Origin of the sequence: Ochrovirga pacifica (assembly GCF_000220525.1) — a bacterium.
GTDB lineage: Bacteria > Bacteroidota > Bacteroidia > Flavobacteriales > Flavobacteriaceae > Ochrovirga > Ochrovirga pacifica.
Genome location: NZ_AFPK01000065.1, coordinates 1 through 52376 on the forward strand (window position 1 = coordinate 1; position 52376 = coordinate 52376).

42 protein-coding genes, 1 rRNA gene and 1 other RNA gene are annotated in these 52376 nt (G+C 34.7%); 15 read left to right on the forward strand and 29 right to left on the reverse strand.

All coding sequences use genetic code 11. The features are described from left to right. Together FS85_RS0111985 and FS85_RS0111995 are read right to left on the reverse strand one after the other, a co-directional pair. A 16S ribosomal RNA gene (locus FS85_RS0111985) occupies positions 1–78 on the reverse strand; the annotation flags it as partial. A gap of 501 nt (positions 79–579) precedes the next feature. After that, the gene (locus FS85_RS0111995) at positions 580–1764 is read right to left on the reverse strand and encodes an ATP-binding protein (RefSeq protein ID WP_029489452.1); all 1185 of its coding nucleotides are present in this window, start codon (positions 1762–1764) and stop codon (positions 580–582) included. 390 nt (positions 1765–2154) lie between these two features. On the opposite strand from FS85_RS0111995, the gene FS85_RS0112005 reads away from it, so the two are divergent. Further along, positions 2155–3564 (forward strand): GH1 family beta-glucosidase, encoded by a 1410-nt coding sequence (locus tag FS85_RS0112005; RefSeq protein ID WP_010136564.1) that lies wholly within the window; start codon positions 2155–2157, stop codon positions 3562–3564. Here FS85_RS0112005 and FS85_RS0112010 read toward each other — a convergent pair whose 3' ends face one another. Both FS85_RS0112010 and nadC read right to left on the reverse strand, forming a co-directional pair. Next, complete coding sequence (locus tag FS85_RS0112010; RefSeq protein ID WP_010136565.1) at positions 3565–4527, reverse strand: YihY/virulence factor BrkB family protein; 963 nt, start codon at positions 4525–4527, stop codon at positions 3565–3567. It abuts the gene before it with no gap. Positions 4528–4531: 4 nt separating this feature from the next. Continuing rightward, positions 4532–5392: a carboxylating nicotinate-nucleotide diphosphorylase gene (gene nadC / locus FS85_RS0112015; protein WP_010136567.1), complete on the reverse strand. Its 861-nt coding sequence runs from the start codon at positions 5390–5392 to the stop codon at positions 4532–4534. A gap of 165 nt (positions 5393–5557) precedes the next feature. On the opposite strand from nadC, the gene FS85_RS0112020 reads away from it, so the two are divergent. From FS85_RS0112020 to FS85_RS0112040, 5 genes are read left to right on the forward strand one after another with little or no spacing between them, the layout of a single operon-like run. Beyond that, on the forward strand, positions 5558–5935 hold the full coding sequence (locus FS85_RS0112020) for a nuclear transport factor 2 family protein (RefSeq protein WP_010136569.1): 378 nt from the start codon (positions 5558–5560) through the stop codon (positions 5933–5935). A gap of 39 nt (positions 5936–5974) precedes the next feature. After that, positions 5975–6448, forward strand: coding sequence for a 23S rRNA (pseudouridine(1915)-N(3))-methyltransferase RlmH (rlmH, locus tag FS85_RS0112025; protein ID WP_010136570.1), 474 nt, complete (start codon positions 5975–5977; stop codon positions 6446–6448). Between the two features lie 33 nt (positions 6449–6481). Continuing rightward, entirely contained in the window at positions 6482–7054 is a 573-nt protein-coding gene (locus FS85_RS0112030) for a non-canonical purine NTP diphosphatase (RefSeq protein ID WP_010136571.1), read from the forward strand. A 1-nt stretch (position 7055) separates the two neighbouring features. Beyond that, the gene (locus FS85_RS0112035) at positions 7056–8078 is read left to right on the forward strand and encodes an iron ABC transporter permease (protein WP_029489454.1); all 1023 of its coding nucleotides are present in this window, start codon (positions 7056–7058) and stop codon (positions 8076–8078) included. After that, on the forward strand, positions 8075–8851 hold the full coding sequence (locus FS85_RS0112040; protein ID WP_010136574.1) for an ABC transporter ATP-binding protein: 777 nt from the start codon (positions 8075–8077) through the stop codon (positions 8849–8851). Before FS85_RS0112035 ends, FS85_RS0112040 begins: the two co-directional genes overlap by 4 nt. A gap of 61 nt (positions 8852–8912) precedes the next feature. Here FS85_RS0112040 and FS85_RS0112045 read toward each other — a convergent pair whose 3' ends face one another. The 6 genes from FS85_RS0112045 to holA all read right to left on the reverse strand — a co-directional run bounded on the left by FS85_RS0112045 (position 8913) and on the right by holA (position 17901). Next, on the reverse strand, positions 8913–11183 hold the full coding sequence (locus FS85_RS0112045; RefSeq protein ID WP_010136575.1) for an aconitate hydratase: 2271 nt from the start codon (positions 11181–11183) through the stop codon (positions 8913–8915). 180 nt (positions 11184–11363) lie between these two features. Next, positions 11364–14141 (reverse strand): bifunctional aconitate hydratase 2/2-methylisocitrate dehydratase, encoded by a 2778-nt coding sequence (locus FS85_RS0112050; protein WP_010136576.1) that lies wholly within the window; start codon positions 14139–14141, stop codon positions 11364–11366. 210 nt (positions 14142–14351) lie between these two features. Then, positions 14352–14684: RNase P RNA component class A (gene rnpB, locus FS85_RS16200), an RNA gene on the reverse strand. 248 nt (positions 14685–14932) lie between these two features. Further along, the gene (gene dnaJ, locus FS85_RS0112055) at positions 14933–16060 is read right to left on the reverse strand and encodes a molecular chaperone DnaJ (RefSeq protein ID WP_010136577.1); all 1128 of its coding nucleotides are present in this window, start codon (positions 16058–16060) and stop codon (positions 14933–14935) included. Positions 16061–16146: 86 nt separating this feature from the next. Then, positions 16147–16731, reverse strand: coding sequence for a nucleotide exchange factor GrpE (locus tag FS85_RS0112060; protein WP_010136578.1), 585 nt, complete (start codon positions 16729–16731; stop codon positions 16147–16149). Between the two features lie 165 nt (positions 16732–16896). Then, the gene (gene holA / locus FS85_RS0112065; RefSeq protein WP_010136580.1) at positions 16897–17901 is read right to left on the reverse strand and encodes a DNA polymerase III subunit delta; all 1005 of its coding nucleotides are present in this window, start codon (positions 17899–17901) and stop codon (positions 16897–16899) included. Between the two features lie 50 nt (positions 17902–17951). On the opposite strand from holA, the gene FS85_RS0112070 reads away from it, so the two are divergent. The 5 genes from FS85_RS0112070 to FS85_RS15635 all read left to right on the forward strand — a co-directional run bounded on the left by FS85_RS0112070 (position 17952) and on the right by FS85_RS15635 (position 21699). Continuing rightward, positions 17952–18398, forward strand: a complete 447-nt coding sequence (locus FS85_RS0112070; protein ID WP_010136581.1) for a type I restriction enzyme HsdR N-terminal domain-containing protein — start codon at positions 17952–17954, stop codon at positions 18396–18398. Continuing rightward, on the forward strand, positions 18398–19384 hold the full coding sequence (locus FS85_RS0112075; RefSeq protein ID WP_010136582.1) for a glycosyltransferase family 2 protein: 987 nt from the start codon (positions 18398–18400) through the stop codon (positions 19382–19384). The genes FS85_RS0112070 and FS85_RS0112075 overlap by 1 nt, the downstream gene beginning before the upstream one ends. 4 nt (positions 19385–19388) lie before the next feature. Continuing rightward, on the forward strand, positions 19389–20117 hold the full coding sequence (gene rluF / locus FS85_RS0112080) for a 23S rRNA pseudouridine(2604) synthase RluF (RefSeq protein WP_010136583.1): 729 nt from the start codon (positions 19389–19391) through the stop codon (positions 20115–20117). 83 nt (positions 20118–20200) lie between these two features. Then, a complete protein-coding gene (gene modB, locus FS85_RS0112085; RefSeq protein WP_010136585.1) occupies positions 20201–20872 on the forward strand; it encodes a molybdate ABC transporter permease subunit in 672 nt (223 codons plus the stop codon). Further along, complete coding sequence (locus FS85_RS15635) at positions 20869–21699, forward strand: ATP-binding cassette domain-containing protein (protein ID WP_010136586.1); 831 nt, start codon at positions 20869–20871, stop codon at positions 21697–21699. The genes modB and FS85_RS15635 overlap by 4 nt, the downstream gene beginning before the upstream one ends. Here the strand turns inward: FS85_RS15635 and FS85_RS0112095 are convergent. The 4 genes from FS85_RS0112095 to FS85_RS16760 all read right to left on the reverse strand — a co-directional run bounded on the left by FS85_RS0112095 (position 21696) and on the right by FS85_RS16760 (position 27389). Beyond that, a complete protein-coding gene (locus tag FS85_RS0112095; RefSeq protein ID WP_010136587.1) occupies positions 21696–22295 on the reverse strand; it encodes a nitroreductase family protein in 600 nt (199 codons plus the stop codon). The two genes, FS85_RS15635 and FS85_RS0112095, sit on opposite strands and share 4 nt — an antisense overlap. Before the next feature lie 20 nt (positions 22296–22315). Continuing rightward, positions 22316–22990, reverse strand: coding sequence for a DsbA family oxidoreductase (locus FS85_RS0112100; RefSeq protein WP_010136588.1), 675 nt, complete (start codon positions 22988–22990; stop codon positions 22316–22318). Positions 22991–23125: 135 nt separating this feature from the next. Beyond that, positions 23126–26248, reverse strand: coding sequence for a DUF6923 family protein (locus FS85_RS15640; protein WP_010136589.1), 3123 nt, complete (start codon positions 26246–26248; stop codon positions 23126–23128). A 970-nt stretch (positions 26249–27218) separates the two neighbouring features. Next, on the reverse strand, positions 27219–27389 hold the full coding sequence (locus FS85_RS16760) for a hypothetical protein (protein ID WP_010136590.1): 171 nt from the start codon (positions 27387–27389) through the stop codon (positions 27219–27221). Positions 27390–27505: 116 nt separating this feature from the next. On the opposite strand from FS85_RS16760, the gene FS85_RS0112115 reads away from it, so the two are divergent. After that, complete coding sequence (locus tag FS85_RS0112115; protein WP_262496231.1) at positions 27506–28063, forward strand: RNA polymerase sigma factor; 558 nt, start codon at positions 27506–27508, stop codon at positions 28061–28063. Positions 28064–28129: 66 nt separating this feature from the next. Here the strand turns inward: FS85_RS0112115 and FS85_RS0112120 are convergent, their stop codons facing one another. Both FS85_RS0112120 and FS85_RS0112125 read right to left on the reverse strand, forming a co-directional pair. Then, positions 28130–28849: a LytR/AlgR family response regulator transcription factor gene (locus tag FS85_RS0112120; protein ID WP_237706965.1), complete on the reverse strand. Its 720-nt coding sequence runs from the start codon at positions 28847–28849 to the stop codon at positions 28130–28132. Further along, a complete protein-coding gene (locus FS85_RS0112125; RefSeq protein ID WP_010136594.1) occupies positions 28827–29867 on the reverse strand; it encodes a sensor histidine kinase in 1041 nt (346 codons plus the stop codon). The genes FS85_RS0112120 and FS85_RS0112125 overlap by 23 nt, the downstream gene beginning before the upstream one ends. A 152-nt stretch (positions 29868–30019) precedes the next feature. Between FS85_RS0112125 and FS85_RS0112130 the strand changes: the two genes are divergently transcribed. Genes FS85_RS0112130 through FS85_RS0112140 form a run of 3 tightly spaced genes read left to right on the forward strand, consistent with a single transcriptional unit; the run spans position 30020 to position 35704 of the window. Then, positions 30020–31429, forward strand: a complete 1410-nt coding sequence (locus FS85_RS0112130; RefSeq protein ID WP_010136596.1) for a TolC family protein — start codon at positions 30020–30022, stop codon at positions 31427–31429. Positions 31430–31432: 3 nt separating this feature from the next. After that, complete coding sequence (locus FS85_RS0112135) at positions 31433–34603, forward strand: efflux RND transporter permease subunit (protein ID WP_010136598.1); 3171 nt, start codon at positions 31433–31435, stop codon at positions 34601–34603. Positions 34604–34606: 3 nt separating this feature from the next. Then, the gene (locus FS85_RS0112140; protein ID WP_010136599.1) at positions 34607–35704 is read left to right on the forward strand and encodes an efflux RND transporter periplasmic adaptor subunit; all 1098 of its coding nucleotides are present in this window, start codon (positions 34607–34609) and stop codon (positions 35702–35704) included. Positions 35705–35823: 119 nt separating this feature from the next. Here the strand turns inward: FS85_RS0112140 and FS85_RS0112145 are convergent, their stop codons facing one another. The 13 genes from FS85_RS0112145 to typA all read right to left on the reverse strand — a co-directional run bounded on the left by FS85_RS0112145 (position 35824) and on the right by typA (position 52290). Then, positions 35824–37281 (reverse strand): calcineurin-like phosphoesterase C-terminal domain-containing protein, encoded by a 1458-nt coding sequence (locus tag FS85_RS0112145; RefSeq protein ID WP_010136600.1) that lies wholly within the window; start codon positions 37279–37281, stop codon positions 35824–35826. A 73-nt stretch (positions 37282–37354) separates the two neighbouring features. Further along, the gene (locus FS85_RS0112150) at positions 37355–38818 is read right to left on the reverse strand and encodes a hypothetical protein (RefSeq protein WP_010136602.1); all 1464 of its coding nucleotides are present in this window, start codon (positions 38816–38818) and stop codon (positions 37355–37357) included. An 18-nt stretch (positions 38819–38836) separates the two neighbouring features. Beyond that, positions 38837–41632 carry a M16 family metallopeptidase gene (locus tag FS85_RS0112155; protein WP_010136603.1) on the reverse strand — a complete coding sequence of 932 codons (2796 nt, stop codon included), beginning with the start codon at positions 41630–41632 and terminating at the stop codon, positions 38837–38839. Continuing rightward, complete coding sequence (locus tag FS85_RS0112160) at positions 41632–42093, reverse strand: hypothetical protein (RefSeq protein ID WP_010136604.1); 462 nt, start codon at positions 42091–42093, stop codon at positions 41632–41634. The genes FS85_RS0112155 and FS85_RS0112160 overlap by 1 nt, the downstream gene beginning before the upstream one ends. A gap of 16 nt (positions 42094–42109) precedes the next feature. Further along, the gene (locus FS85_RS0112165) at positions 42110–43525 is read right to left on the reverse strand and encodes a RagB/SusD family nutrient uptake outer membrane protein (protein ID WP_010136605.1); all 1416 of its coding nucleotides are present in this window, start codon (positions 43523–43525) and stop codon (positions 42110–42112) included. A 3-nt stretch (positions 43526–43528) separates the two neighbouring features. Continuing rightward, positions 43529–45775, reverse strand: a complete 2247-nt coding sequence (locus FS85_RS15970) for a SusC/RagA family TonB-linked outer membrane protein (RefSeq protein WP_071585725.1) — start codon at positions 45773–45775, stop codon at positions 43529–43531. A 22-nt stretch (positions 45776–45797) separates the two neighbouring features. After that, positions 45798–46829, reverse strand: coding sequence for a TonB-dependent receptor plug domain-containing protein (locus tag FS85_RS16185; RefSeq protein WP_050809652.1), 1032 nt, complete (start codon positions 46827–46829; stop codon positions 45798–45800). A 109-nt stretch (positions 46830–46938) separates the two neighbouring features. Further along, positions 46939–48048 (reverse strand): FecR family protein, encoded by a 1110-nt coding sequence (locus tag FS85_RS16190; protein WP_010136606.1) that lies wholly within the window; start codon positions 48046–48048, stop codon positions 46939–46941. 103 nt (positions 48049–48151) lie between these two features. Beyond that, positions 48152–48670, reverse strand: a complete 519-nt coding sequence (locus FS85_RS15655; RefSeq protein ID WP_010136607.1) for an RNA polymerase sigma factor — start codon at positions 48668–48670, stop codon at positions 48152–48154. A gap of 213 nt (positions 48671–48883) precedes the next feature. After that, a complete protein-coding gene (locus FS85_RS16795; protein ID WP_010136608.1) occupies positions 48884–49048 on the reverse strand; it encodes a hypothetical protein in 165 nt (54 codons plus the stop codon). Between the two features lie 12 nt (positions 49049–49060). Further along, entirely contained in the window at positions 49061–49540 is a 480-nt protein-coding gene (locus tag FS85_RS0112190) for a YchJ family protein (RefSeq protein WP_010136609.1), read from the reverse strand. A 33-nt stretch (positions 49541–49573) separates the two neighbouring features. Further along, positions 49574–50446 carry a hypothetical protein gene (locus FS85_RS16195; RefSeq protein WP_010136610.1) on the reverse strand — a complete coding sequence of 291 codons (873 nt, stop codon included), beginning with the start codon at positions 50444–50446 and terminating at the stop codon, positions 49574–49576. Positions 50447–50517: 71 nt separating this feature from the next. After that, complete coding sequence (typA, locus tag FS85_RS0112200) at positions 50518–52290, reverse strand: translational GTPase TypA (protein WP_010136612.1); 1773 nt, start codon at positions 52288–52290, stop codon at positions 50518–50520. Between the last annotated feature and the right edge of the window lie 86 nt (positions 52291–52376).

Below are 52376 nucleotides of genomic sequence, written 5' to 3' on the forward strand. Positions count from 1 at the left end.
CCCCCGCTACCCCTCGACTTGCATGTGTTAGGCCTGCCGCTAGCGTTCATCCTGAGCCAGGATCAAACTCTTCATCGTTATGTTTTTATATTATATCGATGTCAAAAAATCTATGGCGATACCGAAAAAAATTCAGTACCCTCCATGCGATCTACTCTTTAATTCGCGCTGTCAATTTCAAATTTCTCAATGAACTTCGCTACCTTAGTAGCATTTGTTTTTCCCGCCTCAGCAGGGCTGCAAATGTAAGAATCTTTTTTCATTCCAAACAAACTTTTTTGAAAGTTTTTTTTTAGAAATTTTAAGCTCGAAATACTCGTTTTTAAAAAGCAGCTTCGCTACTCTTCTCCCTGACTATCCGTCACTTAAACTCTTACTCTTACAATGAACTTTTGCTCTCTCAGTAAGTATGCCTTACTGCGTTTGCGGGTGCAAAGATACACAAGAATCTTAATTAAACAAGCTATTTTTGTGAGTTTTTTTGATATATTTCTTAAAAACCTAAATAACAACAATATACAGAATAAAAAAAACTCCTCAGCAAAAGCTGTGGAGTTTTGGAAGTAGTTTGGAATACTTTTAAGATATCTTCTTAATATTCATGTAAAAGAGTATATCACTTAAAAACTCTGTAAAATCACTATTTTGCTCTGCTTTTCTTTTAGCTTTAGAAAACCATTGATCAATTTTTGTTCTATAGCTATTAATTATTAACTGTAAATCTTTTGTTTTTAAAGGCTTTGAGATTCCATCCACTATGCATTCCTCTAGTTTTGCCTCGATTGTATTGTCTATCATCAATTCTATATCTTGAAAAGTATAGCTTTCCGTAGCCTTTGCTATATTGGTATAGTCGATGCTTATTGTTGGTATTTCAGCTAATTTTTCTTTTAAATAAACTTCCCTATACTCTTGATCTGGTGGTGGAATTAATATTTTCTCTTGAATTCTTCCATTTTCAAACATTTTTTTATCTATTTTCCAAGGTGTGTCAGAACTTAAAATAAAAAAAACACCATCCTCTAAACTATTTAATTTATCTATATAGTTAATTAATGCTATGGTGAAAGCTTTTTTTAAAGCTTTGGTTGGACATGAATCAATTAAATTTTCTATAAAAACGACACAAGGTGTTTGATTTTTAATGTGATTGAAAAATTCTTCAAGCTTTAATCGCCCCTCTTTTAACCAATCTTTTAAAACCTTTTCGGTATTTAATTCTATAAACCTTGCATTGACTTCATCTGCAATGGCTTTTGCAAATGTTTTTTTTCCGCAAAAAGAAGGACCATATAATAAAATCCCTTTCCCTAAAGAAGAGCTGTTTGTGTAAGAATCCGTTAGTGGAATAATAACCCTAGCCTCTATTTCTTTTTTCACAAATTTCATTCCCTTAATGCGATCTAAACCTATCAGTTTGTCTACGTAAGTTTTTTTAGATTCTCCATCTAGATTGATGTTTTCTAATTTTAGTAAAATCTCTAAATCTCTTTCAAAACGAACTCTTTTTACTTTTAGTATTTCTTTGTACACTAAATAAAATTCTTCTACTTCTTTAGATTTTAGCAAACTGCTAGCGTATAGCGACAATACAGATGCATTTTCTTGCTTATCTTTTATTAATTGCTCTAAAATAACATTACAAACATTATATTTTTTTAGTTGATAATAAATAGTTGCCAATCCTAATTTAGCTTTGAATTTTACTTGGTTTACTGACAATAAAGACTTGTACTCTTTCTCAGCTTCTTCTAATAAATTCAAGCTACTTAATTTTTTTGCAAACGATAACCTTAATAAATGATTGTTAGGAGAAAGGTTTACAAACCTTCTCAGACTATGAAGTGTGTAGTTCATGGGGTACATGGGGTATTATGGGTGAAACAGTTTTTTAGAGACGGGGAATCTCCAAAAAACTAGACGACAATAATTATCATCTGTTAGTAAATATAGAATTTTTTTTTATTCTTTCATAACATTTCCAATGTTTTTAATCATTTCTATTTAAACTAACATTTTTGTTATACTTTTTTCTTAATTGTTATTTATTCTATACCTTTCTTTTTATTGATTGTTTTCACAAGCTATTCGGTATTTATTATACCAAACAATTTATATATTTACTTCTTACATAAACCACACAAAAACAAGTAAATGTTGACAAAAAAAGTAAAAGCACGATTGTTTCCCAAAGATTTTTTGTGGGGTACTACCATATCATCTTATCAAAATGAAGGAGCACATGCTACTGATGGTAAAAAAGCCTCTATTTGGGATACCTTTACCAACCATCCAAATTTTGATAAGGGAAATGGAAACGAAGGAAACGATTTTTACAACAATTACAAAGAAGACATTGAAAAAGTAAAAGAACTAAACCTTGATGTTTTTCGTTTTTCTTTGTCTTGGTCAAGAATTTTACCTGATGGAACAGGAGAAATAAATCCTAAAGGATTGGAATTCTATCACAATGTTATTGATTATTGCTTAGCACTAGATATACAACCTTGGATTACACTATATCACTGGGATTTACCACAGTCATTAGAAGATCAAGGTGGATGGACCAATAGAAAAATATTAGATTGGTTTGCTACTTATGTAGAAATTTGCACAAAAGCTTTTGGAAATAAAGTAAAAAACTGGATTGTTCTTAACGAACCGATGACCTTTGTAGGTTTAGGCTATTTTATGGGAATGCATGCTCCTGGCAAAAAAGGGGCAAACAATTTTTTAGCCGCAGCACATCACGCAACAGTATGCCAAGGAATTGGTGGTAGAATTGTACGAAAAAATGTTCCAAAGGCTTATATAGGTACTACTTTTTCTTGTTCCTACGTAACACCATCCAGTAGGTTAAGCAAACACAAAAAGGCTGCCAATAGAATTGATGCACTTTTAAATCGTTTTTTTATTGAGCCTATTTTAGGAATGGGATATCCAAAAGACACCCTTGTTGGACTAAATGCCATCGAAGTTTTTGTAAAAGAAAACGACAAAGAACTCATGCAATTTGATTTTGATTTTATTGGAATTCAATATTATTTTAGAATTGTTGCCAAATTCAGTTTGTTACCTCCCATCCTATTTGCCACAGAAGTACCTGCTATTGAAAGGGAAGTAAACATCAACAATATGGGGATGGAAATTTACCCAAGAGGTTTGTACAAAATGATTGAAAAATTTTCGGCTTACCCTAAGGTTAAAGATCTTATTATTTCTGAATCTGGAGTTTGTTTTGACGATCCAATTATAAATGGAAAAATTAAGGACAAACAAAGAATAAAATACTTTAAAAATACTTTTGCTTATACACTAAAAGCTATTGAAGAAGGTAAAAAAGTAAAAGGATATTTTATATGGACCTTGGTAGATAATTTTGAATGGGCAGAAGGAATTAAAACTAGGTTTGGTTTGTATCATAATAACTTTTCTAACCACAAAAGAACAGCAAAAAAATCGGCTATTTGGTTAAAAAAATTCTTAAAAACAAAAAATAAAACTTCTCAAGAAACATTAAAAGTAATTTCTAAAAAAGAAGCTGTATTAGAAAATTACAATTGATTAATTGGATTGAGCATCGTGTTCGTTTCTTAATCTGGTAATACTTGCATTCAGTTCAAACCCTAATAAAAGAATAATAGCATTTAACCAGATAAATAGCATCAATACCAATAAGGTTCCAATGGACCCGTACAATTCGTTGTATTTGGAAAATTTAACAACATAAATTCCAAATCCATAGAAAGTAAGCAAAGACAGCACGGTTGTTAGTATAGAACCTGCTGAAAAAAAGCGAGTTTTTCTTCCTTCTTTTGTTCCAAAATAATACAACATAGAAACGGTGCAAAAAATTAGGAACATAAAAAGTAGATATCTTAAATTTCCTAACCAAAGCATATCATCAGAAATCCAATCTTTTTGAATTAAAAATTCCAATCCAAATTCAAAAAAAATGGTAGCTGCTACCGTTACAATCAACATAAAAGACATGGTAAGAGAAGTTCCCAAAGAGATTAAATATTGTTTAATTACACTTCTTATTTCTCTTACATGCACGGAATGCTCAAAGGCAGCAAACACTGCATTTACTCCGTTGGTCATTAAAAAAATAGATACTAAAAAACCAAAAGAAAGCAATCCCCCGTATTTATTGTTGGCAATATCGGCCAATACGGTACCTACTGCAGTAAATGTTTTAGGTGGTAATAGTTCTGAAATTAATGCTAAAAAATTTTCTTGAAAACCATCAATAGGTATGTACGGAATTAAGGTTAGCATAAATAGCATAAAGGGGAACAAAGCCATAAAAAAACTATAAGAGATTCCTCCTGCCCTAGAAGTCAAAGCTCCTTTTACAATTCCTATGGAATACATTTCTAGCAAATCGTACAGGCTCATTCCTAGCAAACCTGGTACAGGAATTTTTTTCCCAAACAAAACTACTTTATTTAGTAGGGGAACTTTTTTTAATTCTTCTTCTACAGAATCGTCTTTTTCTATTTCCTTGGTTTCTACCTCTAGCACTTCTTTATTCTATTGCTTTTAAACTTAAATCTAAATTGGCTACTGAATGTGTTAACGCACCTGACGATATATATTGTACACCACATTCTGCGTATTTTCTTAAGGTGTCTTCATTAATTCCTCCTGAAGATTCTGTACCTGCTTTATCTCCTATTAATGCAACGGCTTTTTTGGTGTCTTCGTAATTAAAATTATCTATTAAAATTCTATGAATTCCATCAAACTGAATAATCTCTTTTATTTCTTGTAGGTTTCTAGCTTCTACAATAATTTTTAAATCTTTTTGATTTGCTTTAAGATAGTCTTTTGTTTGTTGAATAGCTTTTGCCACTCCGCCCGCAAAATCTATATGATTATCTTTTAGCATAATCATATCGTACAAAGCAAATCGATGATTTTCTCCTCCTCCTATTTTTACTGCCCATTTTTCTAAAGCTCTAATTCCTGGAGTTGTTTTTCGGGTGTCAAGTATTTTAGTTGAAGTCCCTTTTAATAAACTAACGTAAAAAGCAGTTTTGGTAGCTATAGCACTCATACGTTGCATGGCATTTAAGACCAATCTTTCTGCCTTTAGAATAGACAAAGAACTTCCAGAAACATATAGAACCACATCTCCGTAACTTACTTTTTCTCCATCTTTTTTTACAATTTCTACTTGCAGATTGGCATCGACATAAGCAAATACCTGTACAGCAAAATCTACTCCAGCAATAATTCCTTGATCTTTTACCAACAATTTTGCTTTACCATTAGCGGTATTTGGTATACAAGCCAAAGAAGAGTGATCTCCATCCCCTACATCCTCTCTAATGGCATTGGCTATAATCAATTGGATTTCTTTATCGAACTGCTTTTGATCAATCATCTCTTAGATTTTTAGAACAAATATAAACTTAAACAAGTAAAATCTATAAGATATATGCGGTTAAATCCTACTTTAGAATTGCGAAAAAACAGGTTGACTAAAAACTTCTATCAGTCTTTATCCACCTTTTTGCACCTAATTTTAATAAAAATTAGCTCCTCGCATATGAACACACAAGAAATAGCAAACCGATTGGTAGATTTATGTCGTAAAGGCCAGAACGCTTTGGCACAAGTAGAATTGTACGATGATGATATTGTGAGTATAGAATCTCACTTATCTCGTTATCGTAAAACAAAAGGAATCAGCAAAGTACAAAGAAAAACAGCCATGTTTTTTGAGCGAGCAGAAACCATACATAAATACGAAATAACCGATCCTTTGGTTGTAGACAATCATATTTGTTTTAAAATGATTGTAGATGTAGATATTCGTGGTTTGGGTAGGGTTTATTTAGAAGAATTATGTGTGTATCATCTAAAAGATGGCAAAATTGTAAAAGAAGAATTTTTCTACAACACTTCTGGAATGAACCAAGAGTAAAACAATTGTATCTTTGTGGTAAACACAAGATAAAACTTTATGAAAATCTTACTGTTAGCCGTTGGTAAAACAGACGACTCTAATTTAAATCAATTGATTCAAACCTATCAAAACAGGCTTCAACATTACATTAAATTTGATTTCGAAATTATTCCAGATTTAAAAAATGTGAAAAACCTTTCGGAAAATCAACAAAAAGAAAAAGAAGGCTTGATGATTTTAAAGAAATTGACAGCTACAGATCAATTGATTTTGTTAGACGAAAAAGGGAAAGATTTTACTTCCATGCGTTTTGCAGACTATTTGCAAAAAAAAATGAACGCAGGTATAAAACAACTGGTTTTTGTGATTGGAGGTCCTTATGGTTTTTCTGAAGCCGTGTATCAAAAAGCACAGGGAAAAATATCACTATCAAAAATGACCTTCTCCCATCAAATGATTCGTCTTTTTATGGTAGAGCAATTGTACAGAGGCTTTACTATTCTAAAAAACGAACCTTATCATCACGAATAATTACTTAGTTTTATCATCCAAATACCACTATTTATGAAAATTGTTTTTGCTACCCATAACCCCAACAAGTTAAAGGAAGTTGCTGCAATGTTACCTCATTTTGATTTGGTTTCGTTAACGGATATAAATTGTCATGAAGAAATTCCTGAAACAGCAACCACTCTAGAAGGAAACGCTATTATAAAAGCCGATTATGTTACAAAAACTTATGGCTTGCCTTGTTTTGCAGACGATACAGGTTTACTGGTTGATGCACTAAATGGCGAACCTGGTGTATATTCTGCCAGATACGCTGGGGAACACGGAAATGCTGAAAAAAACATGAACTTACTTTTAGCCAACTTGGCAGAACAAAAAAACAGACAAGCACACTTTAAAACGGTTATTTGTTTAAATATAAACGGAGAACAACATTTGTTTGATGGAATTTGTAAAGGAAAAATTACAGCCCAAAAGAATGGGAATAAAGGATTTGGTTACGACCCCATCTTTCAACCCGAAGGATATAAAAAAACATTTGCAGAAATGAGTTTGGAAGAAAAAGGAGCAATTAGTCACAGAGCTTTGGCTATTCAAAAACTAATTTCATTTTTACAAAAAATCTAAAGTGAACTTAACCAATAAATCATACAGATCCCAACTTATTGCGTTTACTGTACTTTTTTGCATTTGTGTTTTGCTAAATTTATCTGTGGGTAGTTTGTCCATTTCTTTGGCTGATTTTTGGAATATTATAAGTTCTAACGAACAAAACACCAACTTAAACTATATCCTTTTTAACTATAGAATGCCTAAAGCTATTGCCAGTATTCTAGCAGGTGTTGGACTTGGAATTAGCGGATTGCTAATGCAAACATACTTTAGAAACCCATTAGCAGGTCCTTTTGTTCTAGGAATTAGTTCAGGAGCAAGTTTGGGAGTAGCAGTTTTAATTATGGGAAGTAGCCTATTAGGTTTTTCTACTTTTATTTTTAATTACTCACTTCCGCTAGCAGCCAGTATTGGAGCTTTGTTTGTGCTAACTACCGTTATGATTGCCTCTAGAAACTTAAAGAACACCTTATCTATACTTATTATTGGCTTGATGTTTGGCAGCTTTACCTCTGCTATTATAAGCGTATTGTCTTATTTTTCTTCTGCCAACGAACTACAACAATACATTTTTTGGAGTTTAGGTAGTTTAGGTAACTTGCAGTGGAAAGAAATTTACTTATTACTTGCTTTAGAAACCATTTGTCTATTGTTTTTAATCAAAATTGCCAAGCCTTTAGATGCACTTCTCTTGGGTGAAAATTATGCTAAAAGTATGGGAGTAAATTTAAAGAAAACACAAACTTCAATTTTTATTATAACTAGTGTACTAACAGGTTGTATTACAGCATTTATGGGCCCTATTGCATTTGTAGGTCTTGCCATTCCGCACTTAACAAAGTTAATTTTTAAGAACGCCAATCACCTTGTTTTAATGCCTGCAGTAGGGCTTATAGGTGCCATCGTGTTACTACTTTGCGATACGGTGTCTCACATACCTATCAATCACAAACACTTACCTATAAATGCTACCACTTCTCTTTTGGGAGCTCCTGTTGTTATTTGGCTTTTGGTTTCTAAATCCAGACAATTTTTATGAAAAAACAGATTTTAACCACTCAAAATTTAGCCATAGGCTACCAAACCTCTAAACAGAAAACAACACTATGTAAAGCCATAGATTTACAGATTTTTAGTGGTGAAGTTTTGTGTTTACTGGGTAGAAACGGGGCAGGAAAATCTACACTTCTAAAAACATTAGCCAAACTACTTCTACCTTTATCAGGCTCTTTATTTGTAGAACAAACTTCTTTTTCAGAATTATCTAACATCCATTTTGCCAAAAAAATTTCGGTTGTATTAACTGATCGTTTGCCTGAAAATAGCCTAACAGTGTATCAAACCATAGCACTGGGCAGACAGCCCTACACCAATTGGGCTGGAAAATTAACTCCATTTGATGAAAAACAAATCAACAAAGCCATTCACCTTACCGATATAAAAAACATTCTTGATAAAAACACAAGTGAGTTAAGCGATGGACAATTGCAAAGAGTAATGATTGCCCGAGCCTTAGCACAAGACACTCCTATTATTTTGTTAGACGAACCCACCTCTCACCTAGACATACATCACAAACTAAATATTTTTAGAATTTTAAAAAACATTAGCCAAGAAACTCAGAAAACTATTTTGATTTCTACACACGAAATCAATTTAGCATTAAAATACGCAGATCGTTTGTTGTTAATGCATCAACAAACACTGCATCTTGGCACTATTAAAGATCAGCAAACACAACAAGTTTTGATGAACATCTTTAACTCAGACCTGATTCGTTTTGACGTAGCAACACATCAATTTATTTTTTAATAAAAAAGCTGTCCGTGTAACCGGACAGCTTTTTTAGTTTTTACTTTTTTTCTTTTATGCTTTATGCTTTGTTCTGAGTTTTGATCAAATTCAGAGCAGAACCCGCTTTGTACCATTCTATCTGTTGTGCATTGTAACTATGGTTCAACTGAATTGTATCTTTAGATCCATCCGCGTGCTTTATTTCTAAAGTCAGCGTTTTGTTTGGAGCAAATTTTTCTAAATCTGTAAAAGTAAATACATCATCTTCTTGGATTAAATCGTAATCTGCTTCGTTTGCAAATGTCAATCCTAACATTCCTTGTTTCTTTAGGTTAGTTTCGTGAATACGTGCAAAGGATTTTACAATAACAGCAGCTACTCCTAAATGACGTGGTTCCATTGCCGCATGTTCTCTAGAAGATCCTTCTCCATAATTGTGATCTCCTACAACGATAGAAGGAATGCCAGCTGCTTTGTATGCTCTTGCTGTATCGGGCACAGCACCATAAGCACCTGTTAGTTGATTTTTTACTTTGTCGGTTTCTTTATTATATGCATTTACGGCACCAATTAGACAGTTGTTAGAAATATTATCTAAGTGACCTCGATAACGCAACCAAGGACCTGCCATAGAAATATGATCTGTGGTACACTTTCCAAAAGCTTTGATTAATAACTTAGCCTCTTTGATTTCTGTTCCCAAAGGAGTAAAAGGCTCTAGAAGTTGCAATCGCTCTGAATCTGGACTCACAACCACCTCTACACTAGATCCATCTTCTTTTGGTGATTGATAACCTGCATCTTCTACATCAAAACCTTTAGGTGGCAATTCAAAACCAGTAGGCTCTTCAAACTTTACCTCTTCTCCATTTTTATTGATTAGTGTATCTTTTGTAGGATCAAAATCTAACCTACCAGAAATAGCAATAGCAGCCACCAGTTCTGGAGAAGTTACAAACGCATGAGTGTTTGGGTTACCATCGGCACGTTTCGCAAAGTTTCTGTTAAAAGAATGTACAATAGAATTTTTTGGTGCATTTTTAGGATCTGAATATCTAGCCCATTGTCCAATACAAGGTCCACAAGCGTTGGTAAAAATTCTAGCTCCTAATTCCTCAAAAATTCCAAGCAATCCATCTCTATCTGCTGTATATCGTACTTGTTCTGAACCAGGATTGATTCCAAAATCTGCTTTTACAGCTATTTTTTTATCTACCGCTTGTTGTGCTATGGATGCTGCTCTAGACAAATCTTCGTATGATGAATTGGTACAAGATCCTATCAACCCCCATTCTACATCTAAAGGCCATCCATTTTCGGTTGCTTTGGCTGTCATATCTTTTCCTGCTTCGGTAGCTAAGTCCGGAGTAAAAGGTCCGTTTAGGTGAGGTTTTAATTCGCTTAAGTTAATTTCAATAACTTGGTCAAAATATTCTTCAGGATTGGCATATACCTCATCATCTCCTGTTAAATAACTAGCAACTTTGTTAGCTTCATCAGCAACTTCATCACGATCTGTGGCACGTAAATAACGTTCCATAGATGCATCGTAGCCAAAAGTAGAAGTTGTAGCTCCTATTTCTGCCCCCATATTACAAATGGTTCCTTTACCTGTACATGACATTGATTTGGCTCCTTCTCCAAAATATTCTACAATAGCCCCTGTACCTCCTTTTACGGTTAAAATACCTGCTACTTTTAAAATAACATCTTTAGGTGCTGTCCATCCAGATAATTTACCTGTTAATTTGACCCCTATCAACTTTGGAAATTTTAATTCCCAAGGCATTCCAGCCATAACATCTACTGCATCGGCACCTCCTACACCAACAGCGACCATACCCAAACCTCCTGCATTTACAGTATGAGAATCTGTTCCAATCATCATCCCACCAGGAAACGCATAATTTTCTAAGACTACTTGGTGTATAATTCCTGCTCCTGGTTTCCAAAAGCCTATACCGTATTTATTAGAAACTGATGATAAGAAATCAAAAACTTCTGCACTGGTTTTATTGGCAAATTCCAAATCCTTTTTTGCTCCATCTTTTGCTTGTATTAAATGATCACAGTGTACTGTGGTAGGCACAGCTACTTTTTTCTTACCCGCCTGCATAAACTGTAATAAAGCCATTTGGGCTGTAGCATCTTGACACGCGATTCTGTCTGGAGCAAAATCTACGTAATCTACCCCTCTTTTAAATGCTTTGTTTGCATCCCCGTCCCACAGGTGATTGTATAATATTTTTTCGGATAAGGTTAAAGGTTTTCCCACTACTTCTCTTGCAGCATCTACTCGTTTTACCATACGAGCATAAACCTCTTTGATCATTTCAATATCGAAAGCCATAGAATTGTTTTATAGATTAAAAATTTGTTTGTTCTTGTTCCACCAAGATACGAAAATCATTATTTTTTATAAAACGCATTTGCTACGATTATGAGCTCATTTCCTAACCACACAAAATATTGCATAAAAAAGCCCGAATCTTTACGATTCGGGCTTTTGAATTTTATCTAAAAAATGTAATTACTTTACCAATTGCTTTTGTGAAGGAGCAAATCTTGTCAATACAATTCCTTCAACAGCAGCTTCATATTCTTCTAATGTAGGAGTTCTCCCTAACACTGTTGATAAAACTACAACTGGAGTAGATGATAGTAAAGACTCTCCTTTTTTCTCATTAGAATCTTTTACTACACGACCTTGAAACAAACGTGTTGATGTAGCCATTACCGTATCTCCTGGTTCTGCTTTTTCTTGGTTACCCATACATAAGTTACATCCTGGACGTTCTAAATATAACATGTTTTCGTATTTGGTACGTGCAGCTGCTTTTGGAGCGTTGTCATCAAACTCAAAACCAGAATATTTTTGCAATACTTCCCAATCTCCTTCTGCTTTAAGCTCATCTACAATATTATAAGTAGGTGGTGCTACTACTAAAGGAGCTTGAAATTCTACTTTTCCTTGTTGTGCTTCGATATTTTTTAGCATTTGAGCCAGTATTTTCATATCTCCTTTATGCACCATACAAGACCCTACAAATCCTAAGTCTACTTTTTTGGTTCCACCGTAGTAAGACAACGGTCTAATTGTATCGTGGGTGTAACGCTTAGAAACATCATCATTATTTACATCTGGATCCGCAATCATTGGTTCTGCAATCTCATCCAAATCAATAACCACCTCTGCATAATACTTAGCGTTTGCATCTGGCTTTAATGTTGGATTGTTTCCTGATTGAATTTCGACAATACGATTGTTTGCTTTGTCAATCAATCCTTGCAACACTTGTTTGTCGTTATCCATTCCTTTATCAATCATGATCTGGATACGATCTTTTGCTATTTCTAAAGATTCTATTAAGGTCTCGTCTTCAGAGATACAGATTGAAGCTTTTGCTTTCATTTCTGCTGTCCAATCGGTAAATGTAAATGCCTGATCCGAAGTTAGTGTACCAATATGTACCTCGATTACTCTTCCTTGGAATACATTTTCTCCTCCAAACTGCTTTAACATTTGTTGCTGTGTTGCGTGCACCACATCACGGAAGTCCATGTAACCTTTCATGTTCCCTTTAAAAGTTACTTTTACAGAATCTGGAATTGGCATGGTTGCTTCTCCTGTAGCCAAGGCCAAAGCAACAGTTCCTGAATCGGCTCCGAAAGCTACTCCTTTAGACATACGTGTATGAGAATCTCCTCCAATAATAATATCCCAGTCACTTACAGTAATATCATTTAGCACTTTGTGAATTACATCTGTCATAGAGTGATAAGAGCCTTTTGGATCTCTTGCTGTAATCAAACCAAAGTCATTCATAAATTTCATCAACTTAGGAATGTTTGCTTTTGATTTATTATCCCATACAGAAGCGGTATGACATCCTGATTGGTATGCTCCATCAACGATAGGAGAAATTACTGTTGCTGCCATCATTTCTAACTCCTGCGAAGTCATTAATCCTGTAGTATCTTGAGAACCTACAATATTTACTTCTACTCTTACATCTGAACCAGCGTGCAATGTTTTTCCTGGAGTGGTACCTACAGCATTTTTGTTAAAGATTTTTTCAACCGCTGTTAGTCCTTGTCCTTCTACCGAAATTTCCTTTGAAGCAGCATATACTTTAGGAATTTCGATTCCTAATACTTTGGCTGCAAAGGTTTGTAATTTTTTACCAAAAACTACAGCGTAAGAACCTCCTGCTTTAATAAACTCCATTTTTTGAGGAGTTAACGCAGCGGAAATATCTTTTAATTCTTTAGTTCCGTTATAGAGCTTTTTTTCTTTTGTGTTGATGGTTAGTACTGTTCCTGTTTCAACAGAATATTCTTGTTTTAACACAGGCTCTCCATCTTTGTTTACAACAGTATTCCCTTCTGCATCTTTTTGTTTTACCCAGTTTTGCAAATCAATTCCAATTCCTCCTGTAACCCCAACAGTGGTTAAGAAAATTGGAGAAATTCCGTTAGTTCCTGCAATTACTGGAGCTATGTTGATAAAAGGCACATAAGGACTTGAAGGAAGTCCTGTCCACAACGCAACGTTGTTCACTCCAGACATTCTAGAAGATCCTACCCCCATTGTTCCTTTTTCTGCTACCAACATAACTCTTTTGTCTGGATGTTGTTCTTTTAAAGCAGTAAGTTCTTGTTGCATTTCTTTGTTATGCTCAAAAATACACTGTCCATGCAATTCTCTATCAGATCTTGAGTGAGCATCAGCACCTGGCGAAAGCAAATCTGTAGAAATATCTCCTACGCCTGCTATAAAGGTTACTACCTTAATTTCTTCTTCAACTTCAGGCAATTTGGTAAAGAATTCTGCATGTGCGTAGCTCTCAATCAATTCTTTAGCTACTGGGTTTCCTGCTTTGTAAGCTTGTTCCAATCTATCGGTATCTGCTTCGTACAAGAACACTTGAGTTTTTAGAACCTCTGCAGCTTGTTTAGCAATTGCAGCATCTTGTCCTAATGCCAAATCTAACAATACTTCAATAGAAGGACCTCCTTTCATATGAGATAACAACTCAAATGCAAAAGTTGGAGCAATCTCTTCTACCACAGATTCACCAAGAATAATTTCTTTTAAAAACTTCGCCTTTACACCCGCTGCACTTGTTGTACCCGGTAAAGTATTGTAAATAAAGAACTTTAATGAGTCTTTTCTGTGTTCGTTATCTACATCTTTAATTTGAGCAATAATCTCACTTAGCAAATCAGCACCATCAATTGGCTTTGGATGAAGACCTAAAGCTTTTCTTTCTTCGATCTCCTTGATGTAATCGTTATAAATGTTCATAAATTAATCTTTTCAGAATTGTTCGTTTTTGGTTCGGCAAGATACAAAATAAGCAAGCTACAATAAAAGCTGTAAACCCTTGTATTTACCTAAAAGAGATGATTTTTAACAAATTCTCTATTTTCTATATATTTTAACACAGCTTTGCCTATTTTACTTAAGACATACTCTAAATAAAAAGCTGCTAGAAAGTTATTTTTAGAAAAAAATAAAAAAAGTAGATCTATAAGCCGAGTTCTGTAACCCAAAACAAGTTTAGGTCTCTTATCATTTATCTAGAATTGCTGTTACCAACAACCTCTATCTGCCTACCCCTTGGAATTGAGCGAACTACTCTTACCTTATAAAAAGGACTCCAATATACATGACATTGCACCACATAGAGTTTACCTGGTTTCACTACAGCCGAACTGTACTTGCTTTCTGTTGCACTTGTCCTCTATCAAAATATTTTGATAGGACGGGTGTTACCCGCTATGCTGTTCTATGGTGCTCGGACTTTCCTCTCTAAACATTATTTAGAGCGATAAGACGATCTACTTTAATAATTCTATACACTATCCATACTTTATCTATAGAGTAACTATAGCTTATTTATGAACAATACTTTACTTTATTATTCAACTTTATCATAAGGCAAAAAAAACCCACCTAGTAAACCAGGTGGGAAAAATTGCTATGAAAAAGAAAAAGTGTGTTATAAATAACACACTTCAAAGATAGTTACTTTTTATGTTCTGGCAAACAAAAAAAATATTTTTTTTGTGTTTTTTTTCAGTTCTTATACTTTGTTAAGAAAACATATCCTTTACCTTATCAAAGAAAGACTTGTCTGACTTGGTTGGATTGGGTTTAAAGTTCTCATTATCAAGATTGTTTTTAAAGAACTTTGCTTGTTCTTTGTTCAACTCTTGAGGAGTCCAAATATTTACGTGTACCATCATATCTCCAGTTCCATATCCTTCTATGTTTGGTAATCCTTTTCCTTTTAATCGTAATATTTTTCCTGATTGTGTACCTTCCTCAATCTTAATTTTCACCTTTCCGTTTACGGTTTCTACCTCTTTGCTTACTCCTAGTACAGCTTCTGGAAAACTAATGTACAAATCGCTGTGTAAGTTGATTCCTTCTCTTTTTAGTGTTTCGTGAGGAACTTCTTCTATTAACACCAATAAATCTCCAGCAATTGCATTGTTCCCTGGAGCTTCATTTCCTTTTCCTGCAACTTTTAACTGTACTCCATCTGTTACTCCTGCCGGAATGTTAATGGTTACTGTTTCTTCTTCAGTAACCAACCCTTGTGCATCTGCACCGCTAGGTTTGTTTTTTAGAATTTCTCCTGCTCCTCCACAAGCATTACACGTAGTAGCAGTTTGCATTCTACCCAATATCGTATTGGTTACCTGCATTACTTGTCCCGAACCATTACATGTTGTACAAGTGGTGTAGCTTACTCCTTTGGCTTGTTTTTTTCTACGAACTTTTATTTTTTTATCAACACCGTTGGCAATTTCTTCTAAAGTTAGCTTTACACGAATACGCATGTTAGATCCTTTGACCATTCCTCTTCGTCTTCCTCCGCGTTGACCTCCTCCGCCAAAGCCACCAAAACCACCTCCAAAGATGTCTCCAAACTGGCTAAAAATATCGTCCATATCCATTCCGCCAAAACCGCTACCGCCACCTTGGCCTCCTTCAAAGGCACGGTGTCCGTATTGATCGTAGCGAGCACGTTTGTTTTCATCACTTAGCACCTCGTAGGCTTCTGCAGCGAGTTTAAATTTTTCTTCTGCTTCTGTATCTCCAGGATTTTTATCTGGGTGATACTTTACAGCCATTTTACGGTACGCCTTTTTTATCTCTGCAGCTGATGCTCCTTTAGAGATTCCTAATACCTCGTAAAAATCTTGTTTTGCCATTTTTTATTCAATTAGCAATTAAAAATTTACAATTGGCAGTTTCGTTGCTCAATTACAAATAGATAATTGTACATTGTTAATTTTAACTATTGTCCTATTACTACTTTTGGAAAACGAATAATAGTATCTCCTAATTTGTATCCTTTCTCTACCACATCAATAACTTTTCCTTTTAAATCTTCTGTGGGTGCTGGGATTTGAGTAATTGCTTCTTGGGTATCCGCATCAAAAGTATCTCCTTGCTTTACCTCTACTTGCGTTAGTCCTTTTTGCTCTAAGGTTTTTACCAATTTGTCTTGAATTAGTGCTACTCCTTTTACCAATTCTTGGTCTTCGCTTTTATTGATTTCTACCATCCCTCTGTCAAAATCATCTACAATCGGTAATAATGACACGATGATGTCTTTTCCTGCCGTTTTAAACAATTCTACACGTTCTTTAGAAGTACGTCTTTTATAGTTTTCAAACTCTGCAAACAATCGTAAATACTTGTCTTTTTCTGCTTGTATCAAATCTTCTACTGATGTTTCTTGTTTAGGTTCTTCCTTTGTATCGGCTTCTTTTTCTACGGTTTCTTCTGTAGAAGCATTGGTAGTAGATTCTACTTGCTCTGCAGCTACTTGATCTTCAACTGCCTTTTCTTCTTGTTGGATATCTTCTTTTTTACTCATGTTCGATATTTATCAGTATGTTTTGTTGTGCTTATTTTCAAAAGATTTGCCAATTGTTTAAAAATGTCAAAATGGCACTTTCTAAAAACTTTGCAAAAGTACAACTTTAGCTTCAGCTAAGAAAACATCTAATTTGAAGTTTTTAAAGAAGTCTTTTTTGTTTGTTTAGTGTAGTATTTTAAACAGTAATTCCTTTAGTATATCATGATGACTGATGTTTGATGCTCCTACTCCTTTGCTTTTTAAATCCGCTTCTCTTAAATATCCTATAACCTGAGAAACTTTTCGCATGGGATAATTTTTTCCTGCCAAAACATAATCATCTACAAAGTAAGGACTAACCCTTAAGACCCTGGCTACATTTCCTTTTGATTTATCACTTAAACCATGATACAATAGCAACTGAGTAAAATAGCTGTTGATTAACGAAATAGTCATTACCAACGGATTGCTCTTAGGGTTTTCTGCAAAATAGTTGATGATTTGATTGCATTTTAAAATGTCTTTTTTACCGATGGCTTTTCGTAGTTCAAACACATTATAGTCTTTGCTAATTCCTATATTTTCCTCTATATGTTTGGGAGTGATGCATGTTTCTGGCGACAAGACAGACATCAGCTTATTCAGTTCATTGCTTATTTTACTTAAATCTGTTCCCAAAAACTCTACCAACATATGCACAGCCTTAGGTTCTATTTGATATTTTTTCCCTTTTAAAACACCAAAAATCCAATCTCCTACCTGATTTTCATAAAGTTTTTTAGACTCAAACACGACTCCTTTTTTAGCCAATGTTTTGATAAGTTTCTTACGTTTGTCTAAAGTTTTGTATTTGTAACAAATTACCAACACTGTAGAATCTAAAGGATTTTCTACATAAGATGTTAAGTTTTCTATAGTTCTAGACAAATCCTGAGCTTCTTTTACCAACACCACTGTACGTTCAGCCATCATAGGAAAACGTTTGGCTTGTGCAATAATTTCATCAACCGAAGTATCTCTTCCATATACCACCGTTTGGTTAAAGCCTTTTTCCTCTTCTGTAAGTATTTTTTCTTCTATATATTCCGAAATTTTATCAATGTAGTAAGGCTCTTCTCCCATTAAAAAGTAGACCGGTTTTATATGTCCTTGATTGATGTCCCCTACTATCTGTTTTACTTCCGTCATAATTGATGTACTTCTGCTTTATCTACCCAAAAGTTTGTTTATTTTTGAGCATGTTAAAACTGAATCTTCCAGCTGTTGATTTAAAAATCAAAAGTAAAGAAAATAAGCTATTTATTTTTGACCCTTATCGAAAAAAAGACATCGTATTAACTCCCGAAGAATGGGTTCGTCAACACGTTGCTTATTACTTAACACATCATAAAAACTACCCAAGTTCGCTTACCGCTTTAGAAAAAGAATTGCGATTGCATCAAACCAAAAAAAGAACAGACATTGTAATTTACAATCGTTTGGGAGCTCCCGAAATTATTGTAGAATGCAAAGCCCCAACGGTAGCGATCAATCAAAAAACATTTGACCAAATTGCTCGTTACAATTTGCAATTAAAAGCCACCTATTTAATTGTAACAAACGGTTTAGAGCATTACTTTTGCCAAATGGATTTTGAAAATCAACGTTATGTATTTTTAAAAGACATTCCTAATTACAAAGATTGATGAAAATTGCCTTAGTTATATTGAATTGGAACGGTAGAACACTGCTAGAAACTTTTTTACCCACCATGATTCAGCACAGTTCAAAAGCTAGTATTTATGTGGTAGACAACGATTCTAAAGACGATTCAGTGGCTTTTGTTTCTGAAAATTTTCCCGAGGTACACCTAATTCAACACAAAGAAAACTTAGGATTTGCTAAGGGATACAATCAGGCAATTCCTGAGATAGATGCTGATGTTTTTTGCATTGTAAATTCGGATATTGAAGTAACACCTAATTGGTTGGATCCTATTATTTCCTTTTACCGTAACAATAAAAATGCTGGAATTGTTCAGCCTAAAATTTTAGACTACAAAAACAAAGCGTTTTTTGAATATGCAGGAGCTGCTGGCGGATTGATTGACAAATATGGTTATGCTTATTGCAGGGGTCGTATTTTTGATTCTTTAGAAAAAGACCATCAACAATATGCAACTGCTCCTATTGCTTGGGCCTCGGGAGCTTGTTTGTTTATAAAGGATAGCTATTTTAAGCTACTTGGTGGCTTTGATGAAGATTTTTTTGCACATTATGAAGAAATTGACCTTTGCTGGAGGGCAAGAAACAATGGGGTTCATGTAGATTGTATTAGCGAAAGTGTGGTGTACCATGTAGGTGGTGCTACTTTGCACAAAAGCAACCCATTTAAAACTTATCTTAACTTTAGAAACTCACTCTATACCTTACTAAAAAACCTTCCAAGGCGAAAAGTTATTCCCATTATTTTTATACGTATGGTTTTGGATGGCTTGGCTGCTTTTAAATTTTTATTAGCAGGAAAACCTAATCATATTTTAAGTATTTTAAAAGCTCACTTGTCGTTTTATCAAAATTTTACCCTAATGCGACACAAAAGAGGTTCTTATCAAACCTACGACTATTATCACACCAAAAGTATTGTATGGGAATATTATGTAAAAAAACATAAAAAGGTTAAATCGTTATAAATTTATGGAAACACCTTTAAAGAGAATTAACAAATATTTAAGTGAAATTGGATATTGTTCTAGAAGAGCTGCAGACAAATTGATAGAAGAACAACGCGTTACCATTAACGGAAAAGTACCCGAAATGGGCACTAAAATTTCTGAAGACGATGAAGTTCGAGTAGACGGAATTATGGTTAGCACGCCCAAAGAAGCTCATACCTATATTGCGTTTCACAAACCTGTAGGAATTGTTTGTACCACAGATCAAAAAAGAGAAAAAAACAATATTATTGATTACATCAAACATCCAAAAAGAATTTTCCCTATCGGTAGATTGGATAAACCTAGTGAAGGTTTGATTTTTTTAACCAGTGATGGAGATATTGTCAATAAAATTCTACGTGCTAGCAATCATCACGAAAAAGAATACTTGGTAAAAGTAGACAAGCCTATCAATAAAGATTTTATAGAAAAAATGAGTAACGGAATTCCTATTTTAGGAACCGTCACCAACAAATGTTTGGTAGAAAAAATCAATATGTATGAGTTTAAGATTGTTTTAACTCAAGGATTGAATCGTCAAATTCGTAGAATGTGTGAGTATTTGGATTATCATGTAAAAAAGTTAAAACGAATCCGTATTATGAACGTGTATTTGGATATTCCTGTAGGTCAATGGAGAGATTTAACCAAAGAAGAATTAAAAACCTTACACAAACTAACCTCCGATTCTAAAAAACACATTTCTTAAAACACTGAATTTTAAGGATTTCAAAAAAACGAACTCTCATTTTTATTTTTTTGTTAACTTTAGTTCCCTAATCTTATCTGTTTATGGAAATTGCACCCATTTTACTTACACTTAAACTAGCATGCATTACCACTGTTATTTTATTTGTAATAGCTATTCCGATAAGCTATGGTTTGGTGCGTATGAACTCTAAGATCAAACCTTTTTTAGAAACTATAGTCAGTTTACCGTTGGTGCTTCCTCCTACCGTTTTGGGTTTTTATTTTTTAATAAGCATGCACCCCAATACAGTTTTTGGGCAACTTATTGAACGTGTTTTTGGACAATCTCTTGTGTTTTCTTTTTCAGGACTTGTCGTTGCTTCTATACTTTATAGCTTGCCTTTTATGGTGCACCCTATACAATCTGGACTGGCTTCTTTACCTAAGTCTTATTCAGAAACTGCAGAACTCATGGGAAAATCAAAGTGGACCACGCTCTGGAGAATTTTACTTCCCAACATTAAACCCGCTTTGTTAACAGGTATTGTGCTTAGTTTTGCACATACCATAGGAGAGTTTGGTGTGGTTTTAATGATTGGAGGAAACATCCCTAATCAAACACAAGTGGCTTCTATTGCTATTTATGACGAAGTAGAATCTTTAAATTATGCTGCTGCCAATGAATATTCTTTAGTTTTGTTGATTTTATCTTTTGCCATTTTATTAAGTGTGTATTTAGTTAATGGAGGAAACTTTAAACGTTTATTTAAATGATTCATTGCAACCTACACAAACGTTTTACAAACAAACACAACGCTTTTGATTTACGCATAAAAGCTTGTTTTGAAATGCATGCTATCAACGTAATTTTTGGTCCTTCGGGAGCAGGAAAAACAACATTGCTACGTATTATTAGTGGCTTGGAAAAAGCTTGCTATGGAAGCTTAAAGTTTAACAATACTCGTTGGCTAGATGCCGATAAGCAACTATTTGTTCCACCTAGCAAAAGAAACATTGCTTATGTATTTCAAGACTTTGGTTTGTTCCCTAACATGACTGTATTACAAAACCTGAAATTTGTTAAGAAAGAACTGAATCAAAATTTATTAGAAGACATTATCTCTACTTTAGAAATACAAAATTTACTACAACAAAAACCTTCGGAATTGTCGGGTGGACAAAAACAACGAGTTGCTTTGGCTAGAGCTTTGGCACAAGAACCTGAATTGCTATTGTTAGACGAACCTTTGACTTCTTTGGATGAAGCTTTGCGATGCAAACTTCAAAAATACTTGGTTAAATTACAACAACGCTACCGATTTACTGTAATTTTAGTAAGCCACAATTTAGAAGAAGTTTTAAAAGTTGCCGACCGTGTTTGTGTGTTAGAAAACGGAACCGTAAGCCTACAAGGTGCTCCTACTTTATTGTTAGCCCACAATCCTAAAAACACCTTGCAAGGGACGGTATTGGAAATTAATAATCATACGGTTTGTATTTTGATTGGCACCCAAAAAATCACGGTACAAAAAGAACAAATTGTAGATGCTCACTATCAAAAAGGAAGTAGCATTACACTACAACTACCACCAACACCTTAAAGCGTTCTTACTACCTGATTTAATGCTTTTCTTATCTTTGGCTTTTTACTTGGTTGGTTAAAATCTTCTGCATCTCTTTGGCCAATTGCCACAGCCAATACTGTTTTAAAGTCTGTATTGCCTACTATCTTGTCGTATGCTTCAGACTCTATTCCTTCCATCGGAGTAGCATCCACCCCTAATGCAGCACAAGCACTTAAAAACATTCCCAAGGCAATATATACTTGTTTTGTCATCCATTCTTTCATTGCATCTTCTGACTGATGCTCTGCAGCTACCCTATAAAACTCATAAGCATATTCTGGCAAGCGTTCTTTTAGTTCCTTAGAAAAAGCTGTTAAATTATCTATCGATCGAAATACTACTACTGTATCACAGTTCATCACTTTTTCATGATTGTGCTGAGAAACTTTAGACAAAGTTTCTTTTGTAGCTACATCTTGTACAAAAACAAACTCCCAAGGTTGACTGTTTATAGATGAAGGACTTAGCCTTAGCACTTCTTTTAACTCCTGTATTTTGCTTTCTTCTATTTTTTTAGCACTATCGTATACTTTGGTAGTGTATCTATTTTCTATTGCTTTTAAAAAACTCATTTTTTTTGATTTATATTTTGTTAACAATCTTTATCCTCCAAATTACAAGCGACTCCATTCCAGTCTTTGGGAGCTAACTGATGCAGCATTTCTACCAAAGTAGACGTGGGCACTGCTCCTGTTACTCGGTGAATTTCATCCACAATAAAAGTAGGAACAGATCGAATATTTTGTTGTTTGATTTGTTGTTCTTTTTGTAGCACTAGGTTTCTGTAATCTACCAAATCTTCCCAAGCATCTTTTACGTCTTGGTTAGATAAAAAACCTACTGTTATATCTAGAATGGCTCCCATGGTTGTGATGGATTTCCCTTCTTGAAAATAAGCTTTTTGGATTTGATGCAAAACTTGTACCCCTACACCTTTTTCTTGAGCCTTAGCTATTACCTGATGGAGTTTTAAGGTATTGGGAATGGTTTTAAATTTCTTTGGATACATACCAAGCCCCTCTTCTTTTCCTGCATCTATTACTGCTTTGTATATTTCATCCACGTCGGTAATTCCTTTACTTTTCCAATACTCTTCTATAGATATTCCTTCTTCTGGTAAATCAGGACGAAGTTGATAAGGAATTAACTGAATATCCACTTTGGCATTTGCTTTTTGAATGGCTTGTTGCAATCTGTGGTGACCTATATAACACCAAGGACATATAATGTCGTAAACTATCTCTATTTTAAGTGCTTTTTTTTTCATAAAACCATAGTCGATACAAACACTACAACTTTACGCAATCCATTAAAAAAAGAATATAAAAAAAACCAGACTTTCTTATTACTAAGAAAGCCTGGAAAAAAAATAAAATGAACTGCTATGAAAAAAAAGTTTAGTTTAGTTTGTAAAAATTAGTTTTCCGTTGTAGGTTTTTCCTTTATTCACTTCCAATTCGTAAATAAACACTCCTGAAGAATTTACAGGCTTGCTATAGTCTATGGTGTTGCTTCCCTTTACCAATTTTCCATCAAGCTGTTGCACCATTTTTCCTGCTAAATTGAATACTGTCAACTGGAATGTGGTTGCAATTTCACTTTCTAAAACAATTGTGGTCGTATCTTGTATTAAATTGGTTGCAAAAATATGTTCAGCCTCTTCGTGTTCCTCTTCTGTGATAATGGTTGCATCTACAGATTTGAATTGAATGTTTTCAATACTCATTTCTTTGGTCTCTTCTACTCCTATTTTTGCTACGTTCTGGGTAAATACTATCATTGTTACGTCAGACATATCGATAGACTGATTCTGATTGTTTTTAAAATCACTCAATTTAATTTCTTTGCTTTCCATTTCTTGAGACAACGTTACTGTGTATTTATGTTGTGCTTCCCAATTTTCTACTCCATCTTTCATAATCACTATAGTCATAGTACCTGTACCTTTGGTATCTAACTTTAATGTGTTGTATTCACTTAAATCAATAGCTCTAAATCTTGGTGTAAAAGCTTTGTAAACCGATACGTAATTTTGTGTTTTTGCTTTTAGGTTGATGTTACGCTCTACTAAGAACGAGTTCTCATCTGCTTCTTGTGTTTGTGGAGTAATTTCGTAAGAAAGTACTTCTGTATTGTAAGAAGAGTCATCTACCCCCCAAGCTCCGTCTGCAATAAATACATCATCGGGTGTTCCTCCTTTGTTACTTTGAATTCTAAAACCAAAATCGAACAAAGCTCCTGACTCAAATTCTACCTGTGCATTGTGGCTATCTAAGGCTATTTCCGCATTTACCATTTCAGCTTCACTTGTTTCTGTCTCCTTAATTCCTCCTTCTATTGTTATGCTAGAACTATCATCATTACTGGTAATATTTAATCTTAACTTTCCATTTCTATAAAAACCACTTCTTACAAATGTATGTGGAGGCATAGAATTGTTATAGCTGCTAATTTCTTTTACTTCCTTGAATGAATTTATGATACTAGAAGCCAATGTATATAAATCATCTACTGAATTTGACCAAATTTGAAAATTGTAAAAAGTTTCCTCAGAATATTTATCTAAATTCCAGTGAGACTCTACCCCATAACTTGCTCCTTTATCGTATACTGAAAAGCTTAACACGTGTTCTACTTCTCCCCCAGGATTTTTAATCGTTGCTTTGATAAACAATTCCTCTTCAATTAAGAATGTATTAATTCCTAAAATCTCTCCTCCCAACAATCTATCGCAAATGTATTTGGTATGCTCATATACTCCATTTTCAGTTTCTAAAGCTAGAATAGAAGCTATTGTTTCGTTTTCTGGGTTGACATAATCTACTGAAACCAAACTAATCGCATTGGTTAAGTTTAACAAGTCTTGTGGGCTAGATTCTTTGGCAGTAGTGTTTGATAACACATCTAGTGGAATGAAATCTTCTATACCTTGCGCTGTGTTTGCCAAAGCGTTTGCTGTTGGTTTAAATACAGGTGCTTTGCTTGCATTGAACTCGTAGCTGGTTCTTTTTCTAAAATAGTTTCTTGCATTTATTTTTTCAGAAAGTCTGTCATTACTTTCCAACCCTCCTTCGTTTCCACTAGTAATTGGAGTAATTACTGGACAAGCTGCTACACCAGAACAAGCAGGATCGTCACAGTCTACCAAACCATCACCATCGTCATCCAATCCGTTACTACAATCTTCGTCTGGTACTGGAGCCAAAGGACATCTTGCTCCATCGTTAGAACCACTTGCGGGACCAAAGGCAAATAAATTAGAATCCATAGCTCCATTGGGCTGAATTGTGTGTACCTTTTTCACTCTGTATATGGTTCCTGTTTCGTTTGCAGACAAATAAAAGTTTCCATCTACATCAAAATAAACTGCTCCGTAGGTATATTGTTGTCCGTTTACAATAGGCACCACACCCAAGTTGGTTGTTGTGTTGGTTGTAACGTCAATTCTATACAAATTATTAGTTTTCTTTTCTATTGCATACAACATATTGTCTGCTGCGTTAAATGCCCAATCGTGAATATTGATATTGCTTGGCAACTCAAAAGATCCTAAAAATTGTAGATAGTTTTCCGACTCTGGATTTAAGTCAACCTTGTACACTGTTTTTCCGCTTTTGTAGTAGTAGATTCCATTCAAATCAATATCCCCTACAAAACTCCACGCTCCAGAAGTAGGCATTGATGAAATTTCATATTCAGTGGCTTCAAAATCTTTTCCTATTCTAATGATTGTTTTGGGCTTGTCTTTTACAAATCCCCATAAAAAACCATCAGCGTTGTTGTATGCGGCTGCGTTTATTTTAGTTGGAACAATATCTTCCTTTACTAAGATTGATGATCCAGAAGCCAAATTAACCGCATAAATATCATTGTGTTGAAACAAATAAGCACTGTACACACAGTTAAAAGGCTCCCCGTTGTCTACAACTTCTTGATCCGTATTTTGTGTTGCAGAATTCATGGCTTCTGTAAATTCTGAAACCGAGAATGTTGCTATTTGTGTGTAATTGTTTCCTGCCTTTGCTAAAAAGTCTTGCTCCTGTAAATTTTCTAAAGTATAAGTCATCGTAAAAGAACCTGCATTTCCATCTCCTATACCACTTACGTTGTCTAATTTAAACCCATCAAAAGGATCGTTATTCCCTAGAGACTCTTCAATATTTCCTGTTACTCCTCCTTGCACAACCGACCAAGAGACATCGGAAAAAGTGTTTCCATTGTTAACCTCTACAGAAAAGTGACTTAATTCTTTACAATCTTTACCTGAACATCCATCATGAGCTACCTCAATTTGGATGGTGTATGTTCCGTTTGAATTTTCCACAACCGAATTAATTCTTGTTGAAAAACCTCCTCCATTCAATTTATATTCCGTTTTACTAGTTTCAGTACTTAGGGTTGTTAAGTTCTGATTAGGTTTTACAGTAGCATTAACTTTAGCTCCAAATAAAAAACCTAACGCCATTAATAGATAACAAATTATTGCTTTTGTGTTTACTTTGGTTTTTTGTAGTTTTTTCTCCATGACAATGAGTGTTGGGGTGTTGGTGTTATTTTTCTACCACAAAGGTAGTGGGGTTATAGTGCTTTTTTTAAGGTTTTAGACAAACGACACTTTATCTTAGACGAATGGTAAATTTAGCTATCTTAAATGCACAGTCCTTTAAATTTACAATTTAACTAACTAAAAACCAACTCAATTCACAAAATCCATCTAGTTATCAAAATTCTATTACAAGTTGTTTTTTATTCTTCTTTTTAATCGCTATCAATACCAACAAAAAAACCTATTAGGCAAAATCTAATAGGTTGTTTGTTGGTATTTTTTAAATTGTTTTTTTACGATATCAATGCTCCTATTAAAAAGCCTAAAGTAAGTAACAGGAATTTTAGCATTGCTTTGTAGTTAATTTTTTTAGAGGTCTGAGGTAGGGTAATATTCTTCATAATTGTAATTTAAGGGGTTCTATTCAAAACACAAAAGTATAATAATTTATGTTTTCTCTATATTAAATTTAGATCAACAGTCGTTTTGGCTCGGTGGATGGAAGCAGCTTTTCGGTAGTTCTTTTTCAAACTGATAGCTTTATAAAACTACCTCTATTATTCAGTTACAATCAAAAACCAGCATGCTAGGCTGCTGGTTTTATCAAAAAACAAAACTTACTTTAAAAATTGACAAGAGATATATAATAGACCCTAGCACATCTATTCTTTAGGGAAGGTTTATTTCATTTTCAACAACACATAACTTTTGTCTTGCAACATACTAAACAAGTAAATTGTATGGCATTTTGCACATTGATAAGGCTGTAAAACAAAAAACAATCGTTTACATCCTAACATTTTTATTTGGTAGCGAATTCTTGTACTACAAACTGGACAGTATTTATTTTGATACATTTTATTTTCTTTTTAGAAAAGGTCAGTTTCTTTTTCAAAACTGACCTAAAAACAAAACTTACTCTAAGTACAAATGAAAACTATGAATCGTATTATTTATGCTTTATAATTTCCAATGCTTTGGCTAATAACAATTCTCTTCGATCTCCTAAGGCAAACACTTCTAATTTTTCTATTTCATCCACGTTATAAGTTGGCTCTATCCCTTCTTGATACCCTCCTTCTTCATTGGCATTTGATAATTTATAAATAGTGGGGTACAATACCCAGCCCGTTTCTTCCGAACGGTCGTCTTTTATAGTAAAACCTGCTACGTCTTTACCTACATAAAGACTTACTAAAAAGCATCTACGATTACAAAGACGAAACCTCGTTTAAGATTTTTTATGATCGATATGCAAAGCTGCTTTTGAACTGGGCCACCAAACAAACGGGTAACAAAGACGTTGCTGCCGACATCGTACAGAATTTTTGGTTGATTTTTTGGTCTAAACCCTATGCTATCAAAACAGATGAGGAAGGAAATGCGCGAAAATACTTAATTCATTATTTTACTTACAGAATGTTTGACTACTTACGAACATCTGCCGCCAAATCTTTGGGCAATGATTTTTTATTGGAACAGCTTAGTCAAACCAAAAGTTATTCTCATATTATTGAAAATATACAAGTAGAAGAAATATTAACTGTTATTGAAAGTATATTACAAGCGTTTCCCTATATGACACAGCAAATATTCAAAGAGGTATGGGAGAACAATAGATCTGTTAAAGAAACTGCTAAAGAATTAGGAGTTAGCGAAAAAGTGGTAAGAAACCATCATAAAAAAGTACTAGATTCTATTCAAAATAAAGTTCAAAACCTTTTTAATGAAAACGATTTGAATTCTCACAAGGCTGTTCTTAAAATCATCGTTCTATTGGGTGTTTTGATATAAGTAGCTTTTATTGTTTTTCTGCTTTCGAAAAACAAAACAAATAGTACCTTTCATACATTGCCTACTCTATTTCTTACTCGCTATTTTTTCTAGTAATTCTCTTTTATAGGTAATTCCGATGGGAATTTTAGTCTGTTTTATTTGTAAGCAATCACTCTCCATTGCTTTTATTTTATTTAGTGCAACTATGTAAGATTTATGTGCCCTAACAAATAAAGAGGCAGGTAGTTTGTTAAGCAGTTCTGACGTTGTGATGGTTGCCACATAAACTCGTTTCATTGTATACACTTTTACATAATTTCCATAACTCTGTGTAAACAGAATCTCGAGTAGAGGAATTTTTACCCAGTCACTTCCAACTTTTAATTCTATATTATCAAATGTTTTTACAGTTGACAACTCATTACCAATAAATACTTTTTGTTTTAAATGTGCAATTGCCTTTACAAAACGAGGATAAAAAATAGGCTTTAACAAATAATCAATCACTCCATATTCATAACTTTCTAGTGCAAACTCACTATAAGCTGTAGTTAAAATGGTTTTAGGTTTGTTTGGTAATGTTTTTAATAACTCTATCCCTGTAATTTCTGGCATGTCAATATCCAAAAACATCAGATCTACGCTACGATGCGTTAAATACTCTATGGCCTCTAGCCCATTGTACATTTGATGTTCTAAGTTCAAAAAGGAGTTTTTGCTAATATAGTCTGACAACACATAGTGTGCTGCAGGCTCGTCGTCAACAATAATACAGTTTAATTTAGAGCGCATTCTTTTTCCCATTTAAGTTAATCTCTAACCGTACTGAATATTTTTCGGCTTCTAGAATGTCTAAGGTATACTGATCTTCATAAATCAATTCCAGACGTTTTAAGGTATTTTTCAATCCAATTTTTGTCGATTCTATCTTTGTTTTCTTTTTAGGAATACTGTTTTTAACACAAAATTTCAGCTGTCCTTTAATCACTTCAATTTGTATAGACACAAAACTTTTTTCTGTAGATGCCGTTCCATGCTTAAAGGCGTTTTCTACAAAAACAATCAGCAACATTGGAGCTATTTTGTAGTGGGTTTCTGTGCTTATATTACAATTAAAGTCAATATCACATCGATAGCCTACTCGTTCTTTTTCAAGTTTCACGTAGCTTTTTAAAAATTCAATTTCATCGGTGACCTCTACCAAACTAGTATCACTGCTTCCCAGTTGATAACGCATGAGCTGAGATACATGCATGATCAACTCAGAAACCCTTTCTGGATATTTTAAGCTAATCCCGTACAAAGTGTTGAATGTGTTGAATAAAAAATGAGGATTTAGCTGTTCTTTTAACGAATTTAGTTGGGCATTTTTGTTTAGAATTTTTTCTTTATCCAATCGTTTTCTATCTCTATAAAACTGAAAGATCAGACTAATAGACACAATACAAATTAATGTAACCATTAACGTACCTGCTTGAAAGGTATAACTTTTTTGCGCAATAGATTTGTACAAAAAACAGTTTTTATAAATCCATAAGGTAACTGAATGATAGGTGATGAATGTAAACACTCCTAGCAAAACAACAGAAATTAATACATAAACAATCGGTTGATGTTTTTTTAGTAAAAAAGGCAACACAAAAGCTCTATTGATTTGTGCATGTATGTACAATAACAAAAAATAGACAAAGCCCGTAAACAAGCTTCTCCAGTTGTGAATATGGATCCAATCATTTAAGGTAAAAAGAACAAAAGAGGTTATCAAGATAAAAAACTCCTGCCACCATTTATTCTGTATTAGTGTATTTACATACTTGTTCATCTATACATATTTAGCACAAAATAACCAATATTATTTGACAAGTACTTAAAAGAAATGATGAATTGAATTCGTCATTTGATGAATTCTCTTTGTCACTTATTTCAGTCATAAGCTTCAGATCCCATCTACATTTGTACCAAAATCAGTGTATTATGAATACTATCAACTATACAAAAAAGTACCTCCTTTTTGTAACTGTTCTTTTAGGTTTGCATTCTGTCAAAGCTCAAACACTAACTTTAGAAGATGCACTAAACTTAGGAATGGCTAACTATGGAACCCTTAAAGCTAAAGAGCACTACATAGATGCTGCACAACAAACCGTAGATGAAATAAAAAGAAGTTATTTGCCCAATTTCAATTTAGCGGCTCAACAAACGTATGGAACCATTAATGGTCAAAACGGGCCTTTGTATGGTTCAGGAGGTTTAGGGGTTGCTTCTTCTGGTCTTCCGCTACCAGAACAAAACTGGAATGCTGCTTTTGGAGCATTGTATTTGGCGAACATTAATTGGGATTTTTTTACGTTCGGAAAAACTAGAAGTAAAATACGTACTGCCAAAGCAAATGCTAGTTTGGCTTCTGTAGATCTTGAGCAAGAACAATTTAAGCAACAAGTAAAAATTGCAAGTCACTATTTAAACTTATTGGCAAGTCATCGCCTTATAGCTTCACAAAAAAGAAACTTAGAACGAGCAAAAACGGTTCTTCAAAACGCAAGTACTTTGGCTAAAAACGGTCTTCTTCCTAAGGTAGATGCTACTTTGGCTGCCGCAGAAGTTTCTAAAGCTAAAATAGCATTGAACCAATTGATGAACAAGCTCAAAACTCAAAACAATCAACTAGCCAACGCAATGGGAGTTGCACCCAGTAATTTTACCATAGACACAAATTTGGTCTATAAAACTCCGCTACAAATACAATTTTACACTGCCAATACAGAGTCAAAAAACCCGGTGCTAAAATTTTATCAAAGTAAGATTACAGTAGGTAATGAAGTATTGAATTCCTATAAAAAAGAACAGCTTCCTAGCCTTTCTCTTTTTGGTGTTTTTCAAAGCCGAGGTTCTGGGTTTGATTCGGGGTATAACAACAATCAAAACTTGTACACCTCTGACTATTGGAAAGGGATAGACCCTACAAGAAACAACTACCTTATGGGGATTGGCTTTCGATGGAACCTAACTGATATTTTGCGAATTGATAAAAAGATAACCGCACAAAAATTTACACTTAAGGGAGTTCAAGAAGAATACAACACTCTTGAAAACGAACTAAAAACACAGCAAGATGCTGCTCAAAACAGCCTAAAAATAGCCTTACAAAACCTAAAAGAAGCTCCTGTACAGGTAAAAGCAGCTCAACAAGCTTACAAACAAAGACTAGCCCTGTATAGTAATGGACTTACCAACATGGTAGATGTAACTCAGGCACTATATGTTCTTAACAGAGCGGAAACTGACCTAGATGTTATTAGAACCAACGTTTGGCAAGCTTTATTACTTCAGGCCGCATCAGCAGGAGACCTAACTTATTTTACAAATCAAATAAAACAACAATAATTTATGAATTTAATTCGATTTGCTCTTAGAAAACCCATCTCCATTTTGGTGTTCGTAGCTGGTCTCTTCTTTTTTGGAATAGGTGCTGTAAAGTCTGTTAAGGTAGATATCTTACCCAATATGGATTTGCCTGTGCTGTACTTGGCTCATCCTTTTACAGGCTACACCCCAAACCAAATGGAATCTTATTTTGGTAAAAATTACATCAATATTATGTTGATGGCCAATGGTGTAAAATCTATTGAAACACGAAATTTACAAGGACTTACACTAATGAAAGTTAGTTATTATCAAGGAACCAATATGGCACAAGCACAAGCTGAATTGAGTGCATTGACCAACAGGGTTCAAGCCATTTTTCCTCCAGGTTCACAACCTCCAATTATCATTCGTTTTGACTCTTCCACTTTACCCATAGGACAATTGGTGTTAAGTAGTGAAAAACGAAGTAACAACGAGCTTCAAGATCTAGCAAACGTATACGTTAGATCTTCCTTTACCTCAATTCCAGGACTCCTCTCGCCTGCCCCATTTGGAGGAAGTCCTAGAACCATAGAAGTCAACGTAGATCCCGCTCAATTGCGAGCGCATAACTTAACACCAGATCAAATTGTAGAAGCCATTGGACTAAACAACAAAACAGCTCCATCAGGAAATATTCGTATTGGCGAAAAAGACTATCAAACCCCTACCAACAACACGATTAAAAAAGTTGAAGACTTTGAAAAAATTCCTCTTTTCAAAGGAGATGTAGACAATCTGTACCTAGGTGATGTGGCTACTGTAACAGATGGTGCAGACATTATTAAAGGATATGCTTTGGTCAATGGAAAGAGATCTGTTTACCTAAATATTGCCAAAGCTGGTGATGCTTCTACATGGGACGTTGTTCAAAATCTAAAGGCTGCTTTACCCCGAATACAAAATACCTTGCCCGAAGATGTAAAAGTAAGTTACGAGTTTGACCAATCTGTATATGTCATAAATTCCGTAAAAAGTTTAATTACCGAAGGAGTGATAGGAGCCGTACTTACGGGAATCATGGTCATCTTATTTTTAGGAGATCGTAGAGCCGCATTGATTGTTATTCTTACCATTCCTATTTCCATCATTTCTGGGGTTTTATTTTTAAAACTTTTCGGACAAACCATTAACCTAATGACTTTAAGCGGATTGGCTTTGGCTATTGGTATCTTGGTAGATGAAAGTACAGTAACCATCGAAAACATCCATCAACACTTAGACATGGGAAAACCCAAGGCTTTGGCTATTTGGGATGCTTGTAAAGAAATTGCTTTGCCCAAATTGTTGATTCTACTGTGTATTCTGTCTGTATTTGCCCCTGCATTTACCATGATGGGAATCCCTGGATCTTTATTCTTACCTTTAGCACTGGCAATTGCCTTTTCTATGATTACTTCCTTTTTGCTCTCTCAAACTTTTGTACCTGTTATGGCCAATTGGATGATGAAAGAAAAAGCACACCTCCCAAAAGAAGCAGCCTCCCAAGCCCCTAAAAAAAGAAGTTCTTTTGAACGATTTATTAATGCTTACAAACACTTTTTAGATCGTTTGTTCCCCAACAAAAAAACAGTGGGATTGGCCTATTTATTCGGAATATCCGCACTTGCATTTTTCTTAATAAGTTCTATTGGACAAGATGTTTTTCCAAAAGTAAACGCTAGTCAATTTCAGTTACGATTGCGTGCACCCGATGGTACCCGTGTAGAACGCACCGAAGAAAAAGCCATTCGTGTGCTAAAGGAAATAGAAAACATGGTTGGCAAAGAACATATTGGTGTAAGCTCTACTTATGTAGGTATGCACGCTCCTTTGTTTGCTCTTAACCCTATTTATTTGTTTATGGCAGGAACTCACGAAGCAGTTTTACAAGTTTCTTTAAAAGATATACATACGGATATGGATGAATTCAAAGATCAAATAAGAAAGCGAATACAACACATTGAACCGGATCTTAAAATCTCTTTTGAATCTATTGAACTAACCGACAAAGTTCTTGGTCAAGGCTCTCCAACTCCGATAGAAATCAGACTTACAGGAAAAGACAAAAAGCAGAACGAAATCTATGCTAATAAAATCATAGAAAAAATGAAACAAGTCTCCTATTTTAGAGATGTACAAATAGCACAATCTACTCATTATCCGGCCTTAGACATTACTATAGACCGAGTAAAAGCAGCACAACTAGGTGTAGATATGAATGATATCTCTAGATCTTTGGTTGCCGTAACTTCCTCATCACGTTATACCGACAAAAATATTTGGGTAGATGAAAAAGCAGGACTTCCGTACAGTGTTCAGGTACAAGTTCCCATGGACAAAATGAACTCTATAGAAGACATAGGAGCTATTCCTTTACTTAAAAATTCTGTGAGACCTGTGTTAAGTGATGTAGCCACAATTAAGGAATCAGAAACCAATGGGCAAACAGACAACTTAGGAGCTATGCCTTATTTATCTGTTACAGCCAATACAGACCACGTAGATTTAAGCACAGCCTCCAATCAAGTGCAGACTATTGTTAATTCTTTAGGAGAGCTACCTAGAGGCCTAGCCATTGAAGCTATTGGATTGTCCAAGGTCTTATCGGAGACAATGGAGAGCTTAAAACTAGGGTTAATTGTAGCCATTGTTGTTATTTTTTTAATGCTGGGTGCCAATTTTCAATCCTTTAAAGTGTCGTTTATTGTACTAACAACGGTACCTGCAGTGGTTTTAGGCTCCTTAATACTCTTATTAGCTACGGGAGCAACGTTAAACTTACAATCGTATATGGGAATCATTATGTCTGTAGGTGTGTCCATTGCCAATGCTGTTTTACTAATTACCAATGCAGAGCAACTTAGAAAAGAAAGTGGAAACGCACTCCAAGCGGCCAAAGATGCAGCCGCTATTAGAATCCGTCCCATTATTATGACGAGTGTGGCTATGATTGCCGGTATGCTTCCGATGGCTATAGGCCACGGAGAAAGTGGAGAACAAGTATCTCCTTTAGGTAGAGCCGTTATTGGTGGGCTAATTTTCTCAACGCTTACCGTTTTGGTTATACTGCCTGTAATTTTTGCATGGTTACAAAACAAAACAAGCACCGCATCCGTATCCCTAGATCCAGAAGACAGAACTAGTAAATTTTACATACCCACAAAACAATAAAACATGAAATCTAATTCCTTAAAAATAATAGCTTTAGCACTAGTGTTAACTAGCTATGGTTGTTCTCAATCTACCGAAGAAAAAGAAAACATAAAAACAGCTGATACTCCTGCAAAAGTTACCACGTTCCCACTACAAAAAGACCTTTTGACCTCTTATGTGTCAATTCCAGCAGAAATAGCTGCTTTTACCTATGTGGATTTGTATGCCAAAGTAGGTAGCTACGTTAAAGAACTTAACGTTGATATTGGAAGTACTGTTTCCAAAGGACAGCTTCTTATTTCTTTAGAGGCTCCAGAAATTACTTCCAAACTTTTAGCAGCTGAAGCTCAGTTACACGCTGCCAAAGCAGTTTACATGGCTAGTAAAACCACCTATGAAAGAATGTTGGAAACCAGTCGAGTAGAAGGAACCCTTTCTAAAAATCAACTCAACTTGGCACTGGCTACAAAAAACACGGATTATGCCAAATTACAAGCAGCCAAAGCCAGCTATAAAGAGTTTCAAGTAATGCAGAGTTATTTAGAAATAAGAGCTCCTTTTGATGGTATTATTACAAAAAGAAATATCAACATAGGTGCTTATGTTGGAGCTCCAGGAAAAAGTTCAGAAACTCCTTTACTTACCCTTCAAGATGCTAAAAAATTACGTATGAGTCTTTCCGTTCCAGAAAGTTATGCCTCATTTGTACAACAGGGTGACACCGTAAGTTATCAAGTAATTTCTATTCCAGGAGTTACTTTTCAAGGAACTGTTGCTAGAATGTCAGGAGCCTTAGATTCTAAGTTTCGTTCTGAACGTATTGAAATTGATATAGAAAACAACACCTTACTTAAACCAGGCATGATTGCTGAAGTACGCTTGTCTTTAACTTCTAAAACTCCGTTGTATGTAGTTCCTAAATCCTCTGTACTTAGCTATAGTGAAGGGACTTTTGTTATCAAATCTATACATGGTAAAGCCCTTAAAGTTCCTGTTCAAAAACGAAGAGAAATCAATGGTAAAGTTGAAATTTTTAGTACAGAATTGCAAGAAAACGATTTGCTGATTACTGTCGCAAGTGAAGAAATTCACAACGGAGATGCTCTACCTGTTTTGTAAACAAAACTTCGTAAATCATCATTCGCTAAAAACGTTTTAGCTACGCTTTAGTATTTATAAAAATACCGTCTTCCATTTTTTTGTAAGACGGTATTTTGTACTATAAAAACAAGAGTTTATCATTCTTTATAAACCCAAATACGCTCTTTGATGGTTGTAAATTTAGGGTCTTTAATTATTACTTCTAAGTTGTGAAAACCTCTTTCTAACGCAGGTAGTTTTCCTGTCCACAAATGATGAGACTTGGTCCTTAAATAAGGAGCTGCTTTACTGTTGGCATCTGGACTCATTTTTTGACGTTGCATTTTTTTGATATAATTCACAAAAGGATCCATTTTCCTTACTTTTTCCAAGACAATAACTTGCTCATCTTCTAGCTTGATAGTAACTGTGGTTTGATTGGATCCTGAAAAAACGTTGAGATATACATCGTGGTTTTCATTCAAACTAGCAATGGGTTCAGCATTGTAATCGCCTGCCCAAAAAGTAAATTGTTTGGATTTCGGTAAATTGACTCCTTTGAATTGGATTTTATAGTCGTCTCTATCAAAATTAATTTCAAAATAGCCTCTAGGTGTTCCACAACTCATCAATGACAAGGGGACACCTTCCCACTTTTTTTGTCCTGTCCACCAATTTCCAGACACAGCTCCTGCTGTCAGCTCGTGAATCACATTTCCCGAAGGCATTTCTATTTTATTTTGAAAAACAGTATGTGTATGTCCCGACAAAACTAGTATCTTTTTATAGGGAGCTAACAAAGTCATCAACTCTTTCTGATTTTTCATAGCCACTAAGGGTACGTGTTGACTAATGACAATTTGCTGATTTTTAGGCACTATTTGTAACAGTTGTTTTAAAAAACGAAGTTGATTGGGAGGATATTGATTTTGATAGCCATATTTTCCTACAGGTGTAATGCTATTCAAGGAAACGAATAAAACTTCATTTTTAAAGAAAGCATGGTTTTCAGGCCCGAACTTTTTCCTAAAAAAATCAAATTGACCATTTTGTTTTGCTTTAAAGTTACGGTCGTGGTTTCCGTATACAACCCAAGAGGGTTTGGGAATATCGTCAATTAGACTTTTTAAAGGAGCAAACAAATTGGGAGCATCGTTTACCAAGTCTCCCAAATAAATACTAAAATCATAATCTTGTCTGTTCAACAGTTCTGCCAATACGGACTGGGTAGCATATAAAAGTTCCTTCGTATCTCCTACTTGAACATCACCTATAGCTAAAAACTTAAACTTCTTTTTGACTGTTATTTTTTGTAGAGAAAAACTTACTGCTTTACCTGCATCTTCAGTTGTGTGATACCACCACTTTTTAGCATTGCTATAAGCATAACCTGAAGGTAGAATAGGAAAAACCACTTGTCCTTTGGTTACAGGAATTTTAAACCTTCCCTTTTTGTCAGTTTTTACTAGGGTATCCCCGTTAGAGACCCAAACTTTTTTCAACCCTTTTTGATGCAAGAATACAGAACCGTTAAGGATTGTTTTTTGGGACTGAGCGGTTGCCATGACCCCTATACAAAAAACAAAAAAGATATAAAATTTGCTCACGTTGTTCATGCTCATAAATTTAAACATAAAATAAGCGAAGCTATACAACTTCGCTTATTTAAAAACTTCAACTTTAAATTACCTATTCATTGTCTGGAGAATCAAACTTATACAGGTTGATTTTCTCGTTTACAATGTAAGAGGCAAAAGAAATTCCGTTAGGTGCTACTTCTATATTTAAGCTAGAAGCATCAGCATCGGTAAATACCACAGGAGCTCCCCAGTTGTTTACGTCTGAATCAAATGGTAAGAATACTGGTGTTTTGGTGTCGTTTTGGTAAAACAACATTGGATTTTTGTACTTATCTACAGCCAAAGCAAAATCTCTCGTATTGCTTGTTACAATCAAGTCACCCAAAGTTGTCCAAGAAGAAGAAGCCGCTTGATACTTTTTCACTCTTAGTTGGTAAACTGTATCAGGTCCGTTGTTTTCAGCATACGCAACATAAACATTTCCTTCTGTGTCAACATCAAGATCTAAATTGTAAAAGTAGATAGTATTTTCTTCACTCTCCTTCATCTTATCTGCCAAAGTTGTCCATACATTGTTTTCGTATTTATAAACAGAAACAGATTGTTGTGATCCATAATCCAACACTGCAAGATACACTGTGTTTTCAATTACTTTAGTTTTAATCAATCGTGCAAAACCTTCTCTACCAGGAATTGATAGATCAGACCATGTACCAGACTCGTAAGATTTTGCAAAAATAGATCTTCTTCCGTCTGCATTTCTATCATCACTAATAAAAAATCCGAAGACCTTGTCATCTTCTGTTACTACTACGGTGTTCGATGCTGTTCTTAATCCTGAAAACGGAGCACCTCCTACATATGACCAGCTATTGTTTTGGTACGACATGATGGATGCTTCTCTGTTTTCTGTGTACTCTTGAAAACTGATGTATGGTGTACCTGAGTTACTGAATTTTAAATCTACAGTATTGGCTCTAAAATCAGAAAAATCTGTTCCTCCTACTCTATTCCAAGCAGTACCATTGTAGTTGATTAAATTCATTTTTTGATCATCACTGCTTTCTCTCTCGCTGATGTAAGCAACATAAGGCAAAGAGGTAGCTGGATTGATTTGCAACGAGACTTCCGCTGCAATATCATCAGCATAAACAGAAGACAAGCTCCAGACAGCACTTGCCAACTTCCCTACTGTAATGGTATAAATTTTATTAGTAGTTCCTTCGGTAATTAACAATTCTACAGGAGCAGAATAATCTCTAGCGGTGGTACCACTTGTTAATACAGTTGCTCCAACTTTTACTACATCTCCATCGGTAGTTGTAAAGCGTGCTACTAAAGACGTTAAATCTGTCTCGTTAGGCAAAGCAATAGAAACGTCTGTAGTAGTTACGTTTTCTATGGCATAATCTGTAAATAAGTTTTCTGCATTGTCTTCTGCATAAAAACCAAAACTTAAAAGTCCTACCTCTGCAGGAGTCTCAATTTCTTGAACAGGATCATCTGAACCACACGCTACCAAAGATGATAGTAGCACGGTTAACGCGAATAAATAATAGATTGTTTTTTTCATAATAATAAGGTTTAAAGATTAACGATTGTTTGTTTTTGGGTATAAAATGGCTTCAATTTTAGGGGATTTAAAAAAATATGTTTGGGTTATTTTTTGAATGTCTTTTACTGTAGTATTGGCCACCCATTTAGGATAATCCGTTACAAAATTCCAGTTTTTATACTGGTTGAAATAATAATCTCGAATGCTTTTGGTCCAGAACGAATTTTTCTGCTTTTGACGGTTAAACTTTGAAACTAAATTCACTTGAGTTTTTTTTAGATGTGCTGAAATATCTAAAGTCCCTTCTGCAATTTGCTGAATGATATTGTCGATTTCGGTCTGAATCACTTCCACATCAGCAGGCTTACACACCAGCGAAATACTCTGTCTGCTTAACGGTCTAGGATGTTGCGTAGCACTGATTGCTACACGTACACCATAAACAACCCCCAGCTCTTCTCTTAACCTTTTGTTTAATTCTAGTTTTAGAACATTTTCTAAAATCTGATTGTTGATTTCCTGAACGGGAATGTTTTTTTCCTTTTTTCTTTGTTGATGAATAACTGTATAAAACGCTTTGGACGATTCTTCTCCATTGGCCACCAAACGCTTACTTTGCTTCACCAAATCTTTAGGCTGGTATAGATATGCTATTTTTGAATTCCCTTTTGGAATTCCGCCTAAATACTTTTCGATGTAAGGCAACAGCACTTCCAAATCTTGATCAGAAATGACCGTAAGTACAAAACCCTCTGCCTGTGCAAAAAAATCTTTATAAATCGGAATCAGCTTTTGTTTGCTTAAGTTATTTCGTAAAGTAGCCTTGGTCAATTTTTGAGTTGTATAATCTTTACCCCTTACCAAATACTTCAATTTTTCTTGAAAAACTTCTTTGGCTGTAAGTGGGTCCTCTGAAATTTTTGCTATTGATAAATCCTTAAGTTTTTTATAAGCTAAAGAATCAACTTTGGGTTGCGTTGCTTTTAAATAATACAACTCAAACAAGGTTTTTAAATCTTTTATTTTTGAACTCCCAAAAAAACCAACCCTTGTTTTGTCTATTAAAAACTGGACTTTAGCACTGTTTCCTGCCAAATAATAACTTAGTGCATCTCTTGTAAAATCACCATATCCACTAATGGCTACGGTTGGAGCGGCATACTGTGCACTCATATAATCGGTACTGTCTAGAGCGTACAACCCCCCTTTTTTAAAACCTGCTAACAAAACACTTTCTTTACTTTTAGCTGTTTTTTTATAGATCACTTTCATACCATTGTCCAAGTAGATTTCTTTTGCATCTATGGCAGAAATCTTTTTTATTTTTTTAATTGTTCCTGCTTGGATTGATCTGCTCAATAGTTTTTTAGGAACCTCAAAGTTGTTTTCAAAGGGAGCTACTTTTAGTTGTTTACGGGTTTGTATTGCAGCCAATAGTTTTGTTTTGGATGGTAATTTATCGAGATCCTCATCACCCGTCGTCAATAAATACCTAAACGGTGAACCTGTTTGCTGGTTCTTTATATGCGATGCTATTTTCTGAACTGTTAGCTTAGAAAAACATTTTTTCATTAACTCGTATTCATCAGAAACCGATATAATGCTATTTCCATTAAAAAAGTCCGCATACATTTGAGACATCATCCCAGAAGCTGGCACGGGTTTGTTTTCTTTTACCTTGGCTTCAAAAGCACTCAACATGCTTTTGGTTATTTTTTTTATTTCAAACGAAGTAAAACCATGCTGCACTATTTGTGCATAATGCTTGTTAAAATCGGCTATTGCCTGTAGTGCTTTTTCTGGTTTGAATGAGAAACTTGCTAACAATACCCCTTTAGAGTTCAAAAAATTACTCAAATTAATACGGGCATCGGTATAGTTGTTTTCTAAAAAGGAAAGTTGTGCAAATCTAGCTGCAATCAACTTGTTAATCACAATACGCATTAGGTACTGTTCGTAGGCTTGTGCGGTATTTACATTTCGCATCGGGTTGCGAAGTTGTATCAAGTTCAGTTCTGTTTTTTTTGTTGTTTTGTCGTGATAGATCACCAAACTGTCCTTAGCATAATTGACTATCGTCCCCAAAATAGGTGAAGGTCTTTGGGTTGGAATGGCAGCGAATTTTTGTTTGATTTTTTGTTCAATTTCTTTCGCATCAACATCTCCTGCTACGGCCACTGCCATTAATGAAGGATCGTACCATTTTTGATAAAAAGCTTGTAACTGACTTCTTTTAAAATTCTTTAAACTGGTAGTATCTCCTATTACGGTTCGTTTGCTGTACAGCGAATTGTTTAACAAGGTTTGCAAAAAATACTGTCCCTTTTGATTACTAGGGGATTGTTTGGACAACCATTCGGACAATACTACTCCACGTTCTTTTTCTATTTCTAGCGAATCTAACAACATCCCGTGTACCCAGTCTGACATCACGGTTAAAGTGGTGTCTATCACTGCTGGCTCTTTGGTAGGAATTTTTAGTTTGTAAATGGTTTCTTCAAACGAGGTATGTGCATTTAAATCGTGACCAAATTTAGAACCTTTAGTTTCTAAAAAATCAATCAATTCATTCGATTTAAAGTGCTTTGTTCCGTTAAAAGCCATGTGTTCTAAAAAATGAGCCACCCCTCTTTGATTTGCTGTTTCTTGCAAAGAACCTGCTTTTACAAACAATCGGAAGTAAGCCTGCCCTTTAACTCTATTTGTTGGATAGATATAATACGTCAGTCCGTTAGGCAATTGTTTTTTTACCAACACAGTGTCTTGCACTAGCTTTTGAGAAACACCCGTAAAAGTGCTTAACAGTAGTAAGAAACTTAATATAATTCGCATTAACTGTTTATTTTTTTGATGATTAACTCACTTTGATTGGCAGCTTCACCAGGAAACCCCACGTGAATGTTTAGGTTGTTTGAGTTCAATTTGATGGTTAATGTATTGTCCTTCGATGGGTCAAGTTGATTGTCTAACCACTGTATTTGTATAGGCCTTCTATAAATACCAGAAGGAAATACCAAGGGGAACTCTGTGGTTAAAATTTTAAAATCAACTCCTTCTTGCAACCCTTCTCCAACAATGATGGAATAATCTAAAAGCATGTCTTTTTGTAAGGGTTTTGAACTTAGGTAGATGTAATAACTGGTAATATCTCTTCGATTTGAATTGACATTGACCATAGAAACATTGTTAAAATTGATGTGTACAAAAGGGGTGTCGTACACCTCTATTTCTTCTTTGCCGCAAGAAATTAGGGATAGGATTGATACACTTATAAGTAAAACTATTTTTTTCATTTTTTTGAGTCTTTGATTAGTATCCGTCATTTTGAATCATGGCTTTGTTTACATCCATTTCTTTTTGAGGAATAGGCAACACAAATTTGGTACTCGGATAAGTAATTTCTTTGACAGTAGAAGTAGTGTTGGCTTCACGGATTAAGTTTTGCTGGGTTCGTGTTATATCGTACAATCGATGTCCTTCAAAACACAACTCTTTGCTACGTTCCTTGTCTATCAAAGTTTTTAATTCTTCTTGGGTGTTTTTATTAAGGGTAATGGCTGCTGTGGTTGTTTGATAATTTCGAGCCATCAAGATTTTTAAATCTTCTTTGGCCAAGTCTATATTCGATAATTCTGTATAAGCTTCCGCTCTAATCAGATACATTTCCGAAGCTCTCAGTACAATAATATGGTAATCGTTATCTTTAATTTCTCCAATGTTCGAAAAGGGTTTTAAAAACTTTAAGCTGGTTAAGGTCTCTGTATCTATCAAGTCTAAACGAATGTCTTCTGTATTTTCGTTCAATAAATTTGTCAATTTGGTACTTGCAATGGCCAATGGGGTTTCTTGGTTGTAAAACTTATTGATGTAAGGAGTTTTTAGATTTCCATTAAGTTTGAATAACGATTCGTCATCATTCTCAATTTTTAGAAACATGTCTAAATAATCTTGCCCTTGGGACAAAGGAGTGCTATCTATTACCAAACTTGCATAATTGATTGCCTGTTCCCAGTTTTCCATGTACAAATACATACGCGCTAACAATGCGTGCACCGCATTTTTGGATGCGTAAAAGCTAGAGGTAGCATCGTCTGAATTTTCAAAAAGAAGAGCCGCTTCTTTTAAATCTTTTTCTATTTGTTGATACACCTCATTCACCGTTTTTCTTGGTACATGATCGTCAGAACTAGGGGTTTTGGTCAATACAGGAACACCCAAATGGCTGGCATCATTGGTATAATTATACGGTTGTGCATACACACGCACCAAATCAAAATGAATCAAAGCCCTTAAAAACAAGGCTTCTGCTTTTATCTGAGTCAACTCTTGCTCGTTGCTCGGAAACTTTTCTAGCAAAGCGGGTTGGTATTCCAACATGTTATTCACGTTTACCAATGCTTCCAATGCGTTTCGCCAGATCATCCCAACAGCTGTAATTTCTTCGGCCGGATTGGAGGTAAAATTGTATTGAGAAATCATGTTGTTTTCCACTGCTGTAGCCAATTGAAGCATGTCTCCAGCGGTATCGGGATATAGCAAAAACTCATCGCCGTAATAATCGTACACCTTACTGTAAGCCCCAGGAAGTGCGGCTCTTATTCCATCCATATCCGAAAAAAACACAGAAATGGTTGTTTTTCCTATTGGGTCCACCTCTAAAAAGTCACTACAACTTGTAAAAAAACTAAGACTTAGTATCGTGATTGTGGTTTTTATTTTTTTCATGTGTTAAAACTTTACATTTACACCCAACGAAACTTCGGTTTCTTGTGGATAGCCTTCAATATTATTTTTAAATGAATTACGGTTTGCTTTGTCATAAGGAGTCCATACCCACAAATTATTTGCAATCAATGACATGCTTAACGATTCTATCCCCAGTGATTTTGTCACTTTTTTATCAAACAAATATGAGAAAGAAACATTTCTAATCTTTAGGTTGGTTTTGTTATATAAAAAGCGTGTTGAATTTCTAACTGAACTTGTACTCACTCCCCAGATAGGTTTAGGTGCTAAAGCCAAATCACCCTCGTTTTGCCATCTGTCTAACTGATTCACAGACTGGTTGTCATCCATTATGTTCAATCCATCAGAATTGACATCGCGAGCAAAAGAGCTAAAACTATAACCACCAATGGTATAGGCCATTAATATGTTAAAAAAATAGGTATCTTTGTAGTTAAAGCTGTTAGAAATACTTCCAAACAAATCTGGGTCTGCTATTTTATTGGCAACTCTATTATCCACACTATAATCCTTGGTAATATTACCGTTGGCATCATACCACATTGGGTACCCATCTCTAGGATCCACTCCCGCCCAACGTACTAAGTAAAATGTGTTTATACTGCTTCCTACTTGCAACCTAGATATTCCATAATTTTTAGGTACATCGTTGTACAAACTCAAAATTTCATTTCGGTTGCGCGATGCTAGTATTTTTGTTTTCCAAGAAAAATTTTCTTTTTGAATATTGGTTGATTCTAAAGCAACTTCGATTCCCTTGTTTTCTATTGCTCCAATGTTTCTTAGTACCGTTGTATCACCAATAGTTCTAGATGCATCCAAAGTACTGATCAAATCTGTGGTTTTGTTTCTGTAAAATTCTGTAGTGATGTCCAATCTTTTACCCCACAGTGCAATTCTAAACCCAAGGTTGGTGATATAGGTAGTTTCCCAACTTAAATCTGGATTGGCTCCCGAACTAATTCCAGCTCCAATCGTTCCTCCGTACTGATAAGAGTCGCTGATGCTATACACTCCATCAGGATTTTTGTTTCCAAATCTTGAGTTACCATTGGTTCCGTAACTTCCTTTTAAGCTAAAAATATCGATTACCTTACTACTAAAAAAATCTTCTTTGTGTAAATTCCACGAAGCACCTGCCGATAAAAAAGTAGCATACTGAACGTTTTTACCAAAATTAGAATTCCCGTCTTTTCTTGCATTCAACACCAAGTTATAACGTCCACCATAATGGTAAGACAATTGAGATAAATAGGATGCTTTGGTGGTTTTGTATTCACTAGCAGATCCGTCAGAAAATGAGGCTAGACTTACCAATCTTACATGATCGTTTACAAAACCCGATCCAGAAGCAGAGGTAACATTAGACTGATTGGCTCCTAACTCTAGCCCTACAACACCAGACAAACGATGTGCTCCTATTTGTTTGTTAAAATTTAATCGTTGGATGGTATTCCAGTTCAAATAAGTTGCATTGTTGTCATAGGCAAACCCTACCGGAACTCCTGAATTGATTCCGGACCAGTTTTTCATGGATTGGTAAATCTTTTCGGCATAATTGTTATAATCTACGCCAAACTGAGAACTGAGTTTGAAAACCTCGTTAAGCTGATAACTTAATTGTACAGATCCTTTAAAAGAAAAAGCTTTTTGTCCATTGTCATTTTGCTCTCTTTCGGCTATTTCATTAAAAAAACGCTTTTGAACCCAGTTAGGAGAACCGTCAGGGTTACTCCCCTCTATAACTTTGTAATACTGTCTAAACGTACCATCATCATTGTAAGGAGATATAATGGGCAAGTTGCTATAATAATCATCCCCTGGTGTAAACGTGGTGTTTGTATTGTAAGAACCCGTTAACAAAAAATTCAAATTTAGCTTGTCGTTAAAATTGATATTGTTGTTGGTTGTTATCGAGATTCGCTGTTGTTTGTTTCCTTTTAAGGTCATTTTGTCTTCAAAATAAGAACCCGAAATACGATACACTGCTTTTTCATTTCCTCCAGATGCGGATAGGTTAATTTGTGAGGTTGCTCCTACATCAAAAAAAGCATCGTACCAATCTGTTTGTGTGGTACTGTAACTATTCATATCATTGTCTGTGTATGGAAAATAAGCAGGATCTCCACCAGAATTTAAATACGATTCTTTGGCAAGTGTTAAATACTCATTAGCATTCAATACTTTGAAACGCGTATCTTTATTGATGAATGAAATTCCGTGTCTCACCGAAACCTCTAAGTCATTGTGATCAATTCTTCCCTTTTTTTGTAGTGATTAATATCACCCCATTTGCACCATCTGCACCGTAAATGGTTGTTGCAGAAGCATCTTTTAAAACCGTGATAGATTCAATATCGTTGGGATTTAAAAAAGACAGAGGACTTACACTGGTTTGAATCCCCGAAATTAAATTGGTAGTTCCTCCAGTGGCTATTTGTATTCCATCTACAATCCACAAAGGTTGATTGGAAGCCGTCAAAGAAGCCTCTCCTCGTATTGTTACTGAATAACGAGGTCTAGAACTGGTGGGACTATTGCTTTGTGCGTTTATTTCAACCCCAGGAACGATTCCTTCTAAAATTTTATCAACTCGTTGTTGAGGAAGGTTTACAATTTCTTCCGCATTTACTTGATAGGCACTAGAAACCAAGTCCGACTTTTTTTGTACCGTACCATAATTACTAGTAATGATTACTTCATCCAAAGATTCGATATCTTCTTTAAGTGTAATGGTTATTTTTTGAGACTTGGTTACAGTTATTTCCTGAGTTTCATAACCCATAATGGAGACCTTAACCACACTCCCTGCCGGAATATCCGCAATACTAAATTTTCCTTCAAAATCTGTCATAGCCCATTTGCTGGTATCGTCTTTTACCATCAAAGTAACTCCTGTTAACGGATTACCATTAGCATCCTGTACCGTACCTGCAAGTATGAATAATTTTTGCAGCACAGTTTTAAGTCTATCTTTATTCGTTGTTCTTTTTTTAAAAAGAACCACTTGCTTGTTGATAACCTTAAAATCAATTTGTGTGTTTTTTAGCATTTGAGCACAGAGTTCATCAATGCTTTTTTCATCCACATCAATGGTTGCTTTTTTGTTGAGTTGCTTATCATCTATACCTGATTGCACAAAAACATACTCCGTTTCTTGCTCTATTTGGGCAATGATTTCTTTAATGGACTTGCTAACAGTATTTTGAGACAGCACATTTGCCTGTTCTATAGTAGCAGTTGCGTGTACATAACTTGGCCCTATTGCAAGTTGAACAAACAAAAAACAAAAAAACAATTTGTATCTGTTTGGGAAGGCATACCGTATTTTTAAATAATTTTGATTCATAGTTTGGTTTGTTGCGCTTACGTTTTATTTTATGGGTATTGTTTTATTTTTGCTCTATCTTAAACGTGGTTCCAGAAAGCACAGACAATGTTTCCAAAACATCTGTAACATTCTCTGACAGGTGTATTTTTCCCGTACATAAATTCTCTTTCAAATCAGAGGGTGTAGAAGAAAAATCAATATTGTAATACCTAGACAGTTCTGTTAAAATTGCACCCAAAGGTTTGTTTTCAAAACTTAAGTATCCTTTTTTCCAAGAAACATGGTTGGTTACATTTACATGCGTTTTTGTAAGTATAGCATCATCTATGGTCACCATCTCATTTGGCTGCATTCTTAGCTCATTCTTGTGTGTTTTTACCGCAACAGCACCTTCAATCAAGACGACTTTTTGGGTTGATTTATTTTTGTAAGCACTTACATCAAAGCTGGTTCCGTATACTTGCACTTTAAAATCTGAGGTTTCTACCACAAAAGGACGAGTCTTGTCTTTGGTAACCTCTAAATAAACTTCTCCTTCTACATAAATAGTACGCTTATCTTTTTGAAAATTCGTTGGAAATTTCACAACCGTTCCTGCATTTACCCACAATTTGGTACCATCTACCAAAGTCAACTGTATTTTTTTACCAAAAGGAACTTTTAATGTATTGTAACTAGTAATTTCTTTGTTATTGATGATTGTGTTTCCTAAATTGATTGCACCAGCTTTGGTTACATTTAACGTATCGTTACTACTTAGTATGTAAGCTTTGTTATTGCTAATCAGTTCTATTTTTTCTGTTGATGGTATTTGTGCTACTAGAACTGTAGTTTGTTCGGCATCTCCTCCCGATTTGAATTGTATTAAAATCAACAGTAAAATACTTGCTGCAATGGCCAATCCCGTGTTGATTCTATTTTTTTTCCTTCTTCTTAATTTCTTTTGCAATGCCCCCTCTACTACATTTTTATACAATTCATCACGTTGCTTATTGGATAGTTCTGCTTTTTGAAAACGAACTTTTTCAAAAATTTGCTTGGCCTCCTCAAACGCTTTTTGATCTTGCGGATGTTGGTCTAAATACGATTGCCAATAGTTTGCTCCATTTGCATCTTTGCTTAGCATATAGCTAATAAAATCGTTGTTTTCTAAAAAATCTTTCTGGTTCATTTTTATAATTTGGTATAAAAAATAGGGCTCCTATATGTTAAGGACTAAGCAATCCAAAACATATCACCTTTTGCAATGTTAATTAATTGTTAAATAGAAATATTTAGATGAAAAATGTAAAAGCAAAAAAGTTCAATCCGTTTTTACGAAAGTGATTTAATGCTTTTAGCACTAAATTTCTACTAGAAGCGACAGAGATTCCCATGATTTCAGAAATCATGTCATAATCGTATTCTAAAGTATATCGGAAATAAATAATCTCTCGTTGCCTAGGGCTAAGGTCTTTTAGAACAGCCTCTACTTTATTCTTTAGCAAAGTTTTAGTTTCTTTTTCCAAAAGTACTTCCTCTATACTAACCTGAATATCAAAAGGCATTTTATGCTTAGCGAGTTCTATAGAAAGATTTTTATTAGATTTTTTAAACTCTGTTAACAGCTCATTCCTCACACTTTTAAACAAGTAAGCCTTTGTGTTTTCTATTTTTAGTTTGGGTTTTAGTAATAATTTTTCAAAAATATTTTGAATACAATCCTTTACTAAATTTTCCTCAAACCCTAAGTGCATACCATAAGCATACAAATCATCAATGTGTTGTCTATATATCCTTTCTATTTGATTCATAAAATCAACTCACTATTTACGCAACAAGTAAAAGCTTTCATGTTAACTCTTAAAAACATGATGGTTAAAAGGATAAATATACATTCAATATGCAAAAGAGAATCACTATTCTAGCAGGGTTTCACCCATGTTTTGATAGGTTTTTTTAGCACTTTGTAAACATAAAGTTAAATGCAAGCACTTTCATCAAACATTGGTTACAAAAGAGTTTTTTCAACCATTTCCTCTACGCTCCTTCTTCGCAATCTCCACTTTTAATGCCTTCAAGCGGTCTTTGTGACTTTGTTCTTTTTCACGAATCTTATTCTTTTTACGATTCATGAGTTTGGTGTGCTTAGATTTGTTTTTTGTGTTTTTATCGCTTCCTGCTTTTGCCATACCTATCTATTTCTATTCACCATCTATATAAGTCCAGTGTCCGTTCTCTTTCACGAAACGTGATATTTCATAAATTACTTGCTGTTGTCCATTCTCTAAGAAAAAAGCTTTAAATGTTACAAACCCTTCGTTTTTTAAAGGCTCTGATTTTTTTAAAACCTCTAGCCTTAACCAGGTTACGCTTTTTGCCCAAATTACTATTTCTTCTCTTTCTCTAATGGGGCGAGTACTGCTGTGATGACTTTGCAGCAAATAATCGACATTACCCAAAACATAAGCAGTATATCTAGAACGCATTAATTGCTCGGGAGTTTTTGCCAAGTGTATGTTTTGATGAATGGGCTCGCAACAAGATTTGTAAGATTGATTTGAGCCGCATGCACATATCAATCCTTGCCTATTAGCGTTGGTTTGAGCTTCTAGATTGAAATGTGTTTTTTTGGCTTCTTGCCTTTCTTTTTGCTTTTGTACGAGTTTGGAAAATTTAGACACTTGGTTGCTATTAAAACTACAAAGTTACAATTCCTAAGGCAAAGTCAGCTGAATGAGTTTTTGTTTGCGATGGTATTTTTTTCCGTCTTGTTTTACTTTAGAGGCTTCTCTGCTAATAAACACCTGCTTTTTATCTATCCACGCTATCGCTTCTGTCTGATTGGCAGGTCCTAAAACAGGCTGTAAAGGTATTTTTGTAAACTGATTTTGTAACCATTGAAATTCGTTTATCTGAATCAAATAGGATTGATAGTCTTTGTGATAAGCCGTCCCTATAAAGGTTTTGTTTTGAGGATGATAAGCAATGGATGTTAACATACAATCTATTTTAAAAGACTTTTGTTTGTGTGCCGTGTAGGTTCCTTCGGTTGTGGGAATTTTATATACATTGGTTCTAAAATCTCCCCAGTTTTTTGTAAAAAGCAACAATTGGTTTTGGTATACAGTGATGGCTTCACAATCAAAATTGCTTGTATGTCTTTGTTTTTTAAAGTTGATTTGATCTTCGTAAGAAAAACGAATTTTATCTGCTTTTACCTTTTCTTTTTCTAACACATCTTTTAGTAAGACTTTGTAAATTATCAAATCGGTTCTGTTTCCATTATTATTTCCTGTATCTCCTACATAAATATAGGTATCGTCTTGGGTAATGGATTCCCAATCTACATTATCCGCATTGCTTACTTTAACTGTCTTTTTTAACTTTCCAGATTGGGTGCTAATCAAATACAATTCGGGTTTGCCCCCAGAATCATTAAAAGTAATGATACGATTTTCTTTAGGAACATATACAATTCCCGAAGTTTCATTTACTTTTTTAGGCAAGTCAATTTTTTGAACCACTTGCACTGTCTGTGCATGGCAAGCAATCAAAAGACAAAAAACAAATCCTTGTAAAACTCTCATCCGTATAAAATTAGGTATAAAAAAACTCCTTCAATAGAAACTGAAGGAGTTTTGTATTATTGTTTAAACAATTAACCTTTAAAGTTGATTTTACGCATACGTAAACTTTCTGGGGTAATTTCTAAATATTCATCTTCTCTAATGTATTCCATACATTCTTCTAAAGAAAAGTCGATCTTTGGAGCAATTTTCACCCCATCATCAGAACCAGAAGCACGTACGTTGGTTAACTTCTTTCCTTTGATTAAGTTCACTGCCATGTCGTCGGACTTGCTGTTTTCTCCTACTACCTGTCCTTTGTATATTTCTTGGTTAGGATCGATGAAGAAACGTCCTCTATCTTGTAATCTATCAATTGCGTAAGCTGTAGCTTTTCCTGTTTCAGAAGATACGATTGCTCCTTTCATTTCTTCTGGGAACTCTCCTTTAAATGGACCGTATTCGCTAAAACTATGGTTGATGATTGCTTGTCCTGCTGTAGCTGTTAAAATTTTATTACGCAAACCAATCAATCCTCTTGATGGAATGGTAAATTCTAAATGTTGTAAATCTCCTTTAGGTTCCATCACCATTAGGTCTCCTTTTCTTAAAGACACTAAGTTTACTACTTTAGAAGACACGTCTTCAGGTACATCAATGATTAAGTTTTCGTATGGCTCGCATTTTACACCGTCAATATCTTTTAAAATTACTTGCGGACGTCCTACTTGCAATTCATATCCTTCACGTCTCATCGTTTCTATCAAAACAGACAAGTGCAATACTCCACGTCCATATACATTAAAAGTATCTTCAGAGTCTGTGTACTCTACTTTTAAAGCTAAGTTTTTCTCTAATTCTTTTTCCAAACGATCACGTAAGTGACGAGAAGTTACAAACTTACCTTCTTTACCAAAAAATGGAGAGTTGTTAATGGTAAACAACATACTCATCGTAGGTTGGTCAATTTTTGTTCTTGGTAGTGGTTCTGGATTTTCTAAATCGGCAATGGTATCTCCAATTTCAAAATCTTCAATTCCAGTAATGGCACAAATATCTCCACAAGGAACTTTGTCTACCTGCCTTTTTCCCATTCCCTCGAACACGTGCAATTCCTTAATTCTAACCTTTTTGGTAGAACCATCGGCTTTACACAACATGTAATCTTTATTTACTTCTAAATCTCCACGGAAAATACGTCCAATAGCAATTCTTCCTTTAAAAGACGAAAAGTCTAAAGAAGTAATTTGCATTTGTGGTGTTCCTTCGTTGTATTTGGTTTCTGGAATAGATTCCAATACTGCATCTAGCAAAGGTACAATATCTTCTGTTTGATTTCTCCAATCGGTACTCATCCAATTGTTTTTAGCAGAACCGTAAATGGTAGTAAAATCCAATTGTTCTTCAGTAGCTTCTAAGGCAAACATCAAGTCGAATACTTTTTCGTGTACGATGTCTGGTGTACAGTTTTCTTTGTCTACCTTGTTTACAACCACAATTGGTGTCAATCCTAATTCAATCGCCTTTCCTAGTACAAAACGAGTTTGTGGCATCGGTCCTTCAAAAGCATCTACCAAAAGTAACACTCCGTCTGCCATTTTTAATACACGCTCTACTTCTCCACCAAAGTCAGCGTGGCCAGGAGTATCAATCACATTGATTTTAGTTCCTTTGTATTGTACAGAAACGTTTTTAGAAAGAATGGTAATTCCTCTTTCACGTTCCAAGTCGTTGTTGTCTAATAATAAATCGGTACGTTCTTTACGTTCGTCTAATACTTTTGCCTGATCGATAATTTTATCAACCAAAGTAGTCTTACCGTGGTCAACGTGGGCAATGATTGCAATGTTTCTAATGGCTTGCATGTTTGTGCTTTAATTTTGAATGGCAAAAATAGGTAAAAGAACTCAGACTTTTAGATTAAAATCTGTTTATTCAACAAGTTTCAATT

Excerpts from the sequence above, each read along its gene's own strand:
- FS85_RS0112005 (WP_010136564.1), top strand. The coding sequence starts at position 2,155 with ATGTTGACAAAAAAAGTAAAAGCACGATTGTTTCCCAAAGATTTTTTG.
- nadC (WP_010136567.1), bottom strand. The coding sequence starts at position 5,392 with ATGATTGATCAAAAGCAGTTCGATAAAGAAATCCAATTGATTATAGCC.
- FS85_RS0112020 (WP_010136569.1), top strand. The coding sequence starts at position 5,558 with ATGAACACACAAGAAATAGCAAACCGATTGGTAGATTTATGTCGTAAA.
- rlmH (WP_010136570.1), top strand. The coding sequence starts at position 5,975 with ATGAAAATCTTACTGTTAGCCGTTGGTAAAACAGACGACTCTAATTTA.
- FS85_RS0112030 (WP_010136571.1), top strand. The coding sequence starts at position 6,482 with ATGAAAATTGTTTTTGCTACCCATAACCCCAACAAGTTAAAGGAAGTT.
- FS85_RS0112040 (WP_010136574.1), top strand. The coding sequence starts at position 8,075 with ATGAAAAAACAGATTTTAACCACTCAAAATTTAGCCATAGGCTACCAA.
- FS85_RS0112045 (WP_010136575.1), bottom strand. The coding sequence starts at position 11,183 with ATGGCTTTCGATATTGAAATGATCAAAGAGGTTTATGCTCGTATGGTA.
- FS85_RS0112050 (WP_010136576.1), bottom strand. The coding sequence starts at position 14,141 with ATGAACATTTATAACGATTACATCAAGGAGATCGAAGAAAGAAAAGCT.
- dnaJ (WP_010136577.1), bottom strand. The coding sequence starts at position 16,060 with ATGGCAAAACAAGATTTTTACGAGGTATTAGGAATCTCTAAAGGAGCA.
- FS85_RS0112060 (WP_010136578.1), bottom strand. The coding sequence starts at position 16,731 with ATGAGTAAAAAAGAAGATATCCAACAAGAAGAAAAGGCAGTTGAAGAT.
- holA (WP_010136580.1), bottom strand. The coding sequence starts at position 17,901 with ATGACGGAAGTAAAACAGATAGTAGGGGACATCAATCAAGGACATATA.
- FS85_RS0112070 (WP_010136581.1), top strand. The coding sequence starts at position 17,952 with ATGTTAAAACTGAATCTTCCAGCTGTTGATTTAAAAATCAAAAGTAAA.
- FS85_RS0112075 (WP_010136582.1), top strand. The coding sequence starts at position 18,398 with ATGAAAATTGCCTTAGTTATATTGAATTGGAACGGTAGAACACTGCTA.
- rluF (WP_010136583.1), top strand. The coding sequence starts at position 19,389 with ATGGAAACACCTTTAAAGAGAATTAACAAATATTTAAGTGAAATTGGA.
- modB (WP_010136585.1), top strand. The coding sequence starts at position 20,201 with ATGGAAATTGCACCCATTTTACTTACACTTAAACTAGCATGCATTACC.
- FS85_RS15635 (WP_010136586.1), top strand. The coding sequence starts at position 20,869 with ATGATTCATTGCAACCTACACAAACGTTTTACAAACAAACACAACGCT.
- FS85_RS0112095 (WP_010136587.1), bottom strand. The coding sequence starts at position 22,295 with ATGAGTTTTTTAAAAGCAATAGAAAATAGATACACTACCAAAGTATAC.
- FS85_RS0112100 (WP_010136588.1), bottom strand. The coding sequence starts at position 22,990 with ATGAAAAAAAAAGCACTTAAAATAGAGATAGTTTACGACATTATATGT.
- FS85_RS15640 (WP_010136589.1), bottom strand. The coding sequence starts at position 26,248 with ATGGAGAAAAAACTACAAAAAACCAAAGTAAACACAAAAGCAATAATT.
- FS85_RS0112120 (WP_237706965.1), bottom strand. The coding sequence starts at position 28,849 with ATGGGAAAAAGAATGCGCTCTAAATTAAACTGTATTATTGTTGACGAC.
- FS85_RS0112125 (WP_010136594.1), bottom strand. The coding sequence starts at position 29,867 with ATGAACAAGTATGTAAATACACTAATACAGAATAAATGGTGGCAGGAG.
- FS85_RS0112130 (WP_010136596.1), top strand. The coding sequence starts at position 30,020 with ATGAATACTATCAACTATACAAAAAAGTACCTCCTTTTTGTAACTGTT.
- FS85_RS0112135 (WP_010136598.1), top strand. The coding sequence starts at position 31,433 with ATGAATTTAATTCGATTTGCTCTTAGAAAACCCATCTCCATTTTGGTG.
- FS85_RS0112140 (WP_010136599.1), top strand. The coding sequence starts at position 34,607 with ATGAAATCTAATTCCTTAAAAATAATAGCTTTAGCACTAGTGTTAACT.
- FS85_RS0112145 (WP_010136600.1), bottom strand. The coding sequence starts at position 37,281 with ATGAACAACGTGAGCAAATTTTATATCTTTTTTGTTTTTTGTATAGGG.
- FS85_RS0112150 (WP_010136602.1), bottom strand. The coding sequence starts at position 38,818 with ATGAAAAAAACAATCTATTATTTATTCGCGTTAACCGTGCTACTATCA.
- FS85_RS0112155 (WP_010136603.1), bottom strand. The coding sequence starts at position 41,632 with ATGCGAATTATATTAAGTTTCTTACTACTGTTAAGCACTTTTACGGGT.
- FS85_RS0112160 (WP_010136604.1), bottom strand. The coding sequence starts at position 42,093 with ATGAAAAAAATAGTTTTACTTATAAGTGTATCAATCCTATCCCTAATT.
- FS85_RS0112165 (WP_010136605.1), bottom strand. The coding sequence starts at position 43,525 with ATGAAAAAAATAAAAACCACAATCACGATACTAAGTCTTAGTTTTTTT.
- FS85_RS16190 (WP_010136606.1), bottom strand. The coding sequence starts at position 48,048 with ATGAACCAGAAAGATTTTTTAGAAAACAACGATTTTATTAGCTATATG.
- FS85_RS15655 (WP_010136607.1), bottom strand. The coding sequence starts at position 48,670 with ATGAATCAAATAGAAAGGATATATAGACAACACATTGATGATTTGTAT.
- FS85_RS16795 (WP_010136608.1), bottom strand. The coding sequence starts at position 49,048 with ATGGCAAAAGCAGGAAGCGATAAAAACACAAAAAACAAATCTAAGCAC.
- FS85_RS16195 (WP_010136610.1), bottom strand. The coding sequence starts at position 50,446 with ATGAGAGTTTTACAAGGATTTGTTTTTTGTCTTTTGATTGCTTGCCAT.
- typA (WP_010136612.1), bottom strand. The coding sequence starts at position 52,290 with ATGCAAGCCATTAGAAACATTGCAATCATTGCCCACGTTGACCACGGT.